The sequence below is a fragment of the Embleya sp. NPDC008237 genome, from assembly GCF_042956465.1.
Classification (GTDB): Bacteria; Actinomycetota; Actinomycetes; order Streptomycetales; family Streptomycetaceae; genus Embleya.
Genome location: NZ_JBIBGL010000026.1, coordinates 1 through 56,423, shown reverse-complemented (window position 1 = coordinate 56,423; position 56,423 = coordinate 1). Strand labels below are relative to the sequence as shown.

Annotated in this window: 54 protein-coding genes and 3 pseudogenes; 36 read left to right on the top strand and 21 right to left on the bottom strand. The window is 70.7% G+C overall.

What is annotated here, in order from left to right; translation table 11 throughout:
* Positions 1-189 precede the first annotated feature (189 nt).
* The gene (locus tag ACFZBU_RS43185; protein WP_391589277.1) at positions 190-906 is read right to left on the bottom strand and encodes a DUF3152 domain-containing protein; all 717 of its coding nucleotides are present in this window, start codon (positions 904-906) and stop codon (positions 190-192) included.
* 639 nt (positions 907-1,545) lie between these two features.
* Here ACFZBU_RS43185 and ACFZBU_RS43180 point away from each other — a divergent pair.
* Together ACFZBU_RS43180 and ACFZBU_RS43175 are read left to right on the top strand one after the other, a co-directional pair.
* Complete coding sequence (locus ACFZBU_RS43180) at positions 1,546-2,082, top strand: hypothetical protein (protein WP_391589276.1); 537 nt, start codon at positions 1,546-1,548, stop codon at positions 2,080-2,082.
* Between the two features lie 251 nt (positions 2,083-2,333).
* Positions 2,334-3,194, top strand: coding sequence for a hypothetical protein (locus ACFZBU_RS43175; protein ID WP_391589275.1), 861 nt, complete (start codon positions 2,334-2,336; stop codon positions 3,192-3,194).
* A gap of 314 nt (positions 3,195-3,508) precedes the next feature.
* On the opposite strand, the gene ACFZBU_RS43170 is transcribed toward ACFZBU_RS43175, so the two are convergent.
* Entirely contained in the window at positions 3,509-3,733 is a 225-nt protein-coding gene (locus tag ACFZBU_RS43170; RefSeq protein WP_391589274.1) for a hypothetical protein, read from the bottom strand.
* Between the two features lie 437 nt (positions 3,734-4,170).
* Here ACFZBU_RS43170 and ACFZBU_RS43165 point away from each other — a divergent pair, with 437 nt between their 5' ends.
* Positions 4,171-4,389: a hypothetical protein gene (locus ACFZBU_RS43165; RefSeq protein ID WP_391589273.1), complete on the top strand. Its 219-nt coding sequence runs from the start codon at positions 4,171-4,173 to the stop codon at positions 4,387-4,389.
* Positions 4,390-4,783: 394 nt separating this feature from the next.
* Here ACFZBU_RS43165 and ACFZBU_RS43160 read toward each other — a convergent pair whose 3' ends face one another.
* Together ACFZBU_RS43160 and ACFZBU_RS43155 are read right to left on the bottom strand one after the other, a co-directional pair.
* The gene (locus tag ACFZBU_RS43160) at positions 4,784-5,548 is read right to left on the bottom strand and encodes a hypothetical protein (RefSeq protein WP_391589272.1); all 765 of its coding nucleotides are present in this window, start codon (positions 5,546-5,548) and stop codon (positions 4,784-4,786) included.
* A gap of 25 nt (positions 5,549-5,573) precedes the next feature.
* Positions 5,574-5,705, bottom strand: coding sequence for a hypothetical protein (locus ACFZBU_RS43155; RefSeq protein WP_391589271.1), 132 nt, complete (start codon positions 5,703-5,705; stop codon positions 5,574-5,576).
* A 267-nt stretch (positions 5,706-5,972) separates the two neighbouring features.
* Between ACFZBU_RS43155 and ACFZBU_RS43150 the strand changes: the two genes are divergently transcribed.
* The 4 genes from ACFZBU_RS43150 (at position 5,973) to ACFZBU_RS43135 (ending at position 12,334) form a co-directional block, all read left to right on the top strand.
* Positions 5,973-8,510, top strand: coding sequence for a hypothetical protein (locus ACFZBU_RS43150; protein ID WP_391589270.1), 2,538 nt, complete (start codon positions 5,973-5,975; stop codon positions 8,508-8,510).
* A 496-nt stretch (positions 8,511-9,006) separates the two neighbouring features.
* Positions 9,007-9,753, top strand: coding sequence for a (5-formylfuran-3-yl)methyl phosphate synthase (locus ACFZBU_RS43145; RefSeq protein ID WP_391589269.1), 747 nt, complete (start codon positions 9,007-9,009; stop codon positions 9,751-9,753).
* A 32-nt stretch (positions 9,754-9,785) separates the two neighbouring features.
* Positions 9,786-11,249 carry an aldehyde dehydrogenase family protein gene (locus ACFZBU_RS43140; protein WP_391589268.1) on the top strand — a complete coding sequence of 488 codons (1,464 nt, stop codon included), beginning with the start codon at positions 9,786-9,788 and terminating at the stop codon, positions 11,247-11,249.
* A complete protein-coding gene (locus ACFZBU_RS43135; protein WP_391589267.1) occupies positions 11,246-12,334 on the top strand; it encodes an NAD(P)-dependent alcohol dehydrogenase in 1,089 nt (362 codons plus the stop codon). The genes ACFZBU_RS43140 and ACFZBU_RS43135 overlap by 4 nt, the downstream gene beginning before the upstream one ends.
* Positions 12,335-12,383: 49 nt before the next feature.
* Here the strand turns inward: ACFZBU_RS43135 and ACFZBU_RS43130 are convergent, their stop codons facing one another.
* Both ACFZBU_RS43130 and ACFZBU_RS43125 read right to left on the bottom strand, forming a co-directional pair.
* Positions 12,384-13,289 carry a class I SAM-dependent methyltransferase gene (locus tag ACFZBU_RS43130; RefSeq protein WP_391589266.1) on the bottom strand — a complete coding sequence of 302 codons (906 nt, stop codon included), beginning with the start codon at positions 13,287-13,289 and terminating at the stop codon, positions 12,384-12,386.
* A 235-nt stretch (positions 13,290-13,524) separates the two neighbouring features.
* On the bottom strand, positions 13,525-14,685 hold the full coding sequence (locus ACFZBU_RS43125; protein WP_391589265.1) for an acyl-CoA dehydrogenase family protein: 1,161 nt from the start codon (positions 14,683-14,685) through the stop codon (positions 13,525-13,527).
* A 550-nt stretch (positions 14,686-15,235) separates the two neighbouring features.
* Between ACFZBU_RS43125 and ACFZBU_RS43120 the strand changes: the two genes are divergently transcribed.
* The 4 genes and pseudogenes from ACFZBU_RS43120 (at position 15,236) to ACFZBU_RS43105 (ending at position 21,071) form a co-directional block, all read left to right on the top strand.
* Positions 15,236-18,073, top strand: coding sequence for a SpoIIE family protein phosphatase (locus ACFZBU_RS43120; RefSeq protein WP_391589264.1), 2,838 nt, complete (start codon positions 15,236-15,238; stop codon positions 18,071-18,073).
* Between the two features lie 467 nt (positions 18,074-18,540).
* A complete protein-coding gene (locus ACFZBU_RS43115; protein ID WP_391589263.1) occupies positions 18,541-19,440 on the top strand; it encodes a GNAT family N-acetyltransferase in 900 nt (299 codons plus the stop codon).
* A gap of 439 nt (positions 19,441-19,879) precedes the next feature.
* Positions 19,880-20,434, top strand: a pseudogene (locus ACFZBU_RS43110) (carotenoid oxygenase family protein); the annotation flags it as partial.
* A gap of 70 nt (positions 20,435-20,504) precedes the next feature.
* Positions 20,505-21,071 carry a carotenoid oxygenase family protein gene (locus ACFZBU_RS43105; RefSeq protein WP_391589262.1) on the top strand — a complete coding sequence of 189 codons (567 nt, stop codon included), beginning with the start codon at positions 20,505-20,507 and terminating at the stop codon, positions 21,069-21,071.
* A gap of 123 nt (positions 21,072-21,194) precedes the next feature.
* Here ACFZBU_RS43105 and ACFZBU_RS43100 read toward each other — a convergent pair.
* Positions 21,195-21,257 (bottom strand): annotated as a pseudogene (locus tag ACFZBU_RS43100) (hypothetical protein); the annotation flags it as partial.
* A 145-nt stretch (positions 21,258-21,402) separates the two neighbouring features.
* Between ACFZBU_RS43100 and ACFZBU_RS43095 the strand changes: the two are divergent.
* The 4 genes from ACFZBU_RS43095 (at position 21,403) to ACFZBU_RS43080 (ending at position 24,888) form a co-directional block, all read left to right on the top strand.
* Entirely contained in the window at positions 21,403-22,182 is a 780-nt protein-coding gene (locus ACFZBU_RS43095) for a ferritin-like domain-containing protein (protein WP_391589261.1), read from the top strand.
* Between the two features lie 124 nt (positions 22,183-22,306).
* Entirely contained in the window at positions 22,307-22,780 is a 474-nt protein-coding gene (locus tag ACFZBU_RS43090; protein WP_391589260.1) for a diadenosine tetraphosphate hydrolase, read from the top strand.
* Positions 22,781-23,013: 233 nt separating this feature from the next.
* Positions 23,014-23,565, top strand: coding sequence for a YceI family protein (locus tag ACFZBU_RS43085; protein WP_391589259.1), 552 nt, complete (start codon positions 23,014-23,016; stop codon positions 23,563-23,565).
* Positions 23,566-24,291: 726 nt separating this feature from the next.
* A complete protein-coding gene (locus tag ACFZBU_RS43080) occupies positions 24,292-24,888 on the top strand; it encodes a hypothetical protein (RefSeq protein ID WP_391589258.1) in 597 nt (198 codons plus the stop codon).
* Positions 24,889-25,226: 338 nt separating this feature from the next.
* Here the strand turns inward: ACFZBU_RS43080 and ACFZBU_RS43075 are convergent, their stop codons facing one another.
* The gene (locus ACFZBU_RS43075) at positions 25,227-25,841 is read right to left on the bottom strand and encodes a TetR/AcrR family transcriptional regulator (protein ID WP_391589257.1); all 615 of its coding nucleotides are present in this window, start codon (positions 25,839-25,841) and stop codon (positions 25,227-25,229) included.
* Positions 25,842-25,964: 123 nt separating this feature from the next.
* Here ACFZBU_RS43075 and ACFZBU_RS43070 point away from each other — a divergent pair, with 123 nt between their 5' ends.
* Together ACFZBU_RS43070 and ACFZBU_RS43065 are read left to right on the top strand one after the other, a co-directional pair.
* Positions 25,965-27,518: an MFS transporter gene (locus tag ACFZBU_RS43070; RefSeq protein WP_391589256.1), complete on the top strand. Its 1,554-nt coding sequence runs from the start codon at positions 25,965-25,967 to the stop codon at positions 27,516-27,518.
* 27 nt (positions 27,519-27,545) lie between these two features.
* On the top strand, positions 27,546-27,848 hold the full coding sequence (locus ACFZBU_RS43065) for a TetR family transcriptional regulator C-terminal domain-containing protein (RefSeq protein ID WP_391589255.1): 303 nt from the start codon (positions 27,546-27,548) through the stop codon (positions 27,846-27,848).
* A 48-nt stretch (positions 27,849-27,896) separates the two neighbouring features.
* On the opposite strand, the gene ACFZBU_RS43060 is transcribed toward ACFZBU_RS43065, so the two are convergent.
* The gene (locus ACFZBU_RS43060) at positions 27,897-28,304 is read right to left on the bottom strand and encodes a winged helix-turn-helix transcriptional regulator (RefSeq protein WP_391589254.1); all 408 of its coding nucleotides are present in this window, start codon (positions 28,302-28,304) and stop codon (positions 27,897-27,899) included.
* 100 nt (positions 28,305-28,404) lie between these two features.
* On the opposite strand from ACFZBU_RS43060, the gene ACFZBU_RS43055 reads away from it, so the two are divergent.
* Positions 28,405-29,349 carry an alpha/beta fold hydrolase gene (locus ACFZBU_RS43055; protein ID WP_391589253.1) on the top strand — a complete coding sequence of 315 codons (945 nt, stop codon included), beginning with the start codon at positions 28,405-28,407 and terminating at the stop codon, positions 29,347-29,349.
* Positions 29,350-29,527: 178 nt separating this feature from the next.
* Here the strand turns inward: ACFZBU_RS43055 and ACFZBU_RS43050 are convergent, their stop codons facing one another.
* A complete protein-coding gene (locus tag ACFZBU_RS43050; RefSeq protein ID WP_391589252.1) occupies positions 29,528-29,710 on the bottom strand; it encodes a hypothetical protein in 183 nt (60 codons plus the stop codon).
* A gap of 343 nt (positions 29,711-30,053) precedes the next feature.
* Between ACFZBU_RS43050 and ACFZBU_RS43045 the strand changes: the two genes are divergently transcribed.
* The 4 genes and pseudogenes from ACFZBU_RS43045 to ACFZBU_RS43030 form a co-directional block, all read left to right on the top strand.
* Entirely contained in the window at positions 30,054-30,644 is a 591-nt protein-coding gene (locus tag ACFZBU_RS43045) for a sigma-70 family RNA polymerase sigma factor (RefSeq protein WP_391589251.1), read from the top strand.
* Between the two features lie 146 nt (positions 30,645-30,790).
* The gene (locus ACFZBU_RS43040) at positions 30,791-32,419 is read left to right on the top strand and encodes a hypothetical protein (RefSeq protein WP_391589250.1); all 1,629 of its coding nucleotides are present in this window, start codon (positions 30,791-30,793) and stop codon (positions 32,417-32,419) included.
* 21 nt (positions 32,420-32,440) lie between these two features.
* Positions 32,441-33,505, top strand: coding sequence for a sugar phosphate isomerase/epimerase family protein (locus tag ACFZBU_RS43035; RefSeq protein WP_391589249.1), 1,065 nt, complete (start codon positions 32,441-32,443; stop codon positions 33,503-33,505).
* A pseudogene (locus ACFZBU_RS43030) lies at positions 33,484-33,627 on the top strand (RidA family protein); the annotation flags it as partial. The gene ACFZBU_RS43035 and the pseudogene ACFZBU_RS43030, both read left to right, overlap by 22 nt.
* Positions 33,628-33,847: 220 nt before the next feature.
* On the opposite strand, the gene ACFZBU_RS43025 reads toward ACFZBU_RS43030, so the two are convergent.
* A complete protein-coding gene (locus ACFZBU_RS43025) occupies positions 33,848-34,750 on the bottom strand; it encodes a LysR family transcriptional regulator (protein WP_391589248.1) in 903 nt (300 codons plus the stop codon).
* A gap of 188 nt (positions 34,751-34,938) precedes the next feature.
* Here ACFZBU_RS43025 and ACFZBU_RS43020 point away from each other — a divergent pair, with 188 nt between their 5' ends.
* Both ACFZBU_RS43020 and ACFZBU_RS43015 read left to right on the top strand, forming a co-directional pair.
* On the top strand, positions 34,939-35,232 hold the full coding sequence (locus ACFZBU_RS43020) for a DUF1330 domain-containing protein (protein ID WP_391589247.1): 294 nt from the start codon (positions 34,939-34,941) through the stop codon (positions 35,230-35,232).
* 568 nt (positions 35,233-35,800) lie between these two features.
* A complete protein-coding gene (locus ACFZBU_RS43015) occupies positions 35,801-36,742 on the top strand; it encodes a GNAT family N-acetyltransferase (protein WP_391589246.1) in 942 nt (313 codons plus the stop codon).
* A gap of 108 nt (positions 36,743-36,850) precedes the next feature.
* Here ACFZBU_RS43015 and ACFZBU_RS43010 read toward each other — a convergent pair whose 3' ends face one another.
* Positions 36,851-37,093, bottom strand: a complete 243-nt coding sequence (locus ACFZBU_RS43010; protein ID WP_391589245.1) for a hypothetical protein — start codon at positions 37,091-37,093, stop codon at positions 36,851-36,853.
* Between the two features lie 101 nt (positions 37,094-37,194).
* Here ACFZBU_RS43010 and ACFZBU_RS43005 point away from each other — a divergent pair, with 101 nt between their 5' ends.
* The 4 genes from ACFZBU_RS43005 (at position 37,195) to ACFZBU_RS42990 (ending at position 39,709) form a co-directional block, all read left to right on the top strand.
* Positions 37,195-37,434, top strand: a complete 240-nt coding sequence (locus tag ACFZBU_RS43005; protein ID WP_391589244.1) for a hypothetical protein — start codon at positions 37,195-37,197, stop codon at positions 37,432-37,434.
* 152 nt (positions 37,435-37,586) lie between these two features.
* Complete coding sequence (locus tag ACFZBU_RS43000; protein ID WP_391589321.1) at positions 37,587-38,423, top strand: helix-turn-helix domain-containing protein; 837 nt, start codon at positions 37,587-37,589, stop codon at positions 38,421-38,423.
* Positions 38,424-38,510: 87 nt separating this feature from the next.
* The gene (locus tag ACFZBU_RS42995) at positions 38,511-38,978 is read left to right on the top strand and encodes a cupin domain-containing protein (protein WP_391589243.1); all 468 of its coding nucleotides are present in this window, start codon (positions 38,511-38,513) and stop codon (positions 38,976-38,978) included.
* Positions 38,975-39,709 (top strand): SGNH/GDSL hydrolase family protein, encoded by a 735-nt coding sequence (locus tag ACFZBU_RS42990; protein ID WP_391589242.1) that lies wholly within the window; start codon positions 38,975-38,977, stop codon positions 39,707-39,709. Before ACFZBU_RS42995 ends, ACFZBU_RS42990 begins: the two co-directional genes overlap by 4 nt.
* Before the next feature lie 337 nt (positions 39,710-40,046).
* On the opposite strand, the gene ACFZBU_RS42985 is transcribed toward ACFZBU_RS42990, so the two are convergent.
* Positions 40,047-40,493, bottom strand: coding sequence for a DUF4267 domain-containing protein (locus ACFZBU_RS42985; RefSeq protein ID WP_391589241.1), 447 nt, complete (start codon positions 40,491-40,493; stop codon positions 40,047-40,049).
* Between the two features lie 261 nt (positions 40,494-40,754).
* Between ACFZBU_RS42985 and ACFZBU_RS42980 the strand changes: the two genes are divergently transcribed.
* Positions 40,755-41,189 (top strand): hypothetical protein, encoded by a 435-nt coding sequence (locus ACFZBU_RS42980; protein ID WP_391589240.1) that lies wholly within the window; start codon positions 40,755-40,757, stop codon positions 41,187-41,189.
* Positions 41,190-41,887: 698 nt separating this feature from the next.
* Here ACFZBU_RS42980 and ACFZBU_RS42975 read toward each other — a convergent pair.
* Positions 41,888-42,217, bottom strand: coding sequence for a putative quinol monooxygenase (locus ACFZBU_RS42975; protein ID WP_391589239.1), 330 nt, complete (start codon positions 42,215-42,217; stop codon positions 41,888-41,890).
* A 59-nt stretch (positions 42,218-42,276) separates the two neighbouring features.
* Here ACFZBU_RS42975 and ACFZBU_RS42970 point away from each other — a divergent pair, with 59 nt between their 5' ends.
* On the top strand, positions 42,277-42,636 hold the full coding sequence (locus ACFZBU_RS42970; RefSeq protein WP_391589238.1) for a MerR family transcriptional regulator: 360 nt from the start codon (positions 42,277-42,279) through the stop codon (positions 42,634-42,636).
* 628 nt (positions 42,637-43,264) lie between these two features.
* Here ACFZBU_RS42970 and ACFZBU_RS42965 read toward each other — a convergent pair.
* A complete protein-coding gene (locus ACFZBU_RS42965; protein ID WP_391589237.1) occupies positions 43,265-43,870 on the bottom strand; it encodes a dihydrofolate reductase family protein in 606 nt (201 codons plus the stop codon).
* Positions 43,871-44,388: 518 nt separating this feature from the next.
* Entirely contained in the window at positions 44,389-45,111 is a 723-nt protein-coding gene (locus ACFZBU_RS42960; RefSeq protein WP_391589236.1) for a hypothetical protein, read from the bottom strand.
* Between ACFZBU_RS42960 and ACFZBU_RS42955 the strand changes: the two genes are divergently transcribed.
* The 4 genes from ACFZBU_RS42955 to ACFZBU_RS42940 all read left to right on the top strand — a co-directional run bounded on the left by ACFZBU_RS42955 (position 45,089) and on the right by ACFZBU_RS42940 (position 47,568).
* On the top strand, positions 45,089-45,559 hold the full coding sequence (locus ACFZBU_RS42955; protein WP_391589235.1) for a hypothetical protein: 471 nt from the start codon (positions 45,089-45,091) through the stop codon (positions 45,557-45,559). The two genes, ACFZBU_RS42960 and ACFZBU_RS42955, sit on opposite strands and share 23 nt — an antisense overlap.
* Positions 45,560-45,792: 233 nt before the next feature.
* Positions 45,793-45,927, top strand: coding sequence for a hypothetical protein (locus ACFZBU_RS42950; RefSeq protein ID WP_391589234.1), 135 nt, complete (start codon positions 45,793-45,795; stop codon positions 45,925-45,927).
* A 527-nt stretch (positions 45,928-46,454) separates the two neighbouring features.
* The gene (locus tag ACFZBU_RS42945; protein WP_391589233.1) at positions 46,455-46,688 is read left to right on the top strand and encodes a glycosyltransferase; all 234 of its coding nucleotides are present in this window, start codon (positions 46,455-46,457) and stop codon (positions 46,686-46,688) included.
* A 151-nt stretch (positions 46,689-46,839) separates the two neighbouring features.
* A complete protein-coding gene (locus ACFZBU_RS42940; RefSeq protein WP_391589232.1) occupies positions 46,840-47,568 on the top strand; it encodes a polysaccharide deacetylase family protein in 729 nt (242 codons plus the stop codon).
* Positions 47,569-47,728: 160 nt separating this feature from the next.
* On the opposite strand, the gene ACFZBU_RS42935 is transcribed toward ACFZBU_RS42940, so the two are convergent.
* The 5 genes from ACFZBU_RS42935 to ACFZBU_RS42915 all read right to left on the bottom strand — a co-directional run bounded on the left by ACFZBU_RS42935 (position 47,729) and on the right by ACFZBU_RS42915 (position 53,816).
* The gene (locus tag ACFZBU_RS42935) at positions 47,729-49,558 is read right to left on the bottom strand and encodes a hypothetical protein (RefSeq protein ID WP_391589231.1); all 1,830 of its coding nucleotides are present in this window, start codon (positions 49,556-49,558) and stop codon (positions 47,729-47,731) included.
* 982 nt (positions 49,559-50,540) lie between these two features.
* Entirely contained in the window at positions 50,541-50,912 is a 372-nt protein-coding gene (locus ACFZBU_RS42930) for a hypothetical protein (RefSeq protein ID WP_391589230.1), read from the bottom strand.
* Positions 50,903-51,385 carry a hypothetical protein gene (locus tag ACFZBU_RS42925; RefSeq protein WP_391589229.1) on the bottom strand — a complete coding sequence of 161 codons (483 nt, stop codon included), beginning with the start codon at positions 51,383-51,385 and terminating at the stop codon, positions 50,903-50,905. Before ACFZBU_RS42925 ends, ACFZBU_RS42930 begins: the two co-directional genes overlap by 10 nt.
* 103 nt (positions 51,386-51,488) lie before the next feature.
* Entirely contained in the window at positions 51,489-52,616 is a 1,128-nt protein-coding gene (locus ACFZBU_RS42920) for an FAD-dependent monooxygenase (protein WP_391589228.1), read from the bottom strand.
* 549 nt (positions 52,617-53,165) lie between these two features.
* Positions 53,166-53,816, bottom strand: coding sequence for a hypothetical protein (locus ACFZBU_RS42915; RefSeq protein ID WP_391589227.1), 651 nt, complete (start codon positions 53,814-53,816; stop codon positions 53,166-53,168).
* 154 nt (positions 53,817-53,970) lie between these two features.
* Between ACFZBU_RS42915 and ACFZBU_RS42910 the strand changes: the two genes are divergently transcribed.
* Together ACFZBU_RS42910 and ACFZBU_RS42905 are read left to right on the top strand one after the other, a co-directional pair.
* Positions 53,971-54,240: a hypothetical protein gene (locus ACFZBU_RS42910; RefSeq protein WP_391589226.1), complete on the top strand. Its 270-nt coding sequence runs from the start codon at positions 53,971-53,973 to the stop codon at positions 54,238-54,240.
* 960 nt (positions 54,241-55,200) lie between these two features.
* Positions 55,201-55,662: a YcxB family protein gene (locus ACFZBU_RS42905; protein WP_391589225.1), complete on the top strand. Its 462-nt coding sequence runs from the start codon at positions 55,201-55,203 to the stop codon at positions 55,660-55,662.
* Positions 55,663-56,423 lie beyond the last annotated feature (761 nt).

Here is a 56,423-nt window from a genome sequence, read left to right as displayed (position 1 = left end):
GACAGGCCCCGAAGCCGGTTCACCGCCGGTGCGGTTCGCCGGTGGGGCTGACCAACCCCGCCGACCATCCTGCGCGAGTGTTCCGCGTTTGCCCAGGGGTCGAGGTCGCGAGACTGCGGGGGTGGGGCCGACAATCCCGGGGCCTGGTCCGTACCGGAACGGTTTCCTCCGGTCGGACGGACCGTTCGCCTACGGGCGCGGCCACGGATTGGGCGTACACGTGGCGCCGCCGGTGACCAGGGTCAGCGTCTGCTGCATCATCACCGGCGCGGGGGCGCCCGCGCGGTCGCACGTCTCGTGCATGTGACCGAGCCGATGGCCGACTTCGTGGTTGATCAGCATGCGTCGGTAGTTCGCCAGGTCGTTGCCATAGGTGGTGGATCCCGTCGCCCACCGCCACGCGTTGAGCATCACCCGCCGGGTGGAGGCGACGTTGCACGAGACGCGTTGTTCGCCGGTGTCCAGCCCGTCCTTGGCGCACCACGTGTTGACCGTGCCGGTACTGGCGAGGGTGACGACGAAGGAGGATTCACCCGAACTCACCCGTTCCAGGGCGATGGTTCCGTCACCTCCCCAACTGCGCGTGTCGTTGAGCGTCTCGTGCACGGCGCGCGCGAGATACTTGGCGTCGATGGACAGGCCCTCCTCGACCTGTATGCGATAGCGCAGTACGCGTGCCCCGCCCCTGGCCGCGTCGTGGCCCGGAACGGTACGGAATCGGCCCGAGAGCGCGAGGTCGGCGGATATGTCCGAACGCGCCGCGAGCCACTCCTCGTACGGGCGGGTATCCGCGACGCCGGAGAAGTACTTCTCGTCCTTCTCGTCCGCGGGTCGGCAGGCGGTCGTGGCCAGGAGCAGGCCGGATGCCATCAGGGCGGCGAGGAGCGACTTGAGGGCCGAGTTCACGATGGGTCGGGCTTCCCGTCTGTGTGGTCTGTCCCGCCCGTCGCGCCGCGTGGGGTGCGTAGCGTCGTCGGACGGCGAGCCGGTGCTCGGGGCCAAGAAAAGCAGTTTCCGCTCATGTGAGCGAATGCCTCACCGGCAAACGGATCGCGATCACCGCAGGCCCGCCGGCCGCGGGAGTCAAAACGTCGCCCCGCTGCCCCGCTGCCCCGCTGCCCCGCTGCCCGGCTGCCCGGTCGGCCCGGCGGGTGTGCGGGCGATCAGGAGCGCCTGGGGCCGCGGGTGTCTGACCAGGGCCGTCGAGCGCACCGCCCATGCTCGCGGTGGAAGCTGTCGGATCCGGAGTTGGATGGCGGTATGCACGGGTGCGGCGCGGTGGACACACGGACGAGGCGGTACCACGTACGGCAGCATGTACGTGACCGGCGCCCGGCGCGTCGACGGGAGACGGATGCGACACGAAGGCGAACACGGCGATCAGTGGGGCATGTTCGGTTTCGCCTTCCCGGCGATGTACCTCGGCGCGGAGATCTTCCTCCGCGGTAAGCGAAACCCGTTCGAGAGGGGAACCGGCTTGCGAGACGGCTGCTACGTCCGGCGATTCGGATGCTGACCGGCACGCGCCCGGTAGGCGTACAAGTCGTGACGACGACCGTGCTCACCGCACTGATCCTCGCCGCATCGACCGGGTGCGAAGAGGTCCTCCCGTCCACTCCGTACTCCGAAGCCGCTCTACGCATCGGCCCGGAGGGCCGAGCCGAGGTCTTCCTCCTCTCCTGCTCGCCTGCCGGCATCGGAAGACTCGACGTCTTCGACGTGACCGGCAAGAACGTCTGGGACCCGGAGACCACCCCGAGGAACTGGTCGATGGAACTCCCGACGGGTGGTCCACCGATCAGAACCGTGGTCCTGGGCCAGACCCCGGACGGAGCCCGCGAAGCCATCCCGTACCGCCCCCTGGAACCCGGCCGCGATTACCACATCTCGGCCGGAATGCCAGGCCATGACGGCGGCGGCTCGATCGAACTGACCCTGGCCGACCTGACCCACGCCGGTTCCGTCCGCTACCAGGGAAAGAACCTCACCGAAGACCGATTCCGTAAGGCGGAGACCAGGGCCTGCAAGGCAAACAAGGCTGCTGCCGGTCCTTCCGCGCTGCCGGCTTCGAGGCTCGGATAGCCGCGTCCAACGGCCACCGAGCCTGCCGCGTCCGACGCGGAGTTGCCACCGAGGCCGGACCACATTTCGGTGTTGTTCGATGCGCCACGACTGCCGGCGGCGTCTCGCCACGTGGTGACCGGCGGGTGACGAGCGTTGCGACCGGATGGAACTCGACGATGTGGGACCCGAGATCCGCTCGTGCCGACGCATGGGACGGGCGTACTTGCCTGCCGCTCGCTCGGGTGACGGACGGCCCGTAGGGTCGGGGGATGGGCGGAGGGCACGCACACCATGTGATCGTCGATCGGGGCGGCCATCGGGTCTGGTCCCAGGAGCGCGGCGCGTCGCGCTTGTACGCCGACCTTCTGCGCGGTCCGGTGGAGTTCCCGCGTTTCGTCCGGACTCTGCCGGGTGGCACGCCCGACTTCTGGATGAACTCCGTGTGGTGGCAGGGCGTTGTGCTCGTGGACCTGCCTCGGCGCCGTCTGTTCGTCCACAGCACGGCGGAGATCGCGCCGAACTTCGGGTCGCCGTGCGACCTGCTGGAGGTCCGCGCCTGGCTCGGCATGCTGCGTCGGGCGTGGTCGGGGTGGGAGGTGGCGTGGATCGCCCGTGGTCTGTACGAGGTCATGGACCGCCTGGGCCTGCCGTACTCCACCGTCGCCTACTTGGACGACCCGCCGCGCGGCCTGGCTCGGCAGTGGGCGCTCGCCCCGACCGAGGACGACGATCCCGGCCGGGTGGGACGGGTCCTGTGCGCGATACGCAGCCGGGACGGAGTGTTGTCCTTCGCGGGCTCCTGGGCCCACGACATGGCCGACCACCTGTGTGCCGGGCCGGACGCACACCTTCGATCCCAGCACGACGTCGTGGACTTCACGGTGCTCGAGTCGGTCCCGTGGTCCGGCCTGCACCTCGATGCGCCCAACCGTCGCCTCGACTGGTGGTCACTGGACACACCCCTGGATCCCGCACGGCTGCCCCAGGCGTGGGAGGGCTGGACCCTGACCGACCACTGCGACGCCTACGAGGACGTCGTCCGGCTCATCGGACCCGAACTGCTGATCGACGCAGGCGACGAACACTCCGCCGCACGGCGTCTCACCGAACGCATCACCCTTCGGCGGTGATCCGTTACGGCGGCCGTTCGGGGCCCTGATTCGATTGCGAGGGCCTGTCCCGATGCGCCCGCGCGGTCCTAGGGTGTCCGGCATGGTCTCGGGGGAGAACGGGCGTCACGGTCGGGTGAGTGCAGCGGTGGGGAAGATCATCGAGGTCTTCTTCCTGCTGCCAAGCGTGCGAATACCGTGGTCTCCTCAGGTCGTGGGTGTGGGGCAGGAACGGTGAGGCGGCGGTTGGTGCCGTGCTGTGTCCGGCCGGTCGTCGGCGTGTTCCCCCCGGGGCCGTCCCGCGGGGGGACACGCCGGCGTTCGGGTGCCGGGGGTCAGTTGCCCAGTCGTGCGCGTAGGAGTGTCTTGGCCTGTTCGGCGCCCTTGCGGCTTTCGCCCTGGGCGCGGCGGAAGAATTCGGCGAGTTCGTTGTCGCCGGCGCGTTCGGCGTCCTGGATGTAGGTCTGCAGGCGGAGAGCGTTGCTCAGGCATGCCTCGGTGAACCAGATGATGTTGTAGTCCCTGTCCTTGGTCCCCGTGATGTCGCCTGTCTCGCTCATCGGTGCCTCCTGTGACGGGTTGTCGGTCGGGGTGTCGGGTGCCGCTACCCGGGTCGTGTCGTGCCGAATCGGGTTCCGGCCGGGACACGGGCCGTGACCGGCGGCGCGGGCGGCCGTTCTCCGGGGGGCGGGGAGCGGGAAACTGCACACGCTGCTCCCGGACGTCCCGGACGCGGCCGCGTGCGCGCGGGTCTTCGGTGAGATCGCCGACCGGACCGAGGGCGGGCCACGGGCGATGGTGAACAACGCCGGGGTCGTGGTGATCGGCGCCCTCGCGGCGGCTTCGCTCTCGCCGACGCTTCGGGGCCGCGGGCCGGGACGAACCCGGCTTTTGGGCGTGCGCGGTGATGGACGGGTGGATTGCGGTTGTGGCGGGCGGTGTGGCGGGTACGGGCGTGAGGCCTTGCGCCAACCGTACTTTCGGGAAGAGGGCTTCGATGATCAAGACGCTGCACGACAAGGGTCTGCGTTCCGAACACGCCTATATGGCGGGTTTCGCCTCGATCGGGTTGTCGGTGTTGTCCTGGATGGGGTCGATGAAGGTCGAAACCCATGGTGTCGACCGTGCCGACCGGTGGGGTCTGTTCGTGGGCGAGTGGGCGCCCACCTTCTTTGCGATCGGTGTGGCTCTCAAGCTCGAGGAGGATCGGGACTGAGGACCGGCCGGACGCCCCGCGAGTGGGTGTCGGGCCCTTCCGGCCGGACACCCACCGACGCGGGCGGGGCACGACGGCGGGCCGCCTCGGAAAGGGGCTCCCGGTGCGTGCGATCGCACCCCGCGGGCGGGAGTCGTGATCCCGCTGTGGCATGGGACGGGACGCGTGGGGGCGTGGCGGCGAAGACCAGGCCGGGAGGGGACCAGCCCCGATCGGGGAGGCGAAGCGGTTTCCCGACAGCTTGGTACAGGGGCCGGACGGCCCGACGCCGGGCGGGAAGGCCGGCGCCGGCGGAACGTAACCGCCGGCCGTGGCCCCGGAGTTCTTGGGGCGACGACTTCGATTCGCGGCGCGGACCTGCGGGGCGCCCCGGGGATGCCACGACCGGGGGTGGTCAGGATGCCGCGGCCGCGGGCCAGGCTTTGGGGGAGCGGTAGTGGTTGCTGTGGCCGCCTTCCAGGACGGTGCGCAGAGTTGCGAGGTCGGGGGTCTCCGGCGGCAGGCGTAGTTCGCGCAGGATCGTGAGGGCGGGGTCGACGTCGAGGCTGCCGTAGAGGTCGAGGTAGCTGCCTCGGAGGGCCTTGAAGAGCGCGGGGTGCAGCTCCGGGAGTCGGGTCGCGGCTTGGTAGGCCGGGTGTTTGATCGGCCAGGGCACCGGACCGGAGCATTCGAGGACGCGGCGGGTGCGGCGCAACAGCGGCTCGTCGCGGTCGTGTTCGCCCGAAGGGTGGCGCAGTCGGGGAAGGTCGTTGCCCAGGACCTCGGCGAAGGCGTGTTCCACCGTGCTCCTGTCCTCGAACCAGTCCACCCACAGGGAATAGGCGACCGCCTCGTACGCCCGTTCCGCCTCCAGGCGGGCGCGGTATCCGGCCCAGAACACCTCGGCGGGGGCCGGGTCGGTCTCGTGCTCGAGGGCGAACCCCATTTCGCAGGTCACCCAGTAATCGTCCAACAGATCCAGGAAACCGAACGCGAGCCGCAGCCGACCCGCCCCGTCCAGGTCCGGATCCGTCATGGCCACGCTCGTCCACCGGTGGGCCAACTCGTTTCCGGTCATCGGCGCACCGGGCGTCTCCGCGTCCAGCCACATGCCGTCCCCGACGGCCGTGACCCCGGCGGCCACAAGCCATTTCCGCGCACACTCCGCGTCATCGTCCATCCGCCAAGTCTGCCGCCCCGCGCGTTCAGGTTCTGGTGACCGGGACGAGGGGCAAGTACGTGATGCCAAGGATGTTGCGGTAGCCGTCGACCCAGGACGACCGCCGGCGGTCGACGCGTTCGCGGGCCTCGGCGGCGAGTGCATGGTCCGGGTTCATGGCGAGCCAGAGTTCCGTGTCGTGGCGGTAGCCGGACTCGCCGGGCAATCACCGCACCCGTGTGGGCCGATGCCACGATCGCCCCGTACGGCCGTTCGACCGGCCGTACGGGAGCGTTCGACGGCCGGTCGATAACAAGTCGTATTTGGTCATGATGTAACCAATAGGAAAAACCGGGTCCAGTCCGCACTGTTCGCCGCCCTACCCTGATCCACGGCCCGGCCTGACGGCTCGTCAGGCCGTCCGTCGATCCGAAGTGGAGAACCAGTGCCCAAGAGCCCGCGTCCACCCGCTTCCACCCGTCAACCCACTCCGGCCCGCCCGTTGCGCGCCGCCACGGCCGTCCTGCTCGCCACCGTCCTGGTGATGTTCGGCGTGGGTGCCCCCGCTCCGGCCGGCGCCGTCGACACCCCGTCCACGCTGGTGAAGAGCGTTCGGAACGCCACCCACCCGGGGGCCGCGGCCGCCGAGCACGGGGACACCCTCGACTGGACCGTCCGCTACCGGAACGCAACCACCGGCGACACCCCCGCCCCGGCCTCCGTCACCGACCACCTGGCCGGCGCGGGCGGTGCTCAGACCTACGTGCCCGGCTCACTGCGCGTCCCGCCCGGCTGGGCCGCGAGTTGGTCCACCGACGGCAGCACCTTCACCGGCACCGACGCCGGGGCGGCCACCACCGCGGTCCGCGCCGAGAACCCGCTCGCCCTGGCCGGCGGCACCTCGCTCGCCACCCTGGCCCTCGGCCCGGTGAAGCCGACCCCGCAACCCACCGGCGGCGACGGATTCACGCCCGTGCTGCACCGCACGGCAAGCGGCGAGATCGAGTCCTGGAACATCTACCACCACGCGGCCCCGACCGCCCCGCAGGCCGTCTGCGTCAACCTGACACTGGGTCAACCCTGCGCCGGCGGCCCCTGGCCGCGCCCGCTGAACACCACGCCCGGCCCGCTCGGCAGCGGCGCCACCGGCAACATCGGCAGTCCGCTGACTCCGCAGTATGTCCTCGATCCGCTCCACCCGGACCAGTTGCTCTACCCTGCGGTCACCGCGTCCGAAGTCGGCGTCGGCTGCCTGGACCTCGCCGCGCACGCCAACTGCGGCTTCGTCCCGTTGGCCACCATGGGCGGCTCGCCCAGCAGCGCCAACAACCTGGCCGGCCTGGTCCGGGTCGGTGACAGCCTGTACGGCGTCGCCAACACCGGGCAGGTGCTGTGCCTGACCCTGGCCACCCGCACCGCGTGCGCGGGCCAGCCGTACGCGCCGATCGTCGCCGCCAACCACGATCTGCCCAGCACTCCCGCCGCCCTCTACCTCGGCGGCCTGACCACGGTCGGCAGCCGGGTGTTCGCCTCCTCCTCGCCGCAGGGCGGTGGCTCCACCGTCTCCGGTCCGCCCGTCCTCGGCTGCTTCGACACCGCCACCGCCGCCACCTGTGCGGGCTGGACGACCGCGCACACCGCCGGCCCGAACAGCGCCTACTACACCTACGACGTCTTCGCCTCCTACGACACCGCCGGGCACGCCGACGGCGTGTGCACCAGCGCCTCCGGCGGACCCAACGTCCTGACCACCTGTTACGGGCTCGACGGCTCCGCGCACACCGCGCCCGCCACCCTGTCCTCGTTCAACGGCAGCACCCTGACCTTCAGCCCCGAGACCGTCACCACTCCCGCCGGGACCCGCAGCTACTTCCCCGCCTGGGGCGGCGGCCTGGCCGGTGGAACGATCTGCCACGACTGGACGGCCGCCGCACCCTGCGCCGGCTTCCCGCTGCCCGCCACCCACCCCGGCGTCAACGGCGGCGCCACCCGCGACTACGGCTACACCTACGACGCCACCTCCCGCTGCCTGATCGGCCTCGGCGACGCCGGCTACCTGTTCTCCCTCGACCCGACCACCGGCGCCAGCCCCTGCGTGCACAGCGGTGCCGCCGTCACGCTCAAGCCCGCCGACTTCTACTGCGACGGCGGCAGCGGCAACATCCAGGGCTACACCCGGGCCCGGCTGACCGGCCTCGACCTCACGCACGTCGACCCGGCCGCGTCGCGCGCGACCGTCACCGACCCCGACGGCACCGCGATCGCCACTCCCGGACTGGCCGCCGACGGCACCGTCGACCTGACCGGCGTCGATCCCGTCGCGCACCCCGCGATCACCGTCACCGCCCAACTCGTCCTCACCACGGCGGGCGACTTCGGCTCCGACAACCATCCCGCGCTGGTCGTCGAGTACCGGGGCGACCCGCCGCAGATCTGCTTCCGCACCACCGTCACCGCCGACTGCGCGACCACCTCGATCGGCAACACCGCGACCGGCACCGACTCGACCGGCGCGTTCACCTCCAACACTGTCACCACCGCCGTCGCGCCCGGCGCGGGCTGCCAACCCAAGGTCAGCGTGGAGAAGGAGATCTGCGGCTCCCCCGACTCGCACGACTGCGCACCCGGCGGACCCGGGCCCTGGGCGAAGACCAGTCCCGTCGGCCTGCTCGGCCTACTCGGCACCGCGCACTGGCGGATCACCGTCAGCAACGCGGGTCCGGTGGACGCCGCCTCCGTCACCGTCAACGACGCCACCACACCCGCGTGCCGGCAAGCCGCCGGCACCTTCACCCTCGCCGCCGGGAGCAGCCGTCGGGTCTACTGTGACTCCCTGCTGCTGGCGCTGCCGCTGAAGAACACCGCGTCCGCGAGCTTCGTCGCCGCGAACTCGCCCGCCGGCACCCCTCGCACCACCACCGCACCGTCCGCGGCGGTGGCCTGCTCGCTGCTGTGCATCCTGGCGGTGCCGGGCAAGGACTGATCCGCCTCCGCGTGCCCTCGACCCCTCCCCGCCGCGGCCGCCTGTCGGGCGGAGAGGGGTCGTCGGGGCCGAACGCACTCGGCGAAGTGCACCTGCGAAAACGCATCGAGCGCCGCCGGATGGACCACCGCGTCGCCCTGGGCGGCGATCCCGCACCGGTCCGGGGATCAGGGAACCGACTGCGCGTTGGCGCCGAGCCGGGTGCCGGTGGCCGCACGCGTACGTGTACGCGAGACCGACGAGGTCCGGTGGCAGGGGTCGGGTTCGCTGTTCGCATCCGCCGACCGCATGGTCCGAACGCCCCGCGTTCGTACCGGGTTTGTTCGCGCCCGCGCGGGCGGCGCGTGTGGGGGCGCGCACCGGTGTGGTGACCCATTCGCGCTTCGTGCGCCCTACCGGAGCCGTCGGGTCGTGGTGATGATGAGCGAACCGTAAGTGACCCAGGCGACTTCGCGCACCGGCTCATGGCGGGCGCGCGGGGTGGAAGGAGTCCGCGTTGTTGCTTCTCATCTCCCCCGACAGTGTCGAGGAAGCCCTGGACTGTGCGAGGGCGGCGGCACATCTCGACATCGTCGACGTCAAGAAGCCCGACGAGGGCTCGCTCGGCGCGAACTTCCCGTGGGTGATCCGGGAGATCCGTGAAGTGGTTCCGGCGGACAAACCGGTGTCCGCCACGGTCGGCGATGTCCCGTACAAGCCGGGCACGGTGGCCCAGGCAGCGCTGGGTGCGGTCGTCTCCGGAGCGACCTACATCAAGGTCGGTCTCCACGGATGTACGACGCCCGAACAGGCCATCGAGGTCATGCGAGGGGTCGTTCGGGCCGTGAAGGACCACCGGCCGGACGCGTTCGTCGTCGCCTCCGGCTATGCCGACGCCCACCGGGTCGGGTGCGTGAACCCGCTCGCGCTCCCCGACATCGCCCACCGCTCCGGCTCCGACGCCGCCATGCTCGACACCGCGATCAAGGACGGGACACGGCTGTTCGACCACGTTCCGCCCGATGTCTGTGCGGAGTTCGTACGGTCGGCCCACGAGGCCGATCTGCTCGCCGCCCTCGCGGGCAGCATCAAGATCGGCGACCTCGGCCGACTGACCGCCATGGGCACGGACATCGTGGGCGTGCGCGGCGCGGTGTGTGCGGGCGGCGACCGTACCAGGGGGCGGATCGACGCACGGTTGGTGGCCGAGTTCCGGGCGGAGATGGACCGGCAGGCCCGCGCGCACGCCGCCGGCGCGGCCTGAGGGCCGTCGTGCCGAGGGAGGTTCCGCACGAGGTGTCCGAGCGCGGCGACGCATGCTTCCCCGTCGTGGACCCGGCGACGGGTCAACCCTTCGACGAGGCCCCTGACCGGCGGTCGCGGGAACTGGACGCCATCGTCGACCGGGCCCACCATGCCTGGCACGCATGGCGAGCCGACTCGGCCGCACGGGGCGTCGCGCTGCTCGCCGCGGCCGACGCGGTGGCGGCGGCCGCGGGCGACCTCGCTCCGCTGCTGACGCGGGAACAGGGCAAGCCGCTGGCCGAGTCGCACGCGGAGGTCGCCCGCACGGCGGCACGTCTGCGCTATTTCGCCGCGCTGGATCCGGGCAGGCAGCCGATCGTCGACGGCCGGCCGGTGCGTGGCGAGATCCGCTGGCGCTCGCTGGGGCCGGTGGCCGCGATCGTCCCGTGGAACTTTCCCCTCCAACTCGCGTCGGCGAAGTTCGCGCCCGCACTCGCCGCGGGCAACACGGTGGTGCTCAAACCCTCCCCGTTCACCCCCCTGGCCACGCAACTGCTGGGATCCGTCGTCTCCACCGCCCTGCCCGAGCACGTCCTGACGGTCGTCACGGGTCGAGAACCGCTCGGCGCGTGCCTCGCCGCCCATCGGGGAATCCGGCACGTCACGTTCACCGGTTCGGTTGCCGGCGGACGGGCCGTCGCGCGCGGCGCGGGCGCCTCTCTGGCGCGCGTGACCCTGGAGCTGGGCGGCAACGACGCCGCCGTGCTGCTCGACGACGTGGACGTGGACGGCATCGCGGATCGCCTATTCCAGGGCGCGTTTCGCAATTGCGGGCAGGTCTGCATGGCGATCAAGCGGGTGTACGCTCCGGCCCGCCTGTACACGCGGGTGGTCGAGGCCCTCGCGGATCGCGCGCGGGCGGTGGTGGTCGGCGCCGGGCTCGACCCGGGTACGCAGATGGGGCCGCTCAACAACCTTCCCCAACTGGCACGGGTGGAGCGGTACACGGCGCGGGCGCTGGGCGATGGCGCGAGAGCGGCGGCGGGCGGTCGGCGCCTCGATCGGCCGGGCTACTTCTTCGCCCCGACCATCCTGGCCGATGTCCCGCCCGACAGTGCGGTGGTGGTGGAGGAACAGTTCGGTCCGGTCCTGCCGGTGTTGCCGTACGACAACCTCGACGATGCCGTGGCAGCGGCCAACGGCACCGGCTTCGGGCTCGGCGGCTCGGTGTGGAGCACCGATCTCGACCGGGCGGAGGCGGTGGCGGAGCGGCTGGAGTGCGGGACGGCGTGGATCAATCACCACGCCGAGTTGTCCCTCGCGCAACCCTTCGCGGGGACGAAGGACAGCGGCGTCGGCGTCGCGGGCGGGCCCTGGGGGCTGTACGGGAACCTCAGACCGTTCGTGGTGCACCGGCCCGAGCCGGGGAGGGAGCCGGGGGCCGAGGAAGGACAGGGCCGGGACCCGGACGGGCGCCGGCAGGACGGGAATCCACCGCGGAGGGAGCGGCCGTGAGGTTCGACGCCGCGGTACTGCGCTCCTACGAGGGCAGGTTCGCCGTCGAGACGGTGAACCTGGACGGCGACCCGGGACCCGCCGAAGTGCTGGTCGAGATCGCGGGCTGTGGGATGTGCCGGACCGATCTCGCGGTGCGGCACTCCGCGGGCCGCTCACCGCTCCCGGCGGTGCTCGGGCACGAAGGGGCCGGGGTCGTGGTGAAGACGGGGGGACCGGACACCGGGTTGAACGTCGGCGACCATGTCGTGCTGAGCTTCGACTCCTGCGGTCACTGCCGGAGTTGCCTGGGCGCATCCCCGGCCTACTGTGACTCCTTCGCCCCGCTCAACCTCTACGGCGGACGACCGCGGAATCCGGCACGCCTGACCGACACGGCCGGGGAGCGACTGGCGCCGCCGTGGTTCGGTCAGTCCGCGTTCGCCCGATACGCGATGGTCTCGGCCCGAAACGCGGTCAGGGTGGATCCCGCCCTGCCCGTCGAACTGCTCGGACCGCTCGGCTGCGGATTCCTCACCGGTGCCGGCGCGGTGCTGAACTCCTTGGGGATCGGCCCCGGCGACACCCTCGCGGTCTTCGGTGCGGGAGCGGTGGGCCTGGCCGCGACGATGGCCGCCCACGCCGCCGGAGCCTTCGTCGTGGCGGTCGATCGTCATGCCGAACGGCTGGAACTCGCCGAACGGTTCGGCGCGATTCCGTTGCCGGCCTCGACGACCGGCCTGCCCGACCGCATCCGACGACTGACCGACGGAGGCGCACGCCACGCCTTGGACACCACGGGCTCCGGGCGCCTGATCAACGACGCGCTGGCGGCCCTGCGCCCCACCGGCAGGCTCGGCCTGGTGGCTCGCCTGCACACCGCGTTGTCGCTCGAACCGGGATCACTCGACCGAGGCCGAGGGATCGCCCACATCTGCGAGGGCGACGCGGTCCCCGCGCTGCTGATTCCCCGACTGACGGCACTGTGGCGGGCCGGGCTGTTCCCCTTCGACCGATTGATCCGCACCTACCCGCTGGCCGACATCAACCACGCCGAACGGGACTGCGACGCGGGCCTGGTGGTGAAACCCGTCCTGATCCCGTAGGACGCGAGCAGGTGAGCCGGGCCGGTCGGACAACGACGGGACAAGCCGATCACGGCCCGGGCTTGTTCGCGAAAACCCAGCGGTTGCCCGCCAGCGCGTCGTTGTGTTCGGGCAGCGGACCGCGCCCGTGCCGACGGGTGAAGTCGAACGGGGTGTGGATCGAGGTGGACCAGCCCTTGCCGGCCAACTCGCCCGCGGAATCGGGCCGCGCGTCGCGGGCGAACAAGGCGAGCAGGTCGATGCCGATCTGGTGCTTCGTCGAGGTGTAGATCGGACTGTCGCGGTACTCCCACAGATCCTTCTCCAGCTTGACCTCGAACGCGAGAGCGCTGCCTCCGGTACTCAACCGATCCACCGTGTCGATGAGATACGTCTCGGCGATGCGGGGCAGGTAGAACAACAGCCCCTCGGCCAACCAGACACTGGGAGCGGTCGGCTCGAACCCGGCATCGGTCAACGCACCGACCCAGTCGCCGCGCAGATCGATCGGAATCGGCACCCGGGCCGACGTCGGAACGGCGGACAGACCGCCGAGCACATCGTGCTTGAACGCCAGTACGCCCTCCCGGTCGATCTCGAAGATCACACAGTCGGACGGCCACTCGAGTCGAAACGCACGAGCATCCAAACCCGCCCCGAGCAGGACCACTTGGCGTACGCCGGCACGCACCGACCGAAGGAGGAAGTCGTCCAGAACCCGCGTTCGCAGACCGAAGTAGCGCGCGAAGCGCCCCCACAAAGGGTTCTCGTCCCCGTCCGGGACCTGCTCCATGCGCACCGGCCATCCGGCGGACGCCGGGGCCGCGAGCACGAAGTGCTCCGCGTAGACGTCCCGCGCCAGGCTGTCGCGGCGGTGGGTCTCGATCGCCCGTGCCGCGGCGACCATCAGCGCGGTCAGACCGACGCCCCCTCCCACACCCTCCGCGTGGACGTCCCGACGCACGATGCCGACCATGAGTCCCCCTGAGAAGAGCCGTGACCACGAATGGCGAGGACGACGAACCCGGGCCGCCCGCCGAACCGGCACCCGGCGGCGAGCGAACCCGGATCCGAACCGGGCCGGAGCTCGGATGCGGACATCGTCTTCTCGTCCACCATCGCGTCAGGACTCCTCCCCACATGCGGGTATCGCCCGGATTCCCCCGTTGGGGTGAATCAGCGGAGAAGGACAGTGGGGACGGTCGCGCGGGTCAGGTTGCGTGCAGGTCGACAACGGGTCGTTCGACGCCGCGTTCGCCGTACCGGGGCTGTTCGCCACCGGTCAGGCGTTTGCCGATCATGTCCCGGCAGACCTCGACCGAGAAGGCCATCAGCGCGCCGGCCTGGGCGTCGCGGAAGTGCCGCTGGATCGGGGAGGACCGCAGGAAGCCCGAGCCGCCGCCGACCCGGAGCCCGAACTCCGCGATATCCTTGGCTACTTGGTTGGCGTAGAGCTTCGCCTCCACGGCGGCGTCGAGGGCGCCGGGCGCGTTCCGGTCGGCGAGCCACATGGACCGTTCCGCGAGAACGCGTGCGGCCAGGAGCTTCACGTGCGCGTCGGCGGCGTCGAAATGGACCCATTGCATGTCGCCGACCGGATTGCCGGTACTCGGCACGACACGTTTGCGGGCGTGGTCGGTCGCCGCGTCGAGCGCGGCCTCGGCCACACCGATCGACAGCCACGGCAGGCCGAGCGCGATGATGTTCGGCGCCGTCGGGTCGACGATGTGGCATCGGTTCCCGTGACGCAGCAGGGTGTTGCGGAAGTGCACCAACTGGCTGCGGGTGCCGCGCAGGCCCATCGAGTCCCAGATCGACACCATCTCGATGCTGTCGTCCCGGCTCACCCCGAAGAACGCAGGCCCGTCGTCGACCAGCGCGTTGACCAGGAAGTGGTCCGCGATCTCACAACCGGACACGAACCGCTTCGCGCCGTCCAGCTCGAAGCCGCCGTCCACCGGTTCGGCCCGCTGGAGCGGCATCAGGAACAGGTTCCCGCCGGTCGGCTCCGACAGCGCGTTCGCGAACCGTTTGCCCGCCGCCAACTCCTCCGCATAGACCGGCGGGCCGTAGCCGACCAGCGCCTGCGCCGCGCCCAGATGCATCGTCCACACGCACGCCGTCGACGGGCACGCCTTGCCGACGATGCCGAGGATCTCTCCGAGCGCCTGGTAGGACAGCCCGGAACCGCCCCGGTCTCGGGGCATCGCGGCCATGTCCAGGCCGGCCTCGTGCAACGCGGTCAGATTGGCGACGGGCAGGGTGGCCTCGTGATCGTGCTCGTCCGCCGCCGCCGCGAACCGCGGGGCCAGATCCCGCGCCGCGTCGACGAACCGCTGTTCTTCCCTGGGAACCGCAAACGGTGAAGTCACCGACCCAGCCTAGAAGTTCCCTACGGATGTCGGGGTCGGTTCCGGCCACGCGAACCGCGGTGGCGCGATCGTTGCCGCCGGGCGCACCCGGCCGCGCCGTTGGGGGCGCCCCGGTGAGGCGGTCGCCGGGGGTGATGGGTCGACACTGACGGTGACGACCCGCACGACCCGCCGGATCCGTCCGAAGTCGATCCGTCGCCGGCCGCGCAGCCGTCTTCGACCGCGCCGGCGCGACCCGCTCGTGCGGCGGTGTGCGGCCCGCTCCCGCGTCCGCGTCGCGCCGGCCGCGATCGCTACCCGTGTCCAGCCCCGGTGGTCTTTTCCTTGGGAGGTATCGACCAAGCAGTAGTGCAAATAAATTCCGGCAAATCAATATATAAATCTGAATGTGATATTTTACAATAAGTAGAGATCATATAGATGGATAGAGAATCGAGCCGTAGACGGATCCGACGGGAAGGCGGGACCGACGGTGGATCTGGGCACCCCCACGAGCCGAGGAAGCAGTGCGGAGAAGGCACGGACCGACAGGCTGTGCCTGCTTGCGGCTGTGGACGACCAAGCGACGGACACCGACGTACTGACTGCCGCGGTGCAGCACGTGACCGCAGCGCTCGGTGGCTTCGGCGCCATGGGACACCTGAGCGCGAGCGCCTCTCAGGGCCTGCACTTGGTCGCGAGCGGTGGACTGCCCCGAGCCGTCACCCGCAACTGGGAGGACATCCGCGTCACCGATTCGGTGGCTCCGGCGCGAGCCTTCCGGACCGGCGAATTCGCCTACGCGTCCACCGCGAACCGCCCGGCCCGCAACCCATCGGATCCCCCTCACCTGTCGCCTGCCGCGGACGTCTCGGCACGCTCCGCCATGGCGGCCGTACCGCTGTCCGGACCGGACGGACCGCTCGGCGTCCTGTCCGTGCTGCTCCCAGTGGCCGAGGTGCCCTCTGCCGAGCAACAAACGTTTCTCGAGGAGGTGGCCCGGTGGGCGGCGGAACGGCTGCGCCTGGCTCCGCCCACGCCGGACGGCGTGTCCCGCGCCCTGTTGGGGACATCACCGGACCGCGCCCGCGGGCAGGGCCCCGGCGAGACCTCGACCGAATTCAAGTTCGAATTCGATGTCCACGCGAACGAGGTCGTCCTCGACGAGCGGTTGCTCGACGCCGTCGGCATCGACCGGGAGACATTCGACGGGCGGCTCGCGACCTTTGACGACTACGTCCATCCCGATGACCTTCCATGGGTGATGGGAGACGTCGAACAAGCACTCCGGACCCGCGGCCGAGCGGACAGCGAGTACCGAGTCCGCCGTTCGGACGGGACGTACGCCTGGGTGCGCTTCCGCGGCCGGGCGGTCTCGCGCCGAGGCAGCAAGCCGACCCGTCTGGTCGGCACCATGTCGTACACCACGGAGACCCATGCCGCGCTGGAATCGGTGGGGCATGCCCTGGCACATATGAGTGACGGCTTCCTGTCCGTGGACCGCGACGGGCGGATCGGGTTCGTCAACGTGGCCGCCGAGCGCCTGTTCGGCCGACCGCGCGACCTGGTGGGACGGTCGTTGTGGGAGGTTCCCATCGTCCGGAAGGTGCCCTGGCTGGAGGAGCGCTCCCGCCGAGCCGCCACCGCGGGGGTGCCCGACGGGTTCGAGGTGGCGTGGCCGGGCACCGATCGCTGGTACCACCTACGACTGGTCCCCATCGCCGACGGGCTCACCCTCTACATCACGGATGTCACCGAAAGGCGCCTGCGCGAGGCGGAGAGCGCCGCCGTCGAGCGCGCCGCCGCCGAGCGCGCCGCCTTCATAGCCCGGCTGACCCGCGCCCTCGCCGAGGCGGCCACCACCCGCGACGTGACCGCCGCCGTGGCCGAGAGCGTCCTTCCTCCTCTGCAAGCCACCGGACTGGTCATCCTCGCCCTGGAAAACGACCGGCTGGACCTCGTCGGCTCCGTCGGCTACGCGCCGGCGCACCTCGACCGCCTCCACGGCATGCCGGTCGACGCGGCCCTGGAAGAGGTTCTGCGCACCCACGCACCGACTTTCGTCGAATCACTCGACGACCTCACCGAGCGTTATCCCGAGGCGGCGGACTTCCCGATTGCCGGCGGGAAGAAGGCGTGGGCCCTCCTTCCGTTGGTCGTCTCGGGCCGCGAGATCGGTGTCGTCGTCGTCTCCTTCGACCACCCGCGACAACTCACCGAGGACGAACGGACCCTGCTGACCGTCTTCGGTGGCCAGCTCGCCCACGCGTTGGAGCGGGCCCACCAGTACGACGTGGCCACGACTCGCGCCCGTGACCTCCAACGCGCCCTCCTGCCCCGTGACCTGCCCGCGCTTCCCGCGGTCACCGCCGCCGCCCGCTACCTGCCTGCCGGACACGGTGCGGACGTCGGTGGCGACTGGTACGACATCATTCCGCTGTCCGCCGACCGGGTGGCGCTGGTCATCGGCGACGTCATGGGCCACGGCATGCCCGAGGCCGCGACCATGGGCCGCCTGCGCACCGCCGTGCGCACCCTCTCCGACCTCGAACTGTCTCCGGACGACGTCCTCGCCCGGCTCAACGACATCGTCGGGGAACTCAGGGAGGAGTCCTTCGTCACTTGCCTGTACGGCGTCTACGACCCGACCACCCAGGTCCTCACCTATGCCAACGCCGGCCATCTCCCGCCCGTGGTCGCCCGCCCCGACGGCAGCGTGTCCCTGCTGACATTCGATCCCGACCCGCCACTGGGGATCGCGGCCCCGCCCTTCGGCGTCCACGAGGTCCCCCTGCCCGACGGCAGCCATCTCGTTCTGTACACCGACGGTCTCGTGGAGACGCCGGGGCACAACATCGACGAGGGCCTGCGTCACCTCACCGAGATCATCTCCGCCGCTCTGGCCGACCGCGGTGGGCCGGCCGGGGAACCCGAATCGCTGTGCAATGCCGTCACCGCAGCCCTGCTGCCGGCACACCGTCGCACCACTGACGACACCGCCCTCCTCATCGCCCGTGCCCGTTCCCTGCCGCCGAACGACATCGCCGCCTGGGTCCTCCCCGAAGACCCCACGGCCGCGGGCCAGGCCCGGCGCCATGTGCACGAGCAGTTCCGGCTCTGGTGTTTGGACGCGGAACTGGAAATGGCCACCGAACTCATCGTCAGCGAACTCGTCGGCAACGTCATCCGGCACGCGACGGGTCCGATCCAGCTGCGTCTGCTGCGCAGTCGCACCCTCATCTGCGAGGTCAGCGACGGCAGCCTGACCACGCCCCATATCCGACACGCCCGCGCGACGGACGAAGGTGGTCGCGGCCTCCAACTCGTCGCCGCCATGGCCCAGCGGTGGGGTACTCGCTACACCCTCGCCGGCAAATGCATCTGGACCGAACAAGCACTCGGCGGATGAGGGTCAATGCCGCCGGGAGCCGAAACTCCGGCGAGCCCGCGTGGGCCGAGGGGCGTCAGGCCGTGATGGTCTGCGCAGGGCGGCGCCACCGGCCCGGGGTCGGCGCCGAGGACGTCTCCCGGCTGTGCGGTCACCTCCGGGCCGGAGGCAAAACCTCCGGCCCGGGGCCGACGTGCACCACCCCAGCCTCCACCGCCCACGACACACCGACCAGCCACCCAGCCACCCAGCCACCCCCGGGCTCAGCTCTGCGTCGTCTCGCGAACCCCCCTCTCCAAGGGGCGCGGAAATCCGTGGACGGACCTGAGGGAGAGCGCGTACGGTGTGGCTTCACGCCCTGAGACGGACGGAAGGAGGCGAGTGCCGTGCAGTTCACAACGTTCCAGCGCTCCCTTTTCCGCTGTCCCGGCGTGGTTCGCCAGTTCTGACCGGGAGCGCTCCAAGCAGCCTGTGTCCCGGAGGAATCCATGACCGATTTGGTCATCCGCGCGCTCTCCGCGAGCGACGCTCATCTCTTCGACGTACTCCCCGATCCCCTGGGCGCCCGTGAAGCCCATCGGCGTACCCGGTTCCGCCCCGACTGGAAGCGCGTCGCCCTGCGCGACGGCGAAGTCGTCGCACGCGGCGCGTGGTGGGGCGGCCCCGACGATGCGGAGCCCGTCAACATCAACTGGTTCGACGTGGCCGAGGGCGAGGAGGAGGCCGGGGCCGAACTCCTGCGCACCGCTCCCTGGCAGGTCGAACTCGAGATCAACCTGCCCGGCGGCCGGCGGGAAGAGGCCGAAGTGCGCGCCGGCGCCGAGACGCGCTTCGCCGCCGCACGAGCCGCGGGGTACGAACTCCTGGTGGAACGCTTCCTGTACCGATGGACCCCGGAGCGAGGTCTGCCCGAGCGGCCCGGACGCCTGCGCTTCGGCGCCGAGCCCGACGACACCGTGTTCTTCGACGCGTTGCGCCGCATTCACTCCGCCACCCTGGATGCCCACGCGCTCAGGGCCATCGAGGAGGGGGGCCTCGACCGGGCGGCCCAGGAGGAACTCGACTTCTTCCACTGGTGCCCCTCCCCACGGGAGTGGTGGCAGATCGCACACACGCCGGAGGGCGACCTGGCCGGCATCCACATCCCGGCCCACAACCCCTCCGGCCCGACCATCGGCTTCATCGGAGTCGTCCCGCAACAGCGCGGTCGCGGCTACGCCTACGACCTCCTCGCGGAGTGCACCCACTTCCTCGTCGAGCAGGGCGCGGAGAGCGTCAGCGGAGCCACGGACCGCGGCAACTTTCCCATGGCCGCCAACTTCGCCAAGGCCGGCTTCCCTGTCGTCGGAGAACGCATCAACTTCCACCCGGCGGGCCAATCGGCCTGAAAGTCGTCGCGGAAGGTGGTCGGGGCGTGATGGGCTCGGTGTAGGGGTGATGTTCACCGCGTCCCGGCGGCGTTGTGGAGCATGGCGCCGGCCGGGTGGTGTGCCGGAGGCCGTCGCCTTTGACGCGGCAGTCGCGGCGGCATCGGACGCGCTCGGCATGCGGTGGACGTAACCACCACGCGGCGGGGCCGGCCCCTCGTCGGGCCGGTCCCGCCGCGTGTGTGGGGAGTCCCTCGCCATTGTGCGGAAGTGCTGCCCCCAACCATTGACGTGGTCACGAACGCAACGAGAGTGAGGTCGGCGCGCGACCTGTCGGGCACCCGGCCGGTTCCCTGCCGGGGGTGGGGCTGGACCCACATGCAACCGGGGCGCAGCGCCATCGTCCCGCCACCGGGTCCGCGCCACGCTGGACGCGCAGACTACGAAACGGAGTTGCGTCATGAACAACCCCACGCGACGGAACGTCCTGCGCGGCGGCGCACTCGCGGCGGGCGGCCTCGCCGCGACCGTCCTGGGAGCGTCCGGTCCGGCATTCGCCGCCCCACCCGCGTCACCGGCCGACGCGGGCGCGGCGGATCGTCGGCGGTTCCCCTTCCTGGAAGGCGCGTTCGCCCCTCGGCGCCGCGAGGTCAGCGCCTTCGACCTGCCCGTGACGGGCCGCCTGCCCCGCGCGCTCGACGGCCGCTGTCTGCGCAACGGTCCCAACGTTCTGGGCCTCGAAGACCCCAAGGCGCACCACTGGATGTTGGGCGCAGGCATGGTCCACGGCCTCCGTCTGCGCGACGGTCGCGCCGAGTGGTACCGCAGCCGCTGGGTCCGTTCCGCCGACGTCGCCGCCCGGCTCGGCGAACCCTACTCAGGCCCCCAACCGCCTCCCGCCGAGGACTTCGCGGGCAACACTCACGTGATCGGGCACCGCGGTCGCATTCTGGCGCTCCAGGAAGGCGGACCGCTGCCCTACGAACTCGACGGCGACCTGAACACCGTCGGGCTGTGCGATTTCGACCGTACCCTCGACGGGTCCTTCGCGGCGCACACCAAGTTCGACCCGCAACTTCACCCGCATGCCCGCCCCCTTCGAGGTCGCCGGACGTGGCCTCGGTGGCCCGGCCGCCGCCGGACCACCCTCGCTCCATCGCTGGACGATCGACCCCGTGCGCGGCGTCGTACGGACCGAACTCGTCGACGACCGCCCGCAGGAGTTCCCCCGCGTCAACGAGGCATACACCGGAAGGCGGCACCGCTACGGCTACACCGCGGCGTCCGTCGAACTGTTCCGCGCCTACGGGCCGTCGGTGGGGGAGACCGGCGTCCGGCCCGGCAACGCGCTCGTCAAGCACGACCTGCTGCGCGGCACCACACAGGTGCACCGGCTTCCGCGCGGCGCCGACGCGAGCGAGCCGGTATTCGTCCCGGCCGACCGGGGTGCGGTCGGCGCGCCGCCGTCCGGGCCCGCGCGTCCCGCCGAGGACGACGGCTACGTCCTCGCCTACGTCAACAATCCCGAGCGCAACGCCACCGACCTCGTCGTCCTGGCCGCGCGGGACTTCACCGGCAAACCCGTCGCCCGTGTCCACTTGCCCGTCATGGTGCCACTCGGCTTCCACGGCAGTTGGGTGCCGAACGGCTGAACCGTACGGGCGCGAGGTTCGAGCGATCGCAGTCGTCGTCGGCGCGATCCGTTCGGAGGCATTCGGCGAGGTCGGCGAGGTCGGCGACGGCCGGTGCCTCGAACAGGGGCTCGGCCCCAGGGTGGTGCCCAGGGTTTCGCGGATGCGTGCCGTCAGTCGTACGACCCGCAGGGAGTGGCCGCCCAGGTCGCGGCAAACGGTTGTGGATCGATCACCGGTTTCGCTTCACCGCGAGGTGGTATGCGCGCTCATCCGACGATTGTTCCCGTACCTGGTCCCATGACCGAGTTCAGCGGCACACGCAGTGCCTGCGGAGATGGAGGGCCCGGTCATGCTCAGCCCCCGCGGCATCCTTCGGGAGATCCACCGAGACGACGAGGCATTCCGCCTGTTCTGCAGCATCGCGGCAAAGGGCGAGAGCCAGGGCGGGTGGGAGAACGGGCGAATCGCCGCCTTGGTCCCCGACCCGGAACTCGCCCCCAAGATCGCGCGGCACGGCGCCGACGAAGACAAACACGGACGCATCTTCAACGCCATGCTGCACCGCCGCGGGCTCGATCCGGTCGAGGTCCCGCCCGAGACGGACTACTGCATGCTGCTCGAACGCCAAGGCTTCGGCCTCGCCCACGACCGGCTGCGCCGCGGCGAGCCGCTGACCGAGGTCGACATCGTCGAATACCTGGTGCACAGCCGTGTCACCGAACAGCGCGCCGCCGAGGACATGCGGATGTTGCGCCGATACCTCGGCGACGAGCCCGACATCGGCAAAGGCATTCGGATGATCTGCGACGACGAGGAGAACCACCTCGCGTACTGCCACGAGGAACTGCTGCGCCTGTCCGCGCGCGCCGGTGCGGCGGACATCCGGCGCGCCCTGCGCAGGACCGCCCGCGCCGAAATCAAGGTGAACCGCGACGTGAGCCTCGCGGTGATGGCCCGCATGGGTCGCCTGCTCGGCTGGTCGCGCGCTCGACGACTGGCCCTGAGCATCGGCATCCACGCGACGTACGCCTACGACCGACTGTGGGGCACACGCCGCATGGTCGACCTGCGCCCCCCGGAGCGCGTCAACGCCATGGGCCCGAGACCCACCGAACCCCGGACCGCGTAGCACCCCCGTCCACGCGTCGATCCGCCGGCAAGCCGTCTCCGGACCCTCCCGTCTGTCGGCGGATTCGCATGTTCGTGGGCGCGCGACAGCTCCTGCCGATCAGCCGTGTGTAGGGTCGCTGATCATGACTGACGACTGGCAGAAGGACCGGATCGGTAGCGCCCTTCGAGGTGGGAATCCGACGGTGCTCCGGAGGTTGGCGGCTGGGTTCGCGGTGGTCGGGGACGTTCAGTTCCTGCCGGGATATTCGGAGCTGCCGGCGGATGATCCTGCTGTTCAGCGGCTGTCGGAGCTTTCACGGAGTAGGCGGCTGGCGTTCCCGGCCGACATGGACAAGCTCGGGGAGGCCGTCGAGCGCGCCTGCAACCGGTTGGATCCTGCCTTCCGGCGGGTCAACCTGGAGATTCTCGGAAACACCGACTCGTTCCTGCATGCGCATGTGTGGCCGCGGTTCGAATGGGAGCCGACCGAACTCGTGGGCAAGCCCGTATGGCTGTATCCGCAGGAATGGTGGAGCGACGAGCGGTATGCACTCGGCCGACAGCACGACGCCTTGTGCAAGGCGATCGGCGAGGAACTGGACCGGCTCGCTGCGTAAGGGGCCTTGGTGGTTCTCCGAGGTGTGCCGGAGGTCGATGAGGGTTTGATCGCAGGCCGCCGGGGTCGTCTCGTGTTCCACCCGCCCCGGGTGGCTGAGGGCGGGAACGGTCGGGGTGCAGTTGACCGCCGGCCCGTGCGTCCGACCGGGACGGGAGCGGGTTGCACTCTAACGTGGGTTCGGAACGATCCGGGCACAACGCCTGAATCCCGATCTTTCCGAGGTAGACGATCATGACCGTGCAAATGCCCGAACTCACCGGGGACTACGTCCTCGATCCCGCTCACACCCGGATCGGCTTCGTCGCCCGCCACGCCATGGTGACCAAGGTCCGCGGCGCGTTCCACCGGTTCGAGGGCACCGCCCACCTGGACGGCGGAGATCCGGCCCGATCCACCGGCCGTGTGGTGATCAAGGCCGAGAGCATCGACACCGGCGTCGAACAGCGCGACCAACACCTGCGCACCAACGACTTCCTGGACGCTCCCAACTTCCCCGACATCACCTTCCGCAGCACCTCGGTCGAGCCTCGCTCCGATACCGAATTCCGCGTCACCGGCGACCTGACCATCAAGGACACCACCCGCCCGATCACCGTCGACTTCGAGTACACCGGCAACGCCGTCGATCCCTCCGGCAACCTGCGGGTCGGTCTGGAGGGATCGGTGACCATCTCCCGCAAGGAATTCGGCGTCACCTGGAACGCGGCTCTGGAAGGCGGCGGCGTGCTGGTCGGTGACAAGGTCGTCCTGGAGTTCGACATCTCCGCGATCAAACAGAACTAGTGCCGCGCCCGGCCGGCGAACCCGGTCGACGACATCACTCGGGATAGCGACCACGCGGCCCGGAGCACGGTGCCCGGGACGAAAGCCGTCCCCCACCCGCACGGCAGACGTCGTGCGGGTGCGGACGGACCGGGTACGGGGGCGGCCCATTCGCCCGGGACGCCACACCCGCGGCGAAACATCCCCAGTCGAGCGGACGTTGCTGCGGCGAGCGTGCCGCGCGCCGCGCCGCGGCCGGGGCATCGCGCGTGCGCCTGCGGAGACCGTGCCGTCGCGCCGCCGAGTGGCGGCCGGGCATGCGGTATATCTGGCCACTTCGAGTGACATGGCATGGAATTGCGCCAAACCTCGCCTGTGTATGCATACGGCTGCAGAGTGATGGGCGAAGTGCCTAGAGTGAGGGTGATCGACGCCGTATCGGTCGTTTCGTACCTGGACGCACTCATCGAGCCGGGGGGCTTGTGATGAGGGACAACGGTAGGTCGGCACAGGGATCGCAACCATTTCGGGGGCCGCGCGGCAAGCCGAACCTCTCCGGCGGGACCATCCGGGTCCCGCCGGCGATCGTGCCGACTCGCCGGGGCACGTGAACCGTTCCCGAACAGCGTCGGGGCGCGCCTGTCACCGGAGTCCGCATCCCGGGAACCGGGTGTCCCCCGGATCCGGCACGCGCCGACGGGGCCGCGCCACTCTGACCGCGACACACGTCGAAGGAGAGGTGAAGCGATGTACGCCTACCATCTGATCTACGACATCCCCACCGTCAACCCCAGGCAGTATCGGGTCCTGGTCGCCTGGAAGAACGTGTACGGGTCCCGCTTCGGCGGCAACCCGACCGCGCCCACAGTTCTGAACGGGTCGGGGCAACTCGTCATCCCCGGAGGTTCCGTGGCCGCCCCCGACGTGATCACCGGGGGTCGGATCGAGTTCTTCGAGGAGACCGGCATCGACCTCAGGCAGGACGCCGTGCGGCGGCAGATGCAGACCGTCGGCAACGCCTGGTCGCGCGTGTTGCACGGGCCGAGCGACGCCCACTGCGTCTACCAGGAGGTCCAGGACGCCGAACTCGTCGAGAGGACCTGCGACGCCAACATCCAGGGGCAGGTCCCGCGGGACCAGGAACTCCATTCCGCGCAGACCTACGACGCCTCGGTCGTGGGCCAACTCTTCGGCCCCATCACCCAGACCGACCTCACCTCCGGGTGGCGGGGTGTCCAGTACAACAACCTCAACAGCAACAACCAGGCACTGGCCGGGAGAAGGTCCCAAGCCGCCGGCGACTGGTACGTGACGGCGGTCCAGGGCCTGCAGTACGCGCCCTAGCGAAGGCTCCGCTTCGGGCGGGCAGGTAGTGGTCCGAGAGTCGGGGGCCGAGGCATACAACGCTTGCGGCACACCGGAGTCGAGGAGGTCGGCCGCGTGTCGGCGGGCGCGCTCGTCTCGCAGCGCCCGCCGTTCGCCGGCGTCCGCCTCCTCGTCCCCCCGGTCGTCCCGGCCGGGACTGCGGTCGGGCGGCTTCGGGCCCGGTGGGTGCGGGCCGTGGCCCGGTCGCCGCGCTCGGCCCTCGAGCAGTCGTGGCCGCCCGGCCGTTGGTCGACGTGCGTGCCCGACGCGGGTGCCGGGCGCGGTGCCGGGTGTGGGCGACGTGGTGACCGCCGGGCTCAGGCTTGGCCGCGCAGCATGGGGAGCAGGACCTCGTCGACGACCGACACCACGAATTCGTCGGTGAGTTCCGCGGGTGCGCTCAGGTTCTGGTAGGTGATCATGGCCGGGCCGACGCGGGCGGTGAGGGGGGTCGCGGAACCGGGGCGGGTGTCACCGCGCTCTTCCGCCGCGCGCATGGTCTGCAGTATCAGGCGCCGGGTCGGCTCGGAGATGCGTTCGCGCACCATTGCGTGTGTGGCCTCGGACTGCTGCTTGACCGTTTGCAGGGCCGTGTCGGCGCTGATCGTGCACGCGCTGTGCAGGAACCGCAGGATCGCGATCAGGTCGGATCGCAGATCGCCGACGAGCGGGATGTCGTCGGCCGAGGGCAGCCGGTCGCGCAGCGCGTCGACGAGCAGGGCGTCCTTGTCGGGCCAGCGCCGGTACAGCGGGGCCTTGCCGGTCCGCGCGGCGGCGGCTACGCCGTCCATCGTCAGGCCCGCGTAGCCGACCTCGCGCAGTTGCTCGAAGGTCGCCTGGTAAATGGCCTGTTGGAGCTCGCGGCCGCGCCGTCGGGTGGGTGACGCCGCGGCGTGGCGGGATTCTCCGGTGGGGGGTTCCAACGCGGTCACCTTTCTCGTCTGCGGACTCCAGTATCCCCAATTCCTTGTAAGAGACTTCCCAGTCTCCTATAGTCCTCATAGGAGACTCGTAGGTCTCTTAAATTCCCCTGCTCCGACCTGCGGAGGTCAGCCATGCCCTCTACCACCGCGTCCAACGGGTCCAGCCCCTCCAACACGTCCGAGGCGTCATCCGACGCGCCGGCCGGTTCTTCACCCGGGTCGTCCGGCGGCCCACCCGGGCCCGCAGCCCGGGGGGCCGGCCTCGTACTCGCCGTCGTCACCGGCTCGATGCTGCTCATCGGCATCGACGTCACCGTGGTCAACCTCGCACTGCCCGACATGGGCGCAGCCCTCGACCTCTCGCCGACCGCGTCATCGTGGGTACTCAACGCCTATACGCTCGCCTTCGGCGGCCTGCTCCTGCTCGGCGGGCGGCTCGGGGACGCATTCGGGCGCCGCCGGATGTTCCTCGCCGGCGTCCTCCTGTTCACCGCGGCGTCGCTACTCGCGGGCCTCGCACCGTGGGCCTGGTGGCTGGTCGGCGCCCGTGTCCTGCAAGGCGTCGGCGGCGCGCTCGTCGGGCCCAGCACGATGGCCCTCATCGTCAGCACGTTCGAGGGGCCCGCACGGGCGCGCGCCCTGTCGTGGTACTCGGCCGTCCTCGGCGGCGGCGCGTCCGTCGGCCTCATCCTCGGCGGAGTGCTTACCCAACTCGCCTCGTGGCGCTGGGTCTTCCTCGTCAACGTGCCGCTCGGCGCGCTGCTCCTCGCGCTCGCCGGGCGGGTCGTCCGTGAGCCGGAGCGGCCCGCCCCGGCCGTCCGCCGACGCTTCGACCTCGCCGGCGCGCTGTTCGGCACCGCCGGAATCACCGCGCTGGTGTACGCCTTCATCCGCGCGGCGTCCGACGGCTGGCACGACGACCGCACCATCGCCGGCCTCGCCGCCGCGGCCGTCCTCCTGCCCGCGTTCGGGCTGGTCGAGCGGCGCGCCGCCGAACCCGTCCTGCCGCTGCGCCTGGCCGCGACCGGCACCCTTGCCCGGGTACTGCCCATCGTCGCGTTCTATTCGGCCGCGATGTTCAGCGTGCTCTTCATGCTCGCCCGGTACTTCCAGGAAGGGCGGGGCTTCGGCCCGGTCGAGAGCGGCCTGGCCTTCCTGCCCCTGATGGCCGCCCAGTTCACGACGGCCAGGGTCGCGCCCGCGCTTGCCCGGCGCGTGGGCACCGCGTGGCCGGTGGTGGTCGGCGCGCTCGCCTGCACCACCGGGTTCGTGTGGCTTGCCCGCCTCGGGGACGCCACCGGGTACCCGACGGGCGTCCTCGGACCGGTGATACTCATCGGAGCGGGCGCCGGAATCGCCATGACGCCGCTGAACATCTACGGCCTGTCGGGCGTCGCGGCGCACGAATCGGGCGCGGCGTCGGGGCTGTTGCAGACCACGCAGTGGATGGGAGGCACCCTGGGGCTGGCGGTGTGGGTCACCGTGTTCGGCGCCGCGACGCGCGGGGCGCCCCCCACGCAGAGCGCCGAACACGTCCTCACGCACGGTGTCGCGACCGCGTTCGGCGCCGCCGCGATCAGCGCCGGACTCGCCGCCGCCACGGCGCTCACCCTCTTCCGCCCCGCGCGCCCGGCGCAACCGGATGAGACGACGCGCGCCGCACTCTCCACCGAGCGGACGACGTAGCCGCCGGAGCCATCCGGGGCGGTCGAGGTGGCCACCTCTCCCGACAATCCGGGCACGGGATGCCTGATCGTGCAGGGCGCCATCACCACGGGAGACCAGGCCGCCCCGGTCCGGGACGACCTCAACGCTCGCCGCCGCGCGGGCGGGATCGCGCTCCGGGAACGCTTCGAGCGCACCCGCGCCGACGGCGGCCTGCCTCCCGACGCGGATCCCGCCGACCTCGCCCGCTCCGTCACGTCGATCTCGATCCAGGCCGCGAACGGCAGCACCCGCGCCGAACTCCACCGCACGGTCGACCAGGCCCTGACCACGTGGCCCACAAGCCCCTGAAGCGGATTCCTGCTTGTGAGGTGCTCTGTCCGCCGGCCTGCGGTGTGATCAGTCGTCGGCCGTGTGTTCCCGGCTGCGCCGGTTTGCGCGGTCGACCTCGGCCATATGTTCCTCGGCCCACTCACGAAGCGCGGCCAGCGGTTCTTCCAGGGTCGTGCCGAGCGGGGTGAGCCCGTAGTACACGCGTGGTGGCACCGACGCTTCCACCCGACGGCTGACCAGGCCGTCACGGGCCAGCCCTTGAAGGGTGACCGACAACATCTTCTGCGAGACGCCGGCCATCCTGCGCTGTAGTTCCGCGAAGCGCACCTCCTGCGGGGACGCCTCCGCCAGCACCTTGATGGTCATGGACGTCCACTTCGTGCCGATCCGGTCGAGCAGACGGCGGGTCGGACACTGCGGATCGAACAGATCCCCACGATTCCCGCGAGGGAGGCGCCGCGTCGAGGAGGTCACCTGGAACTCACCACCTGTGGCAGAAGTGCGGTCTTGGCCCCCTCACCCTAGTTACCTATCGTTTTGTTGTCACCATTCGTAACCACACAGGGGGATCGCCGTGCCCGCCGCACCGCGCCACACACCCAATCGCCCGTCGGGCATCGAACTACGGCGGGTCACCGCCAACGGCGTGGACCTCAACGTGGCCCTCGCCGGCGAGGGGCCGGCCGTGCTGCTGCTGCACGGCTTCCCGCACACCTGGCAACTGTGGACCCACGTCCTGGACGGCCTCGCCGGGCAATACCGCGTGATCGCACCAGACCTGCGAGGAACAGGCGCAAGCACGCACGCACGGGACGGCTACGACGCCGGAACGCTCGCAACCGACGCCGAAGCCCTACTCGACGCCCTCGGGGAGGGTTCGGCGTCCGTGATCGGCATCGACGCCGGAACCCCACCGGCGTTTCTTCTTGCCATGCGCCGCCCCGACCTCGTTCGACAACTCGTGGTCATGGAGTCGCTTCTGGGCACACTCCTGCCCGGCGCCGAGGAATTCCTCGCCCACGGAGCACCGTGGTGGTTCGGCTTCCACGCGGTACCCGGCCTCGCGGAAACCGTACTCACCGGACACGAAGCCCGGTACATCGACTGGTTCCTGCGCACCGGCTCCAACGGAGAGGGCGTGGACCCCGCCGTCCGAAACGCCTTCGTCCACGCGTACACCGGGGCCGAAGCCCTGCGCTGCGCCTTCTCGTACTACCGGGCACTGCCCACGAGCAACGAACAGATCCGGGAAGCCGCCGATACCGGCCGGTTGACCGTACCCACCATGGCCATCGGGGCCCGTCCCGTGGGCAGGGCCCTCGAACGGCAACTGCGGCCGCTCGCCGATCATCTCGTCGGCCACGTCATCGACGACTGCGGCCACATCATCCCCCTGCACCGCCCCAAGAGGCTGCTCGGCCTCCTGGAACCGTTCCTCGCTGCGCCGCTGCCAACCCCCGAGCCCCGCGCGGCCTCGGGAGCCGCTCTGCCCGCGCCCAGGCGGCCATCGCGCACGTGACTTCCGCGGAAGCCGCTTCGCGGTGACGTGGTCGCCGGACCATGGCGGCAGCGGGGCGTGTTCGGGCGTGGTGCCGCTCGCACATCGCGCCCGCGGTACGGGCGCAGGCCGATCTCCATCGGCGGCGGGACGGTCGACGGCGGCACCACCACGGCACCGGGACGTGCGCTTGCCGGGGTCATCGGTAGGAGGCGAGCGCGGTGAAGTAGAGGAGCAGGAGGGTGGCGGCGGAATTCGCGCCGCAACGCGCGGCGGCGGAGCCGGTGGCGCCGGCGCGCTGTTCGAGGATGTAGACGAGCAGTGCGATGACGACGGCGGCGAGCGTCGCGGCGAGGAGCATGACGGCCTGCAGGGGGTCCACGGTCTCTCCGAGTGTTCGTTGGGGCGGATGTTCCCCACAACGGCCGTCGCGCCCCGGTCGGGTTACACGCTCGACCGGGTCGCGGTGGGGGAATCGGGCGCGGCGGCGGCCGAGTCGGCGGGGGAGCGGGTGTCGTCGACGCCGGGAGGAACGAACTTCGAGCCGCCTGTAACCCGATCGCCGTCTCCGGGCGGTAGTGGGGGTGGAGTGGTTGTCGGCGGACCGAGGAGGGCGCGACGGTGCGAAGCGGCGGTTGGTCGCGATACGAGGGTGCAGATGCCGGGGAGGAGCCGCCGGACCTGCCCCGGTCCGACGGCCCGCGGGCACGGACGGGATCGAGGCGGTGGGCGTGGTGACCCCGCCTTCGCCGACGTCCACGGCCGGACTCGCGGAGGATCCCGCGACCGCCCGGGTGACGTCCGGCGCGGGCGAAGGGAGAACCGCGGAGTTGGAGAGAGCCGCCCGCGAGCATCTGCCCGACCTGGTGCGCTATGTGCGTGGCAGATTCCCCGACCTGAGATCGGACGCGGAGGACATTGCCCAGGACGCGCTTCTGGCGGCGTGGCAAGCCCGAGGGGACGAACCGATACCGCGGCGCTATCTGTTCACGGTTGCCAAGCATCGAGCCTACGACGTGTGGAGGAAACGGTGTCCGGTGCTGCCGGCCTCCGACCTCCTGGAGGAGTTATGCGGCCGAGCGATCGATGAGCCGGCCGTCGAGGTCGCCCGGACGATCGACTTCGACGCGTTCCTCGCGACGTTGCCCAGGGAGGAAAGGGCCGTGGCGGTGCGCCAGTACGTGTATCGCATGACCGCGTCCCAGATCGCCCGGGACATGAACGTCACGCACGGGGCGGTCAAGAGTTGGCAGGACCGGACCCGGAAGCGGGCCAGGGTGAGGTATGAGCCGGAGAGGGCTGTGAGGACGTCATGACCGCACGCGACATCGCATCGTCCGACGGGGGCGCGACTTCCGACCGCCCCGAACCCGCCTGCGGCCCCCACGAGTTCCCGGCGTCGCACAGGTTGCCGGAGGAGGAATACGGGCGCCCGCGGCGCCGGTTCGACATGCGGTGCGACGTGTCGGGAAAGGAGCCCGTCGAGGCGGGAGGCACCGACACGGAACCCGGGACGGACATCGACGCCGTGCTGAAGATCCTGCGGGAGAAGGCAGCGCTGGCCGACAGGGACCCGGACTACGCGGCGGCGTTGGCGCGGACGGCCCAGGCCGCGCTGGACGACGACCTCCTCGATGTCCTCCCGGACGGGCCCGAGGACTTCTCCGCGTACGAGGAAGCGGAGAGGCGCCGCGCGGACGCCGGCGACAGCGAATACTCGGGGCCATCGCCTCTGCGGGAAGGGGCGGTTCCGTCGGGCAAGGACCGTGCGGACACGGACTTTGCCGAGCCTTTGCCGCGCTGCTCCGCCGACCTGCGCGTCGATGATGCCGCCGACCTGTTCGCCATCCCGAACCACCGGGTGCGCGCCGACGCGCCACGGATCGAAGACCTTGGGCCGGTTCACCGGTGGACCGAGAGCTCACCTGCCGCCGGCACCGTCCCTGCCCGTCGTACCGTGGCGCGTCCCACCGGGAGTCGGGCTGTGAGCCGCGCTGCGAACACCGTGGTGGAGGCGTCGCAATCCCTGGTGGTTCCCGGCGCTGACCTGCGGACGATGAGTGACGACGACCGATGGGAAACGCGGGTCGCGATCGCGCGGTGGCGGGAACGGTTGGGCACGTGCCCGGCCGGGGCGTTCAGCGGCGAAGAGGCGGCGCTGGTCCTGACGGCGGTGGCCACGCTGGCAACGAAGTCGATCGTGAACCGGGACGAGCACACGGCTTTGCGCCTGATCCGAGCCGCGTCCCCGCAACTGTTGTTCCTGGGCCGCCGCCACCCGGCGGTATTCGAGGCACGGCGCGCCTGGGCCGAAGCCCTGTCCGAACTCGGCCGGTACCGGAGGGCCGAGACCATGCTGCGTCACCTGAGCGACGACGAACAGCGGCTGTTCGGGACCCACGAGCCGCGGACGGCGCTGCTACTGAACTGGGCACTCGTGGGTCAGGGCCGCTTGCGGCAGGCGGAGGACGGTTTCCGCTCCCTGGAGACCGGGACGATCCGACTGCGGGACCCCGATACGTCGATGCTGCGGCATCTCCAATGCAGGCGCTGCTGGTTGCTCGGACGACAAGGGCGTGTGGAGGACGCGGTGCGTGCCTACGACGGTGTCATCGTCCACCGCGCCCACGAACTCGACGATCATCACCACCCCGACGTCGCCGACGCGCGGCACTCCCAGGGAAAGCTCCTGGTCTGCACCGGAAAAGGGGCAGAGGCGATCGATCTCCTGCGGGCGTTGGCCGAGGACCGCGCGCGTGGCCAGGGAGACGATCACCCCGACACGCTGGAAACCTTGAAGTACCTTCACCTGGCGAAGGACCAGTCGGAGTGGCGTGACCGGCACGTCGTCGACCGCGTGATCCGCGACCTCGAAGAACTCCTGCGCATCCAGGACGAACGACACGGTCCGAGCTACCCCATGAGCCGGGACACGGCGGCATGGCTCGCCCGGCTCCGCCACCACCGGGAGGCGATCCGTTTCGGCGAACCGCTCTCGGACCTGCTCCGATCCTCGAAGGCACGGGCCCGAACCACCACCGTGCCCCGGCTGCGCTCGACGCAACGCCCGACCCGGCTCGTGACCAAGTAGGCACGGAAAGCGAGGCAGGACATGAAACTCGGACTGTTGACGGCCGCGCTCGGCCGGATGTCACTGGAACAGGTCGCCGCCTGGGCACCACAGGCCGGATACGAGGCGCTGGAGGTGGCGGCGTGGCCGGTCGGCAGCGAACACGTCCATCAGGCCGCTCACTTGGACGTGGTCGGCTTCACCGCCGACGACGCAGCCCGTGTTCGGGATCTGATGGACGGCCACGGCCTGACCATCTCGGCGGTGACCTACTGCGGCAACAACCTGCACCACGATCGTGGTGAACGCGACCGCGTCCACCGGCACCTGCGAGCCTGCGTCGACGCGGCCGCGGCCCTGGACGTCCGGCACGTCACCACCTTCATCGGCCGGGACATCACCCTGCCGGTGGCCGACAATCTCGTGCAGGCCGAGCGGTACCTGGCCCCGCTGGCCCGGTACGCGGCCGACCGCGGCGTGAGGCTGCTCGCGGAGAACTGCCCGATGGAAGGCTGGCACCCCGACGGATACCCCGCCAACCTCGCCTACTCACCCGAACTGTGGGACTGGATGGCCGACTTGGGCTTCGGCCTCGCGTACGACCCCTCCCACCTCCCCTGGCTCGGTATCGACCCCCTCCACGCACTCGAATACGCCCTCCGAGCCGGCATCGTCGGCCACGTCCAGGCCAAGGACATCCGGATCGACGAGCGGGCGCGCACCCACTACGGCGTCTTCGGCAAGACAGCCGGACGCACATCACCCACCGACGTCGGATGGTGGCGCTACCGGGTACCCGGCTGCGGACAACTCGACTGGAAGGAGATCGTCAACGCGCTCGACACCGCCGGATACGACGGCGACATCGCCGTCGAACACGAGGACCCTATATGGAGCGGCACCCTCGACAAGACCCTGCAGGGCCTGCGGATCGCGGCGCGCACGTTGCGACCCCTCATCGTCTCCGGGTCGGACGAACAATCACCCCCTCCCGCACCGCGCACCGAACTCCCTCCCCCATCGGAGAAGCCCCAAAAGCCCGGCGCGTCGGGGCCCGGGCCGAACAGACGCTCCGCGACCGCCGGCTCGCCGGGTCATGTCCGCTGAACGATGACGGTTCCGCGGCAGCGATCGGGGACTACGCGGGCCAGGCGGCGAAAGCGATCGAGAACATGCAGGCTGCTCTTACGGCCGCGGGTGCGTCACGCCAGGACGTCTTCAGCATGCGGCGAGCGCGGTGCTCTCGTGCACGCCCGGTCGCCCCCCCGCGCCGACATCGCCGCCCGCCTGACCCCGGCCGCCGCCGCGCCGGCATCCACCTTGTCGAGCCCCGGCGTGGGAGCACGACGATCGTGGGTGGTCGAACTACAACCGGGAGATCGACCGCCCGGACTGGATGCACGTCTTCCGCTCCACCGCAGGCGTTCGTCTCGCTTGACCTCTTGCCCGTCAGTCCGGCAGCCAGTGCAGTTCGTGCGCCAGGGCTTTGGCGACGGCACGGATGCGGCGGTGCAGCGGCGACTGCTCGCGTGGGAGAACCAGGTGGATCGTCAGGCAGGGCGCGCCTCGCAGCGGTCGCCAGGTGAGACCGGCCGGTGCTGCCGTGGCCGCGGCTTCTCCGGCCGGGGCGAGGGTGACCCCGTCGTGCAGGTCGCGCTGAGACATGTCGAAGGAGACTGCGGGCGTGTGGAATCGGGGGTGTGGTCGGGTGTCTCGGAACAGTGCGGACAGCTGATCGTGGATCACGGGGTTGGCCGCACGGTCCGGGAGACGCAGCGGATACGCGGCCGCGTCGGCGATCTCGATCTCCGGGTGTTCGGCCAGCGGATGGTGCTGCGCCAACTGGACCCCGACGCGCTGACGCCGCAGCAGGAACCGGCGTACGCCGCGGCCCGGTTGTTCACCGCGGGTGATCCCGGCATCGATGCGGCCGTCGGCGACCGCGGGGGAGATCTCCGGTGTCGCCATCGGGACCGCGCCGACCTCGAGTCCGCTGTTGCCGCGAATCAGCCTGTCCACCAGGGCCGGTGCCGTCTCCGCCCCGGTGCTGAGGCTGTATCCGATGCGCAGCGTGCCCAGTTCACCGGCCGCCGCGCTCCGGGCGGTGTCCCATGCCCGGTCCAGCGCCGCCAGCGCGGACGGCGCGGATTCCGCCAAAGCCGCACCGGCCGTGGTCAATACGACGCTACGCGTGTTGCGGATCAGCAGGGCCGTACCGAGTTCAGCCTCCAATCGGCGCATCCGGGCGCTGAGCGCGGGCTGTGCGATACCGATCCGTGCGGCCGCGCGGGTGAAGTTCAACTCCTGCGCCAGCACCAGGAAGTACCGCAGGCTCACCGTATCCGGCGCCACGTGTCCTCCCTGCCGATTGATAACGATCCGTTCTGAGTCTATCCCGTACCGGTCTTTCCCTCGACCGCACATCGGCCCGTAGCCTGCGCATATGGCGATTCGACGGATCGCACTACCCGTCGCCGGGATCGATCGATCCGGGTGTCGATTCGAAGTCGGACGTGTCCGGCCGAACACAGGAGGTTTCCATGGCCAAGGGCTACTGGGTCAGTGTCTACCCCGCCGTTTCCGACCCTGAAGCGCTGACCGCCTACGACAAGCTGGCCGGTCCGGCCGTGCGGGCCGGGGGCGGGCGCACCCTGTCCGTTGGCGGTCGAGTCGTCGCCCACGAGGCCGGAATCGCGCAACGCGCCGTTCTGATCGAGTTCGACAGCTTCGAACAGGCCGTCGCGGCATACGAGAGCGAGGCATACCGGAAGGCCCTGGTGGCCCTCCCCGACGGCTACGAGCGCGACTTCCGCATTATCGAAGGCATCGACTGACCGGCGGGCCGGCCATCGCCGAGCATCGCTTACCCGATACGCCAGAACCTGACCCGCCGGGCCGACCGGTGGCGCTCTCCCGGCGTGAACTCTCCACCCCAGAGCCCGAACCGCGCACGCCGTAGTCCTGCTGTAGTTCCTGGACTGCGCGGTCCCGGACGCCCGAGGTGACCGGGCGTGCGAGGGCCGGCCCGCCGACCTGGCGGTTGCCAAAGAGGCCGAACCCACGGCGGTCGGCGTGGCAGCGCGTGGTCACCGACGCCCTCGACAGTCCCACCCGACCCGCCTGGGACGCGATGACGGTCGCGGGCCGCACCAACCTCACCCCGACCGGTACCGACCTGCTGACCGCCGAGGACCTGGACGGCGACCTCGCCGACGCAGCCGCGGTACGTCGAACAGGAAACGCTCCAACCCTGGCGGCAGGACCGCCTGGACGCGACCGACGAAATCTACATCCGGGTCCCGTCGAACCGACTCCACCTGCGTGCCGCGCCGAGGCGGCGGGGGTGAACGGCCGCGGACAATTCGCTGGGCGGGCCGACGACGTCCTGACATCATCTCGACCATGATCGACGACTTGCCAAAGGGATTGACCGTCCGCCATCCGGTCGCCGAGGATCAACCACGGATCCTGGCGGTGCTCGATGCCTGGTGGGGCGGCTTTCAGGGGGAGGCGGGCTCCCGAGAACGCGCCCTGCTTCTGCCCCGGTTGTATTTCCAGCACTTCACCACGACCAGTTACCTCGTCGAACGCGAGGGCGAACCGGTGGCGTTCCTTGTGGGGTTCCACTCGCAGAGCCGACCCGATGTGGCGTACATCCACTTCGTGGGCGTCGACCCCGCCTGGCACGGACGCGGGATCGCGAAGGCCCTGTACCGGGGCTTCTTCGACCAAGCCTGGGAAAGCGGCCGGCGGCACGTGCACAGTGTGACCAGCCCGGGCAACGCGGGTTCCCGACGATTCCACGAACGGCTCGGCTTCGAGACACTGCCCGACGCAGGCGGTTCACCCGTCCGACCCGACTACGACGGCCCCGGTCTCGACCGCGTCGCGTTCACTCTGGACCTCACGCGACACCGGGAAGCCGGCGGCGCCGGCGACGACACCACCAAGACCGACGCGAACACCCGCCCCCGTCCCGCACTTCGGCTCGCAGTCCTGGACCACGTGTTCGCGTTGGACCATCTCGCCGACGACCGCGATCCCCGCGACGACGCGTGGCACGCCCTGGTCCGCGCGCCCGAGGGGCTGACCGTCGTGCGGAACGCCTCCGCCGACACCCCCGCGGCACAGCGCTGGATCGGCCTGTACGACGCCGACGCACAGCACGGTCTGGACGTGCCGGGGCTGTTGGCCTCCCTCGTCCGACCCCTCGCCGAGGCCGCGGTGCCGGTGTTCGTCTGCTCCACGTACCATGCGGACCTCCTCTTGGTGCCCGATCCGCACCGCGCACAAGCCCTCGCCGCCCTGCGCGCCGCGGGCCACGAGGTCGTCGACACTCCCTGACGCCCGATGGCCCGGGTCGGTCGGCGCGGTCGCCCGCATGCACAACCTCGCCATGACCGGATGCCCCACAACGATCCGGGCCAAAGCCGTTCGCGAGCCACGTGACCTTTACGCGGCTGTCAGGTACGCACGGATCTCCGCGATCAGCGCCGGGGGCATGGTCTCGTCGAGAGGTCCGCGGGTCACGAACTCGTCGATCGTCTGGACCCCGATCGTGTAACCCCCACCGAAGCCGATGTCCGAACACCATCCCAGGTAACGTACTTCCCCGCCCTCGTACACCAGCGAGCTGTCCGGCGGGCAGGTGGGGCAGCACCGGTGATCGCTTTCCCACCGCCATGTCTTCGCCACGGCATGCTCCCGGTCCGACGGCCCCACTGATCTACCTGTCTGCCCGGCCCCCGGGGCCGCGCCTCCATCGTACGGGCCTGGGGTGGTCCATCGGCCCGCCGGTGCCGGGCGCAGGGCGCTACCGGCTCACGCGGTACGAAGCGCGCACCGGGCGCGCCGCCGGCATCTTCCCGGTCGTCAGCACGGCGCCCGAGCCCAGTACTTGCGAGGGCATCTCGTACTCCAAGAACGCCGGCATCCGGTACTCCGAGAACGGTGCAAGCCGCGACACGTACTCCTTCGTCGTCTCGGCCGACTACCAGGCCGCATTCCACGAGGCCGTCACCGCAGCCGCAGGGTGAAGGCGGTACGTTCCGCCGGCGGGCGTGCCCAAAGCGGCTTCGGCACCGGCGCGGATGCCGGGGGCGACGACGGTGGATGCGGTTCGCGGTCGGGGTGACGAACTTGCCGGGCTCGCCCGCTTCGTACACTGAGGAGCGTGACACTGAGCAGCGTGGAGGAGCGCACAGCCGCCGGTATCAGGGCACGTCCGGCGCCCGCTTTGCGGAGGTATGTCAACGCGTACGTCGGCTTCGACCTGCGCACGCTCCCGGCCGGTGTGCACTGCGGCCCGCCGAGCCGCGCGCTCACGGCAGTGATCAGCCTGTCCGCCCCGTTGGAGGTCGCGGCGGGCGTTGACGACGGGTCTCCGATCACCCGGTTCGGCAGCGTTGCCGGTGGTCTGATGAGCCGGTCCGTCGCCGTCCACCACGACGGACGCCAGCAGGGTGTGCAGGTAGCGCTGACACCGCTCGGGGCTCGGGCCATCTACGGCCTACCCGCCGCCGCGCTCGCCGACCGACTGGTCCCGCTTGACGAGCTTCTCGGAGCGCTTGGCACGGAGCTGGTCGACCGGCTCCGCACGGCCGAGACATGGGCGGCGCGTTTCACCGTGCTGGACACATGGCTCCTCCGCGCTGTCGGTCGCGGCACCGGCGGCGACCGTGTGCACCGGGTGCGCCCCGAGGTTGCCGAGGCCTGGCGCCGACTCGTCGCCGCGCGAGGATGCGTCCACGTCGGCGCGGTCGCCGCGGAACTCGGCTGGAGCCGTCGGTACCTCACCGAACGGTTCCGCGCAGAACTGGGCCTGTCGCCGAAGACCGTCGCCCGGGTTCTGCGTTTCGAGCACGCGCACGAACTGGCAACGGCACAGGCCCCGCTCCCGTGGGCCGAGGTGGCGACCATCTCCGGCTATGCCGACCAGGCCCATCTCGTACGGGAGTGGAGCGAGTTCACGGGACGGTCGCCGACGGCCTGGCGGCGCGGCGAAGTTCTCCTCGGGCCCGGGTAGTCGCCACCCGACCGACCGACCGTCGCGTCGGCTTCTGTTCCCATTCCTTCAAGACCGCCCGACCGCTGTCGAGTGATCATCGTCGGCATGAGACTCGTCAACAACGAACGCAATGCCGTCGACTTGCGGACCACCCCCGTGCACCTCGGGCTGGGATCGCGAGCGAAACCCGTCGAGGGCTTCGCCTGGGACCCGGAGGTGCTTCAGGCGTACAGCGCCGCGGTCGCGGCGGACGGCGCCGAGGGCCGAATGGTGATGATCTTCGACGGCGACGGGGACGGCGACCATTGGGAGAGCCACCCTGCCGGCGACGAACTGGTCGTATGCCTCAGCGGGTCGGTGACGGTCACCCGCGACGTGGACGGGGTGCGCGAACGCGTCCTGCTGGGGCCGGGCGAAGCCACCATCAACCCGGCCGGGGTATGGCACGCGGTCGATATGTCGGGGCCGACGTCCATCCTCGCAATCACCGCCGGCCTCGGCACCGACCATCGTCCTCGGGCCGACTCCCGTACGACCGAACCCCTCGCTACGCCCGACCGGGAAGCGCCGTGACGACACGCATCGCGTGCCTCGGCGACAGCCTCACGCGCGCGCAGTTCAGCGTCGACTACCTGGACCTCATCGGACGACGCCACCCTCTCGGTGACGGTGATGGCGACAGTGACGTGCAGCCGACCCGCTTCTGTGCCAACGGTGACTTCGCCTACAACCTGTTGCAGCGCGTGGATGCCGTCGTCGCGAACCCGCCCGACGTGATCACCGTGTTGATCGGGACCAACGACGCCCGAGCGAGCCTTCCGGGCTACCCCGTCGAGCAGGCCATGAAGCGCAAACGGCTCCCCGAGCGCCCGTCCGCCGGCTGGTTCCAGGAGTGCCTCGGAACCATCGTCGAACGGCTGCGAACCGAGACCGATGCGACGATCGGTCTGCTGTCGTTGCCGGTTCTCGGCCAACAACTCGACGGACCCGCGGCGCGGGCGTCGCAGGAGTACAGCCGGATGATCGCCGAGGTCGCCGTCACCAACGAGGTGGCCTACCTTCCGCTCCACGAACGCCAGATCGAGGAACTGCGCCGAGCGGACCCGCCGCCGATTCCCTACCGGGAGGTGACACCCGCGGCGGTCGTCGGAGTCCTCGTCCAGCACACCGTGCTGCGCCGCAGCCTGGACACGATTTCGCGGCGCCGGGGTCTGGTGCTCACGACCGACCAGGTCCACCAGAACAGCCGCGGCGCCACCCTCATCGCCGAGGTCATCGACGCCGGGCTGCCGGTTAGGTCCTAACACATAGTGAGTCTGGTGTGACCATCGGCTTGTTCGGTCGTTGGGCCCGGTGTGCGCAGAGGTGAGTCGCGTCCATGGATCGTTTCGGACGAACTGTGGTCCCTCACCGAGTCGTTGCCACCGGAACCTCCTCCGAAGTCGACGCGTGGGCGACCTCGCGTGCCGGATCGCCGGCAGTGGGCGACGGACGGACCGGGCTCCGCGATAGAGGGGGCGGGCGGCAGCGGTGGTGAAGCGTTATCGGGGACGTGGTTGCCCGCCCGCCCGCCCGCCTGCTCGCGCAGCGCGGGCGGCCGCATCAGAGCCCCGACGTCCCCTACCGGCATGGCCCGAGGGGTCAACGTGCGGTCGGGACGCTCACGCGCGGGGTGCTCGAGGTGGGCGCGGGAGCGGTTGCCTCGGCCGGGCGTTCGCGCAGCAGCAGGCCGGCGGTGAATGCCACCAGGCAGGCGGTCAGGCCGTGGACGCCGAAGGCCGTGGCGGCGGAGCCGTCGTTGCTCAGCACGACCGTCATGTCGCCGGCCGGGATGAAGGTCATGGCGAGCATCGTCCAGCCGAGTGCCCGCCGGTGTCCGGTCAGCAGGAGGGCGAGCATGACCAGCCCGGTGCCGATGTCGCGGACGCCCTTGACGGCGAGGAACCCGGTGCCCTCGTGCTCCGGCCAGGTGGGCAGGCCGAAGCCGGACGCGGTCGACTGCGGGGCGAGCAGGTAGGCGAGACCGACGTAGATGATGAAGGCGCCACCGAGGGCGGCCAGGATGGTGGTGAGGGTCCTGAGCTTCATGGTGTTCTCCCGAGTGTCGGGCCGGTGGGACCGGCCGTCGTCGCCTTGTGGGGACAACACTCGCCGGGTGGTCCTGGAAGGCACATGGAAGCGACTTGGAGGCGACCCGGAGGTCGGATCCTCCGCCGGCTTCGTGGTGTGGGTCGGTTCGGTGTCGGCCGACCGGATCGGACGACCACCCGCATCCCGCGTGGCCGAACCACCCGTTCGGCGTTCGAAAACACGTCGATGGCGTCGGAGCGGTAGCGCACAATGGCCCGCATGTTCCCCGATGACACCTACCTGTCGAAACTCGGACGACTGACGTATTCCCTTGCCCTGCTGGAAAGCACGGCCCTCGCGCACCTGGCGCAACTCCCGGGTCTGCCACCGGCGTTGACCGCCCGAAAGTTGACCGGCAGGACCCTCGAGGCGATCGCCCGCACCGTGACCGACCCGGCCAACCTCACCAAGGTCACCGACCCCGCCACCCGCACCTACCTGGACGCGGCCGGCGAGGAACTCGCCGCCGCCGCGCGAACGAGCCACGCCCTCACCCACGCCCGCGCCGCCGACCCGGGCGAGCAACCCCGCCTGCACCGGCGCCCCGATCACACCACCGCCGGCACCGACATCACCACCACCTGGCTCGACCACGCCCAGGCCGAGCTCGACGACGCGCTGCGCCGCCTCGGCGAGGTGCGCAGCGCGGCGTGACCCCTGGCACGCCGGGCCTGCGGGTGCGGTTCGCGTGACGCGCACTACCCCCGACCATTCCGGCGGCCGATTCGTCTGCCGGCCCAGGCCGCGGCGACCGTGCTGAGGTACCCCGCCCATTCGGCGCCGGTCCCGACGCCGTCGGCCCCTCACGAGGCCAACGCCGTCGAACGGCAACAGCCCGGGTGCTTCCCCCTGCGCAGAGAGCCGGCGCGAGCCCGACGCCCACCCGACCACATTCCCGGCCTGTCGCCGCTCTGCGGCGGTTCGCGGCGTCCCCGGTCCCCGCCCCGCCGGTGAAGTCGAACACGGCGACCAAGCGGTCGGGCGCCGGCCCGAGTTGCCGACTCCGGCACGGTCCGGGCACAGCCCGGATCAGCACGCGGCGCAACGGCTCGCGCAGCTGCGCCGGCCCGGCCGGCCCGGGTGTCGACCGCGTCGAAGCCCGGGCAGTTCGCCATGCCGGCGAGCGCGCCGGCCATGGTGAAGTCGCCCTCGTGCGCCTTGGCGTCACCCTGGCCGCGGCAGTCCACCAACGCGTGGCCGAACGCTTCTTCGTCCGGGTACGGCCGCGGGTTCGTGAAGGCCGTCCGGTCGGCGGACCAAGGATGCAGCCGCATCAGGCGGCCCGGCCGCCTCCGCGCATTCCGCGTCCGGACCGCGCGCGTCCGCCAGGCATGGCACCTGTTGGCGGGCACTCAGGCGGGAACCGGTGCAGCCTCGGGATACGGGCTGATCATGGTGTCGAAGTAGCCCTCCGGGGCTGCCTCCAGGAAGGTCGACAGGTTTTCCAGGAAGGCCCGAAGCGGTGGCGTCGCGTTGTGTCGGTCCAGGTCTTCCTGCGAGCGCCAGACCTCGTACAGGAAGAAGCGGCCGTCCTCGTGCTCGTGGAGGTGGTATTGCAGGTTTCCGGGCTCTTGTCGGGTGGGTTCCACGAAGGAGGACAGGATGCGCCGGACCTCGTCCGCGCGCCCCGGCGCGGGGCGAAGGAAACCGTAGAGGGAGATGGGGTGATCCGTGTTCGTCATGGACCTCACGTTAAGATCTCACATCGATGTGAGATTCAAGGGATTGTGAGGGGCGCCACATGAAGATCGGCGAGCTCGCCGCCGCGACGGACACCTCCGTCCGGCTCCTGCGCTACTACGAGGAGCAGGGCCTCCTGACGTCCTACCGTCTCGACAGCGGCCACCGCCGCTACGACGACAGTGCACCCGCCGCGGTCCGCCGCATTCGCGCACTTCTGGACGCGGGGCTGCCGACCCGGGTCATCCGCGATCTCCTACCGTGCGTTCGCCGGGACGGCACGGTCGCCGAATGCAAGCTGGAGACCCTCCAAGAACACCTCCAGGGCCTGGATGACCGGATCACCGCGCTGTCGGAAACCCGCACCTCACTGGCCGGACTCATCTCCGCCACTCGGACCCACGCATCGGCGGGCACGTAAGCCCGCCATACCGTCTCCGCCTCCGTGCGTCCGCGCCTGTCGCCCGGCGCGGGTCGACCTGATGGGCAGGTCGGCGCGCCGCGTTCTGCGACCTGCTCGTGTTGCCCATCCGCGGCCTCCGGGTCGCGGAGGCTTTGGCCGACGACACGGGGATTCGACTTCGACGGCGAGCAACAGCCCGTCGAGCAGGGCAAGTTGCATTTCGACGACGAACAGTCGTCCGCTCCGGACCCGCACCATCGGATGACCCTGCCGGGTCGACACCCCGCACCACCGGCGGCCCGTCGACCCGGCACACCCGTGAGGTGGTCGTCGTTGCGGTAGATGTGGGTGGTGAGCAGCGCGCCGACGAATCCGCCCGCGACCACCCCGACCTCCACCGCGACGCCGTCGCACCCGTCAATCGCTCAACATCCGCCGCCGGCACCGGGCCGGTATGCCCACCTGCGCATCCCCTACGGCACCGGCAGGCCGCTGCGCGAGGAGGTCGCTCGGCTGATCCATTCCGTCGACGCGACCCGGACCGGGCGTCCCGACGTCGGCCGTTCGCCCTCCATCGGGTCTTGTTCCGCGCCCGCCGGCGCCGGCCCGGTGCCGTTCGGACCGGCGGACCGGCGGACGGGCAACGTCACTCGGGAACACCGAGCGGCGGGTGCTCGAGCACGCGGGGCTTGTACTCGACCAACTGGATACGGCCGTCGAAGGTGCGGTGCTCGATCATCTCGAGGGCGACGTCCGGATAGCCGTCGTAGATGCGTTCTTCGCCCGTGGCCCCGGTGATCACCGGGAAGATCACGACCCGGAAGCGGTCGACGAGTCCGGCTCGCACCAGGGACCGGCACAGGCTGAGGCTGCCGATCGTGCTGAGGAGCCCCGAGCCGCTCGACTTCATGGCGCGGACCGCTTCGACGGCGTCGTCGCGGACGAGCGTGGAGCCGGCCCAGGTCAGTGGCTCCTCGAGTGAGGAGGAGAACACCACCTTGGACGCCCGCGTGAGCTCGTCGACGGACGCCTCTTCCTCGGGCCCGAACTCGGCTTGGCCATTCGGGACCTGGCCTGCGGCGAAGCCCGACATCAGGCGGTAGGTGTTCGCTCCCATCAGGTAGGTGGCCTCGGGCTGCTCGCCGAGCCACGCGAGGTACTCCGGACCTTCGAGGCCCCAGAACCCCGGCCATCCCTCTCCCGATGCGTGGCCGTCGAGAGAGGTGATGAAGTCGACGAGAAGCTCCGACATGGCAATGTCCTTTCCACAGGTGTCACTACCTTGGACCCGCCGGGAGCCACAAACTCATCGGTCGCGCATCCTCCGGCAACAAGGCTTTGGACGCATGGACTTCATCCGAACAAGTCCAACCTGCCCGGTAGTCCCCGTGCCTGGGCTACCTCACCCGACCGGGCCAGGCGTTCGCCGCGGACGGGCGGATCGGGAAGAACTCGCGGAGGCGTCGGGCCGGGAGACCACAGCCGGGCCGGGTTCGGATCAATACGTCGGCTCGGCAGGATCAAGACGTCCCGCACCCGTCGGAAGCGTACGCACAGCCCGGGCCGAGCCGGGCCGGGTACCGGCCTCACGCGCGGCCGCGCGAAGGCGGAAGGCACACAGACGCGGCCCCACCGGATGTCGGCCGATGGGGGCCGCGTCCGAGGTCGGTGGTTCCACGGCGACGGCATGGCGAGCCGCCACGTCCCCGACGACCCGGCCGCCCGCCATGCGCGATGACGAACGGGCGGTGCGGCGCTCGATATTCGTGGTTACGTGTTGAGGCTGGTGTGGTTCCACCAGCCTTGGCGCCCGGCGGTGAAGGTGACCTCGCGGGTCCCGATCAGGCCTTCGTAGGGCTTGCCCTTCACCAGGGGGCTCGTCGTGACGACGCCTTTCGGGTCCTTGATGGAGGGGATGGTGACGGCGGCGGCGTGGTCGAGGTCGCTCTGCTGGAAGCCGGCGGGCTGGGTGGTGGTGATGACCTCGTCCCAGTTGGGCGAGGCGGCGAGCTGGTGGGCGAGGTGGACCTCGGATCCCTGGCCGAAGGCGAGACAGGTGAGGTGGTCGGGGTAGTCGGTGGCGTTGAGCGGCTTGTAGTGGACGACGTCCTGCTTGCGGCATGTGGCGGTGGTCTCGTCGAGGATCCTGGTGAAGGTGCGATTGCCGGCGCTGTCGACGGTCACCCGCTCGAGTTCCACGGGCAGCGAGTCGCGGGTGCCGTCGACGATTTCCTGGAGGGGCCAGTCGCCCTCGGAGAACAGGGAGTAGTACACCCGCTGGTCCTCGTGGTTCGCGAGGTCATCGAGGTACTTCGTCCGCAGGCCCCCGTCCAGGCCGAACTTGTTGATCATCTGGAAGGCATGGATGGGGACGCGGTAGAGCGCGAGGTGGTAGGCGAAGATCGTATCGGTGCCGATGAGCAGGAACCGGTGGCCGTGGCGGGGAGCGGCGCCGGCGTCGGATACGGAGATGACGTCGGTGGTGGTGGTCATGCGGACACTCCTGGGGGTGGGATCGGGTGTTCGGTCGGCCGTCGGCGGGATCCGTCGGGCCGGCGGTGTGGCGGCGACGCCGGAAGGCGTGCCGGGGCCATCGGTGTTCGAGGCCGTGGAAGGTGCGCCGGTTGCGCAGGTGGGTGGCGGTGATCGGGTCGAGTTGGCCGTTGCCGACGAAGAGGCCGAGGAGCAGGTCGTAGACGGTGCGCATGGTCTTGATGTCCGGCGCGCAGTCGGGCGGGCCCGCCACGACCCAGGCGGGGGTGACGTCGATGCTGCGGCCGTCCGGGGTGAGCGTGGCGGTGACCGGCCGTCCGAGATGTCGTCGTACCAGCCGTCTTCGCGGGTGCTGTTGCCCACCCGGGCCACTCCGATCGCGGGGTGGATCTTCGCGTCGGCGATGTCGTTGCTCATGGTGGTTTGCGGGTTCCTTCCGAGACGGTGAAGGTCGCAGGGTCGTCGTCGCGCACCGGCGGGCGGCCGGGTGCGCGGGTGACGAGGCGGCGGGCCCGGCCGGATGCGGCAGTTCGCGGGCCGGGAGGGCTCCCACGATCGGTGGGGAGAGGGCGGCACACCATGCGGATTGACAGCTCGCATACGATCCATCCCTTTCGAGTGAAGGCTGTTCGTGTACTTCACCCGGATGGCGCGCGCCCGCCCGTATCGGGGGGGCGACCGGTGGGCGAGAGTGTGGTGCGGCAGTCCGACCGGTCCGGGCCGCCCCCGGCGCCGCCGTGGCCGCCGGATCGACTGCTCGGGGTGACCGGTCCGCTGTTGGTGATCGTCCACCAGGGGCTGGGCTGCGGGGTGTAGTTCGGCAGCGTCGCCGGGCGTCGCCCGGGTGCCGGCGGTCTGGGTGGTCATTTGCCCGTGCCCGTGCCCGTGCCCGTGGTCGTAGCGGATGGCGTCGTCGACGTGCTCGAGAGCGTCGCGCCGATGAGCGCGGGTCGGCGTCCAGACCACCACCAATCCCGACAGCGTGCCCGTCGGCCCCTGGGCCGGCCTCGGCGTGGCCGCCGGGTGGGCCGCCGCGGCACTGCCGGCCGGCGGCCTACTGCTACGCAAACGCGACACCCAGGGTGGCGGGTGGCTTGAAATACCCGGTATGTCAGAGTCGGTGACGATATTCGAATCGTCGAATCCCTCGGGGTCGGTGCGATCGCCGGGGGCTCTCGGCCGTGCGGCGGCAGGCAACTGATGAGCCGCGCCCGGTACCGGCCTTCGAGTCGACTCCCGCAGGAGAGCGTCCCCGGCGGCACCGGGCACGCAAGGCCGAGCCGTTCCGGCTCAGGACCAAGCGTCGGCGTCGCCGTTCGCTGCCGGCCGTGGACGTGCACTCGATGCGTATCACCGCCCTGGTGCCCGCGCACAACGAGGAAGCGCAGATCGGCGAGACCATCCAATCCCTGTACGGTCAGCGTCGACCGCCGGAGACGATCATCGTCATCGCGGACAACTGCACCGACCGAACCGTCGAGATAGCCCGCGGCATGGGTGTGCAGGTCTACGAGACCGTCGAGCTGTTCAGCGCGGGCCTCGCGCTCGAGCGGATCCTGCCCGCGCGCGCTCGCTGACGTTCGACCTGCGGTCGACCTCCCGCCCCGGGGGGCAACCGGTAAGCCGTGCCCGGCCGCACCCGGCGGCGGGAGGTCGACCGCAGGGCCACCCATCCTTCGATGGTGGCCGGGTTCGTGAAGATGTCGCATCTTCGAAAGGAAGTCCGATATGAAGTCCAGCGTGCGAGTGCGCGCATGGGCGGCCGGGGCGATGGTCGCGGTGGCGGGTCCGATCCTGGGCCCGACGACGGCCGCGCACGCCGATCCCGCGTCCCCCGCCCCATGCTCCGCCGGCTATGCGGCGATCTCGTTCGACGACGGCCCCTGGACCCTGACCCCCGCCTACGTCCAGGCACTGAACGACGCCGGTTGGGTCAAGGCGACCTTCTTCCTGACCGGGGCCCACGCCCTGGACTACCCGCAGTACGTCGCGCAGATCGCCGCCGGCGGCCACTGGATCGGCAACCACTCGTTCTCCCACCCGTTCCTGGACGACCTGGGCGAGCCCGACGCGTTCGACGAACTCCTGGGTACGAACCAGATCCTCCGGTCCCGGACCGGCCACGCACCGACGCTGTTCCGCCCGCCGTACGGCCGGACCAACGCGGGAATCCGCCAGGACGCGACCACACTCGGCATGACCGAGGTGCTGTGGACCACCGACTCGTTCGACTACAACGGCATCTCCACCGACGACATCGTGGCCAACGCCCTCCGGGTCGGCCCGGGCGGCATCATCCTGCTGCACGAGGGATACCAAAGCACCCTCGCCGCGATCCCGCGCATCGTCGACGGGCCGGCCGAGCGCGGACTGTGCGCGGGCAGGATCGTGCCGTCGACGACACCGGTCCAGGCATGGCCCGGCGCCACCTACTACGCGACCGCCGCGCACTGGTGACACCCCCGCCGAACGTCGGGCACGTCGAGGATGTGCCCGGTGCCGCGTACGAGGCGGAACTCTCGGAGATGCGCACGGTGTCGCCCGGCTGCGCGTAGGCCGGCAAAGGCTGAGCGGCCTCGGGATGTGGGACGGCGTCGGTGCCTCGTGGCCGCAAACCTCATGTTTGGCAGCCATCCCGGGGGAAGTAGCTGGAGGTGATCCGGTAGATCCCGGGGCGCGAAGCGGTCAGTTGAATCCAGGGGCCGCTCGCGCGCAGGCAGGCGCCGTCGGAATACAGCCAATGCGAGTAGGCGGCACGCACGGTGACCGTTCCCGGGCGGGGCATCTTGAGCACGATGTCGGCGTCGCCGGCACGGAGCACTTCGGCGGGGGCGGTGGCCAGTGGCACGGCGTCCCGGACGCGGAAGACGGTCCAATAGGTGTCGTTCCAGACCGGCTCCAGCCAGGAGCCGAGGCGGCCGGACCGGATCAACGCGGCCTCGGTCCTGGCGTAGCCGTCCGGTGGGGCGTGCGGCAGGACGACGTAGCCGACCGCCCATTCGTTCAGCCACGCCCGATAGTTCGCCTCGTCGAGCTCCTCGGAGTAGAACAGCCGGCCGCGCTCCATGTCGAGTTGGCGGTTCCAGCCGCGCACCGCCTGGAAATAACGGGCGAACACCCGGGCCTCGCGGTGCGAGCCGGTGGGGACCACTTCGACACGGCCGCGATACGCGCCCAGCCGGTCCAACTCGGCGATGACCCCGGCGGTGTGCCGCGACCAGCCAGGCACCTCCGTGTGCGCCTGCACATCTCGGACCGTCACCACCGCCGTCCAGATCACGCACATCGCCAGCCCCGCGGCACAGAAGCGCGTGCGGAAGGACGTGTCACCACCGACTCGGAGCAACGACCTCCCGGGCTGCGGGCCTCGCCGTCTCCGCTCGAACCAGATCGCCAGCAGCACGGGCGCGCCGACAAGCGTGCCCAGGCGCTCGACGTTGGTGCCCACCGGCGAAGGAATCAGCCAGGTCAGCACCACACCGACGGCGTAGACCGCGCCACCGGCCCGCAGCTCGCGCCAGTCGCGCGGTGCCGTCAACGCCACCACGACGCCGGCCAGGACCGGCAGGATGATCCGCTCGGCTCCCATGGGTTGTTGGCCGTGGGACGGGAACAGCGCGGTCACCAACCCACCGACCACACCCGTCGGTACGGTCAGGGCCAGGCCTCTCGCCCACTGCCGGTCGAGCAGGAACCCCGCGCCCGCCACGAGAAGGAACAGACCGGCCACGGGGCTGAACAGCACGGTCAACCCGGTCCCCACGACCCCCGCGACGAGCCGCCACACAGGTGTGTGCCGCCCCACGAGGACCAGCAAGGTGCCCAGCGCGCTCGCGACACCGAGAGCGAACGTGGCGCGGCCCGAGACGATGTTGGCCCACAGCGCCAGCGCCCCGATCAGCGCCGGCCACGTCGGTACCTTCCGGGTGGTGCGCACCAACAGCGCGGCCAACAGCCAGGTCGAGGTCAACCCACTGAGGGCGGCGAGAGTGCGGACCCCGACCAACGCCATCAGCGGCGGCGAGAGAACGCTGTAGCTGCCGACGTCGATCCCGCCGAACCAGAACAGGCCGTACGGTGTACCCGGATGCCGCACGGCGAACTCCGCCCAGGAGTACTGAGCCGCGAGATCACCGCCACCGGTGGCCAGCAGGAGGCCCCATCCGACATACAGCGGTAGCGCGAGCGCGACCGCGACATGACATATCCGCCACCGGGGCGGGGAGACGCCGGACGGCTTCGCGGGCTCGGGGCCCCCGCCGTTCCGCGCGCCGGCCGCCTGGACCAGGCGACCACCGCGCCGTTCGCCGGAGGCGGCGCCGACGACCGCCGTCACGATGCCGCCGCCCTCGCCTCCGAACGGCGACCGACGCGGGCGTGGACCCCACCGCAGGCGGCGCAGTGGAGCGAAATGATTCCGGCCGACGCCCCCGCGCGGCTCGCTCATGACAGGTTCCTCACAGGCACAACTGGGCTCCACGACCGCTCGACGGATGCGGAGCCTGCTCAGGCATCAGGATGACGGACGAAGACTAGTTGGCCAGGCGCGCAGTGTGGCGCTCGGGGGCGGACCGGGCTCGATCGAGAGGAGGCCGCGGCCCTGTGGTCGGACGGCGTCGGACACGGCGAGGCAGCGAATGTGAGCGCGAGGACCGGGTGGGACGTGGTGCCCGCCTCGTGCCACCGGCTCGCGGTCGTGGGCGATGGTGACCGCGAAGTAGAAGAGCGAGCAACATGCGTGGGTCCGGTCGGCCGTGAACGCGTACGCGCCACGTACGGCCCGCGACCGGGTCGTGCGGTGGCTGATCGGTTGGGGTGTGCGCGATGGAGCCGTCCTGGACCTGGTCCGGGCGAGCGTGGGCGAGTTGGTGACGTACACGGTTCGTACGGCCGCCGCGGACGCCGTGGTGGAGGTGGCACTCCGCCACGGACACGAGTGGGCCTGCGTGGCCGCCGACCGGCGACGAAACCACGCCGCCACCCGAAGCGCACTGCCCACCGGGGCGACCGGGGCCGAATATCGTACGGCGCCTGGTCGAGGAGGCCGTCGGCCGCTTCGGCCGCGACGACTGGGGGCGTGGGGTCGGGGTAGGCGCCGTCCGCGTCGACGGGAACAACCCTGCCGGTGCCGGTTCGGGCGGGGCCGCCCATGCTGTTGCCCCAGATGCCGACGCGATCGCCGAGCCTGCGGTCGCCGCCGATCCAGGTGACCATGGCCGAGAAGGCCCCGGTGAAGTCGCGGCCCAGGGCCAGGCCGGTGAACAGCCTGCTCTCGCCCTGCCCGGGAGCGTCCGCCGGCAGGACCGCGACACCCCGATCAGCAGGTGAACGGCACCGCTGTAGTACTCCTCGCGCCAGCCGTCGAAACCGCCGACGATGATCACGGTGGGCGGACGCGTCGGGGTCGGTGGCCGCGCGGCGGTCGCCGGTCATGTGGGCATCTTCGGGGTGTACCGGCGCAGTCGGTCGCGCAGGGAGTCGACGAGTACGCCTGCCAGGTCTGCGCGGACCGCGCCGAAGACATGGAAGTCGGGGCGTACGAGAGCGAGTTCGGCGTCGTGTTCGGTGAACCAGCGGGTGGCGTCGCCGTCCAGGTCGGTCACGGCGCCGGGGGCCTTGGCGCGGGTGATGTACACGATGCGGGTGTTCAGCAGCCGCAGGAAGGCGCGTTGCTCCGCGTCGAGGGGGAGTCGGTCGGGCGGTAGCAGGCTCATCAGGATCCAGCCGTCGCCGACGATGTCGTCGAAGGACGAGGCGTCGCGGCTGCGCTCCTGCCATTCGGGCTGGAAGGTCAGGTGCACGCCCCCGCCCCAGTTGACGGCGGCGGCCAACCGCTCGCGATGGGTGTGGGCGGGCGGGCCACGAAGAACCGCAGTACCTCCCCCTCTTCGGCACGCCCGTCGAAGGGCAACGTCACGTGCCGGACCGGCACGCGCTCCAGCGCGGACACCCGGCCGAAGTACTCCACTGCCCGGTCGTACGCGTGCTGCTTCGCCGGGTGCAGCGGGGAGGGGTATCGGCCCAGGAACGCGAACTGGTACGCCTGCCACCAGCTCTCCAGCTCTCCAGCTCTCCAGCTCTCCAGGGCTTCGTCGCGATCGCCGCTCTCCTCGGCCGTGCGCGCCCGGGCCGCGAAATCCTCCGCCCCGGCCGGCCAATGCCCGGCCCAGGACTGGGGATCGATGCCCGGAAGCGTTTCGATGTGCCGTGCGGCGGCTCGTGACCGATGGCGTTGAAAGGGTTCTTGCGCTGCTCCAGGTGCTCGCGCAGCCACTGCTGCGCCTCGGGCAGGGTTCGGGTTGTTGCAGCGGACATTCGTCTCTCCTCGTCCGTCGCGCGAACGGCGGGTCGTCGAAGACGCCCTTCGCGCCTGCTGGTTACACGGGCTCGGCCATGAGCCGGTGGCAGGAATCGACCAGCGGATACGCCTCGAAGTGGCGCTGCGCCTGCTCCAGGCCGACGATCGCCACCGAGGTCTCCACGAGCGTTCGGCAGCGCTGCGTACGCCGGCCGACGAACGCCCGGATCCCCGCGCCGACGGATTCGTGCCGGCCGAGTTCCCGGGCCGGCAGGAGGCCGTCCTCGACGGCCAGGGCGGCGCCACTGGCCATCTGCGGTGCGGGCGCGTGCGCGGCGTCACCGATGACCACGCTGTTGCCCCGATTCCAGGCGCCCGCCAGGAGGGCCGTCAGCACCGGGCGGCGCACCACCGATGCCGACCCGGACACCATGGCGCGGATCTCCCGCACCCGACCGGGGAAGGTCTCCAGCAGCTCCTGTAGGCGCGGGGCGAGCCGGGTGTCGGGCAGGACACTCCGGTCCACCCCGTTCTCGGTCAGGAACACGTACGCCTGCGTGTCCGAGAGGGGCACGAGTCCGGCCGTGTCGGTCTTCCCGGCGAACTGATGGATCCCGGTGGCCCACGGCGGGCGGGGCACCAGAGCCCGCCAGACCATCTGCCCGTGAAAGTCGAGTGAGGTCCGGAGCCCCAGCAGGTCCCGCGTCGTCGAGCGGATCCCGTCCGCGCCCACCAGCAGCGCGACCTCGCGGACCGTCCCGTCCGACAACCGCGTCCGGACCGACTCGCCCTCCTGCTCCACCGCCGCAACGGTCACTCCGTGGCGTATCTCCACGCCGCACCGCTCGGCTTCCGCGCGCAGGATCCGGTGCAGCACGGGGCGCGCGATGCCGACCATCGCCGGCCGCCGCGCACCGATCAGGCGCGGCAACCGGATCTCGTCCGCCCGCTCGCCGTTCACGTCCACGTGCGTGATCGTGTTCATGCCGAAGCCCTCGGCCAGACACGCGTCCGCCAGACCCGACTCGTCCAGCGCGCGCAGCGAAGGACCGGTCAGGCACAACCCCCATCCGGACGTCGCCTCCGGCGGGCCGATCTCGACGATCTCGACCCGCCATCCGTCGCGTGCCAGGGCGGTGGCCACGGTCAGACCGGCCACTCCCGCACCCACGATCACGGCCGTCCGCGCACCGCGATAGCCGTTCATATACGCCTCCAGAGCGCCGATTTCCTCGGAACCCTAGGACGCGTCGGCGCTCGGCCCTATCCGAATCGGGCGACGACCATCCGCTGCCGGCAGGCGATCGTTTGCCGGCGGCCCCGGGCCCGCCGCGATCATCGGCGTGCGTATGTTCGTGGCGAGGGTGTCGATGGCCGGGGTGCGAACGGTCGCGAACGCGCATTGGTAGGACGGGCGTTCCTCTCGGCCGCGTGGCGGGGCACCGGGCTCGGCGAGGGGGCACCCGCGGCGGCGGTGCGGAAGTGGCCGACGGTCGCGCCGGGTCCGCGCTCGCCGGCGTCGCCTCGCCCGGCGACGTGTGGCTGCGGCAGGCCCCCTGGGCGCCACGGGTCACTGTGTTCCGGCGGGGCCGGTCGCGCACGTCGTGGCCCCGCGAACCCGACCTGTCGTCCCGTCTTTGTCACGAGCGGGTGGTTTGGTGTTCCGGGCGGCCGTGATCGGAAGCGTGGCAAGGGTGCCTCCTCATCGGCGATCGGGTTTCCTTGGCGTGGGGGCATCGTGGGCTGTCGTGGGGAGTCACGTGGTTGGGGCGTTGGAGAGGACGAGGCGGATCCAGAGGCAGGTCCAGTCTTCTTCGGCCGACCGTGGGGGCGGGGTCTGGATCTCTGCTTCGGGCATGTACCGTCCGCGGGCCCCTTCGTGCCATCCGCAGGTGACTTCGTACGTGCCGGGTTCGGCCGGGAGCACGGTCGGCGGCCAGGGGCCGATGTCGTTCTCGTGGGCGGCCGCCGCCGCCCAGACGACCACGACGCGGTCGCCGCGGATGTGGAGTTCGCCTGCGCCGGTCTCCTGCGTCGCGGGCGCGGTGGCTGCGCGGCGGCGGGGTGCCTGGGTCCTGCCGAGGGGGACCCATGAGCGTACGAGGAGGAGACCGTCGGCGGCGGTTGCGATCTCGGCAGTCCCCTCGCCCTCCAAGTCCCATATCAGGCCGGTGTGTTCGTGGTGGGCGCCGAAAGGGATGACGGCGGCGTCCGCGTCGTCGACCGCGGACATGGCTCGGGCGTAGTCGCAGGCGGGGTCGAGTTCGTGATCGGGTCGGTGGACCGCGCCGCCCCAGTACGCGAAGGCGTCGGCGTCGCAGACCAGGAGCGGTCCGCCGAGGGTGCTCGCCGTGGACGACGACCAGGAGTACGTGCGTCGTGGGGTGGTTGTGTCTTCGTTCGTCAAGGGAGTCGCTGCCGATCGATGAGGGGGCGGTGTGCCCGGCCGGGGGCAGGGCATCTTGCCGAAGCCGGTGGGTACCGGGCCCGGGACGGGATCGAACGCGATCCCGCCGCCATGATCGCCTCGTGCAAGGAACCGGTCGAGAGTCCCGTTCAAGATGATCCTCGACAAGGGCGCGGTCGAGTACACCAAGAACGACAACGTCCCCAAGCGGTACGCGCAGGTCGCCGTCCTGCCGGCGCTCAAGGCCGAATCGGCCCCCGCGAGCGCGAAGGGCAGGGAGGCGGCCCACAGGGCCCTGGGCACGCCGGCGCAGACGGTCCACTCCCTGGCCGGGTTGCGCAACCAACCGGCGTGGGGCACGGCCGTACCACCTCCAGCCCGGTCCTTGCCCGTCACGCGCGTCTCGCGCTCAACGCCACGGTGACGGAGTTCCTCCTCGACACCTGGCACGAACGCGTCGACAACGGACTCCTCACACCAACGCCCTGAACACGACGGCGGATCCGATTCGTATGCCGTCGAGCGCTGCCGAGACCTTCCGACGACAAACGTGTTCACGGCGAATCCTCGCCCAGTCCTTCCACGCCGAACGTCGCGGCGCGCCCGTCCCATTTCGACCGAGGAGCCTTGCGTATGGGGAGATCGGCCGACTGTTGGCGGTTGTCGGCACCGCCGACCCGGCGCCCGCGAACAAACGCGAGCGGCGTAGCCGCCACCGATGGTGATTCGCGCCTGGATCACTTGTTGTCGACGGGGCCGGTGGCCCATGTGGCGATGTCGACGTCTGCGCCGACCATGCCCTCGGCGCGGTTCTTGACCTCGTGCCAGGCGCCTTGGGGGGGGTCCTGGACCTCGATCCGGGCCGGTGAGCGGCGTACCCGTCGGGTTCTTCAGGCGAACCGCTCCCTCCGTCCAACCGCCTGCGTATTCGACGGCGTCGGGGAACGTGACGGTGACCGCCCCGTCGGGGAGGGTGCGGGTTCCTGCTGGACCGGCTCGCCGTCGCCCTCGGGCCCAGGTCGGAACGTGGCTGGGCGGCCTTGGCCGACCCGGCAGCCCCGCCCGGGCCCTCGCCGCCGCCGTCGAACCCTCTCCGGCTCCGGGGTCCCGGGCCGTTGCGGTGCCACGTGGGCGGCGGTGCGTCGCCTGCTCGACATCGACGCCTCCGGGACGGTGACCAGCACGCATGGGGCGCAGATCGAGTGCCTCCCGGCGTCCGCCGGCGCTCGCGGCCGGGATCGGGTTCGCCGCCACGGGCGGGGACATGGCCGCTGTCTCCCGCGTGCCCTGTGCTCCGGGCCCACTTCGGCGGCAATCTGCGCCGGCTGTTGGCCGAAGTGGGCCCGCCGGATCGGGTGTTCCGCGTTCCCCCTAGCATCCGCACATGCTGATCTCTACGACGTATACCCACACGTGGCGGACCGGCGTCGCGACGACGTTGGCGGCCTATCCGAAGTGGGCCCGCTGGGGATTGGGCGTCGTGCCCGTGGTGGTGCTGCTCCTGGCGATCTCTGCGGGGAGTCTCCGCATGGGCCTCTGGTCGTTCTTCTCCGTGCTTTTCCTGTTCTTCATCCACGGCAGACAAGTGCGTGAGCTGACCAGACAGGGCGCGATCGACATCGTGCTCGACGACGAGGGATTCACGCGCGAACGACCCGGTGTCGGTACGACGAGCATGCGCTGGCCGGCCACGCTCGATGTGCGGCGGCAGTTCGGGCTGCTCGTGATCCGCACGTCGCCGCAGTGTGTGGCCACCGTGCCCGAGGCCGCCTTCAGCGCCGAACAACTGGCCCGACTCGACGAGTTCATCCGCGTGCGCAAGTCCCCGACGCCGACCGCCGGGTAGCCGTGCCCGTCCGAGGCGGCGCAGTTCGTCCTCCACGGCCGGCGCAGGGTGTTCGGGAACCGCGCGGACGACGGTGACCCGTCGGCACGGACGCCGCGACTACGATCCGGGTCGGCGTACGCGGGACACCTCGTTTCACCGGTGGTTGGTCGCGGGGCTTGCCGCGGCGGGTTCCACTTTGCCCGTCGAGGCGGTCTCCCGTTCCGCCCCCGCCAACCGCTACCACGGCCTGAGCGAGATCGACTGCCGGCGATCCTCATCGGAACCTCGGGGTCGACGTGGTGCGGGCGAAGCACAGGGCCGATCTCGTGGACTGGGCGCGCGAACGGCAACTGCGCAACCACCCGGATCCTGCCGTCCCGGACGCGGACTCGGACCGCGCCTGGACGGCGGCTCGCAGCGGCCCAAAGGGCGGACGCCTCCACCACCACTACCACCGCTGCCGCCGCTGCGCCCCCACGCCCCGACGCCGCGCGCGGCGCCGGCGGTGTCGGGACCCGGGCAAGGGATCGGGCTCTCTCGTCCGCCAACGGGAGGAAAGGTCTGTTCCCGTGGTCCTTGATTCCCCGTGCTGCTATCAGGTGGTAGCTTGCGGGGTATGGCGAAGACTCAGGTGAATCTCCGGCTGGAGGAGGCCGCGGCGGAGATGGCGCGCCAGGCGGCGGAGACGCGGCACATACCGGTGAACGAGTACGTGGAACAGTTGATCCGCACGGACAACGAACGTCTGCGCGAGAGGTTCCTCGCGGGCGCGCAGGAGG

Bases quoted from the DNA above. Each gene is read 5' to 3' on its own strand.
- ACFZBU_RS43090 (WP_391589260.1), top strand. From the start codon at position 22,307: ATGACTGACGACTGGCAGAAGGACCGGATCGGTAGCGCCCTTCGAGGT.
- ACFZBU_RS42995 (WP_391589243.1), top strand. From the start codon at position 38,511: ATGAGACTCGTCAACAACGAACGCAATGCCGTCGACTTGCGGACCACC.
- ACFZBU_RS42920 (WP_391589228.1), bottom strand. From the start codon at position 52,616: ATGAACGGCTATCGCGGTGCGCGGACGGCCGTGATCGTGGGTGCGGGA.
- ACFZBU_RS42970 (WP_391589238.1), top strand. From the start codon at position 42,277: ATGAAGATCGGCGAGCTCGCCGCCGCGACGGACACCTCCGTCCGGCTC.
- ACFZBU_RS43155 (WP_391589271.1), bottom strand. From the start codon at position 5,705: ATGAACCCGGACCATGCACTCGCCGCCGAGGCCCGCGAACGCGTCGAC.
- ACFZBU_RS42975 (WP_391589239.1), bottom strand. From the start codon at position 42,217: ATGACGAACACGGATCACCCCATCTCCCTCTACGGTTTCCTTCGCCCC.
- ACFZBU_RS43095 (WP_391589261.1), top strand. From the start codon at position 21,403: ATGCTCAGCCCCCGCGGCATCCTTCGGGAGATCCACCGAGACGACGAG.
- ACFZBU_RS42980 (WP_391589240.1), top strand. From the start codon at position 40,755: ATGTTCCCCGATGACACCTACCTGTCGAAACTCGGACGACTGACGTAT.
- ACFZBU_RS43160 (WP_391589272.1), bottom strand. From the start codon at position 5,548: ATGGACGATGACGCGGAGTGTGCGCGGAAATGGCTTGTGGCCGCCGGG.
- ACFZBU_RS42955 (WP_391589235.1), top strand. From the start codon at position 45,089: ATGACGTCGGTGGTGGTGGTCATGCGGACACTCCTGGGGGTGGGATCG.
- ACFZBU_RS43035 (WP_391589249.1), top strand. From the start codon at position 32,441: ATGAAACTCGGACTGTTGACGGCCGCGCTCGGCCGGATGTCACTGGAA.
- ACFZBU_RS42960 (WP_391589236.1), bottom strand. From the start codon at position 45,111: ATGACCACCACCACCGACGTCATCTCCGTATCCGACGCCGGCGCCGCT.
- ACFZBU_RS42985 (WP_391589241.1), bottom strand. From the start codon at position 40,493: ATGAAGCTCAGGACCCTCACCACCATCCTGGCCGCCCTCGGTGGCGCC.
- ACFZBU_RS43085 (WP_391589259.1), top strand. From the start codon at position 23,014: ATGACCGTGCAAATGCCCGAACTCACCGGGGACTACGTCCTCGATCCC.
- ACFZBU_RS43105 (WP_391589262.1), top strand. From the start codon at position 20,505: ATGCCCGCCCCCTTCGAGGTCGCCGGACGTGGCCTCGGTGGCCCGGCC.
- ACFZBU_RS42940 (WP_391589232.1), top strand. From the start codon at position 46,840: ATGAAGTCCAGCGTGCGAGTGCGCGCATGGGCGGCCGGGGCGATGGTC.
- ACFZBU_RS42910 (WP_391589226.1), top strand. From the start codon at position 53,971: ATGATCCTCGACAAGGGCGCGGTCGAGTACACCAAGAACGACAACGTC.
- ACFZBU_RS43165 (WP_391589273.1), top strand. From the start codon at position 4,171: ATGATCAAGACGCTGCACGACAAGGGTCTGCGTTCCGAACACGCCTAT.
- ACFZBU_RS43115 (WP_391589263.1), top strand. From the start codon at position 18,541: ATGACCGATTTGGTCATCCGCGCGCTCTCCGCGAGCGACGCTCATCTC.
- ACFZBU_RS42945 (WP_391589233.1), top strand. From the start codon at position 46,455: ATGCGTATCACCGCCCTGGTGCCCGCGCACAACGAGGAAGCGCAGATC.
- ACFZBU_RS43015 (WP_391589246.1), top strand. From the start codon at position 35,801: ATGATCGACGACTTGCCAAAGGGATTGACCGTCCGCCATCCGGTCGCC.
- ACFZBU_RS42905 (WP_391589225.1), top strand. From the start codon at position 55,201: ATGCTGATCTCTACGACGTATACCCACACGTGGCGGACCGGCGTCGCG.
- ACFZBU_RS43175 (WP_391589275.1), top strand. From the start codon at position 2,334: ATGGGCGGAGGGCACGCACACCATGTGATCGTCGATCGGGGCGGCCAT.
- ACFZBU_RS43070 (WP_391589256.1), top strand. From the start codon at position 25,965: ATGCCCTCTACCACCGCGTCCAACGGGTCCAGCCCCTCCAACACGTCC.
- ACFZBU_RS42965 (WP_391589237.1), bottom strand. From the start codon at position 43,870: ATGTCGGAGCTTCTCGTCGACTTCATCACCTCTCTCGACGGCCACGCA.
- ACFZBU_RS43130 (WP_391589266.1), bottom strand. From the start codon at position 13,289: ATGGTCGGCATCGTGCGTCGGGACGTCCACGCGGAGGGTGTGGGAGGG.
- ACFZBU_RS42935 (WP_391589231.1), bottom strand. From the start codon at position 49,558: ATGAGCGAGCCGCGCGGGGGCGTCGGCCGGAATCATTTCGCTCCACTG.
- ACFZBU_RS43170 (WP_391589274.1), bottom strand. From the start codon at position 3,733: ATGAGCGAGACAGGCGACATCACGGGGACCAAGGACAGGGACTACAAC.
- ACFZBU_RS43080 (WP_391589258.1), top strand. From the start codon at position 24,292: ATGTACGCCTACCATCTGATCTACGACATCCCCACCGTCAACCCCAGG.
- ACFZBU_RS43020 (WP_391589247.1), top strand. From the start codon at position 34,939: ATGGCCAAGGGCTACTGGGTCAGTGTCTACCCCGCCGTTTCCGACCCT.